Genomic DNA, 57,671 nt, shown 5'->3' on the forward strand with positions numbered 1-57,671 from the left:
CGAGGTCATCTCGCGACTGCTGTCCGGTGGGCGGGGCGTGCGGGTGCTGGCCACCAGCCGGGAGCTGTTCAGCCTGCCCGGCGAGGTGGTGTGGCGTATTCCGCCGCTCTCGGTCGACCCGAGCCCGGACGGTGCGGAGAGCGACGCGGTGGCGCTGCTGCTGGACCGTACGGCGGCGGCCCGGGGTGGCCGGCAACCGGACCCGGCGGAGTCGGCCGACCTGCGCCGGGTGGTGCAGCGGCTGGACGGGTTGCCGCTCGCCATCGAGCTGGCCGCGGCGCGGCTGCGGGTGCTCTCCGTCGGTCAGCTCGCCGAGCGGCTGGACGACGTGCTCGGCACGCTGGACGCCGGCCGGGAGGACCCGGAGCCGCCCCCGGTGGAGCGGGGCTGGTCGGGCAACCAACAGGACACGGTGGACCTGGTGGCCGCGGCGGCGGGAGCGTCGCCACCCACCCCGGCGAGTCGGGCCGTGCAGCGCTCGGCCACCGAGCGGCACCTGACCATGCAGGCCACCGTCACGTGGTCGTACCGGACGTTGGGGCCTCGGGCCGCCCGACTGTTGCGCTGGCTGGCGGTCTTCGCGGGGCCGGTGGACCTGCCCACGGTGGAGTGGCTGCTGGGCGACGACCCGTTGGACCCGCTCTCGGTGCTGGTCGACAAGTCGATGGTGCTGGCCGAGCCGCGCGCCGCGGGCAGTACGTACCGGATGCTCGACCCGATCCGGGCGTACGCGGCGCGGCGGCTGGCCGAGGCGGGCGAGGAGCAGGCTGCCCGGGACCGGCACGTGGCCTGGTCGGCGCACGCGCTGGAGCGTGCGCACCTCGGCCCGGACGGCCGGCCGGTGACGCTGTCGCTCTACGCCCTCGACCCGCTGGCGGGGGAGCTGCGGGCCGCGCTGCGCTGGTGCGCCACCGGCGGCAGTGCACGTGCCGGCCTCGGCCTGGCCGGCGGCCTGGACCAGTGGTGGCGCGAGCGCGGGTTGGCCCGGGAGGGCCGGCTCTGGCTGTTCCGGCTGTACGGACGGATCGCCGAGACCGGCGAGCGGATTCCCGAGGCGGAGCTGGCGGCGGCGTACCACATGCATTCGCTGCACGCCGGTGCGGACGGCGAGTTCGCCGAGGAGTTGCGCTTCTCCCAGCGGGCGGAGGCGGCTGCCCGGCAGGCGGCGGACGCCGGGCTGCTGGCCCGGGTGCTCGCCGGGCGGGCCGCGCCCCTGGTGGACATGGGCCAGTTCGTCGAGGCCGAGCGGGTGTGCCGGGAGGTCATCGACTGGGCACACGGGCAGGACGTGGTCGGCGAGGCGCTGTTCGCGGTGTACAGCCTCGCCGAGTTGCTGTGGCGGCGGGGCGCCCTGGAGGAGGCGGCGGACCTGCTGGGTGCGGTCCGTCCGGTGGAGGCGGCCCGGCCGGTGGAGCGGGGCCGACGCTCCGTGGACATGCTGCTCGGCATGGTGGCGCTGGCCCGCGGCGACGTGATCGCCGCGCACGAGCACCTGCTGGTGGCGTTGCGTTCCCGGATGGGTCACGGCTACCACGGCCGGGCGTGCGACACGTTGAACGCGATCGCGGTGCGCTGCGCCGCCGGCGGTGACCCGCTGACCGCCGCCCGGCTGTTCGGTGCGGCTCAGGCCACCCGGGCCAGCATGCGGGCGACGCCGGGCATCTACGGCGGCTACTGGGCTGATCAGCAGGCCGGGCTGCGCGGGGTGCTGGGCGATGCCGCCTTCGACGACGCGTACGGCGAGGGTGCCGAACTGGGCCTGGAGGAGGCGGCGGCGCTGGCGCTCGACGTGGAGCATCCGGATCTGGCGGAGGACTCGATCCGCTTCAGCACCGGGCTGTCCCAGTCGGTGCCACAAGGTCCCTCCGATGGCCACCGACACCCGGCAACCTGGACGGAACACGCCTGACCGCACCGCCGGGACCCGCCCCCCGGCCTGGCCTCCCGGCGTTCCGCCGCCGGCCTGGCTTCCTGGCGTTCCGCCGCCGGCCTGGCCTCCCGGGGTTCTGCCGCCGGCCTTGCCCCCGGCGTTCCGCCGCCGGCCTTGTTGACCAAGAGGTTTGTGTCATGGAAGCGCGTCCAGATGACGCAAACCTCTTGATCAACGCGGCGAGGGCGGGCGGTGCGCGGGCGAGGGCGGCGGTGGGCGGTGGGCGGTGGGGAGGGCGGTGGGGCGGTGGGGCGGTGGGGGTTAGCTGTTTACTCCGGCTCGGCGCTCGGCGTCGGCCTTCATCTTGGCGGCGCGGTCGATGTCGGCCTGCTGCACGGCCGCGACCGAGCCGAAGATGCTGACCGCCTGGTAGTAGGTCCAGGCAAGGCTGTAACACGCCGGCCGGACGACCGCGTTGTACCTGGTGCAGACCCGCTTCAGGTCCTCGTATAAGGCGCTGTCCAGTTGGGACTTGTTAGCGGGGAACTGACCGACCGACTTGTAGTTGCGGTAGCCGAAGTCGTGCCGGTAGCAGGACATGTTGAAGGTGAACCCGAGGGGGTTGTCCGGGCTCGACGAGCAGTAGTCGGTGGACCAGTTGAAGCCGTACTCGGCCCAGGCGCCCTGGTTGGCGCGGGCGCTGTTCCAGGCGTTGTAGCTGGACGCGCTGGTCTGGGTCCAGCTCGAGAGCACCGACAGCTTCTGTGCGGGGGTGACGGCGGCGGCGGGGGAGGCGATGGCGAGGGTGGCGAGCAGCGCGAGCGCGCCCGAGGCGAACAGGGTGGCGAGACGTCGGGACACGGGTTACCTCCGCGGGGGTGAGCGGGTGGAGCGGTAAGTTACCGGCGGGTTACCGGGATGTTGATCAGTTTCGATCAACGGATCAGCTTTGTGATGTGGGCCATACCAACTATTGGTGACATGCGTTTAAACAGACGAATGCCCCGGGTGCACGACGGCACCCGGGGCATTCGAACCGCAGGTCGTACGGTCAGCGCAGGACGAAGGCAGGCGGGCTGACCAGGCTCTCGTTGGCCAACCGGTCCAGCGCGGTCAACTGGTAGGTGTACCGCCGGCCCGGCTCGGCGGTGGTGTCCACCCAGGACTGGGCTCCGCCCGGCGTGGCCCGCACGGTGTCGACCAGGTGCGCGGCGTCGGCGGTGCCGCACCGACCGGGCAGCGTGGTGCCGTCGAACCGGTAGATGGCGTACGAGGTGGCGGTGCCCAGCGGCCCGGCACCGTCAGCCGGCTGACGCCAGGTCAACCGGACTCCGTCGGCCTCCCGAGCGGTCTTGGTGATCACCGGGAAGAGCAGCGGCTTGGCGGGCAGGTGTGGCATGGCCGGCACCAGCGCCGGACGGGAGTAGTGCTCGGCGGCGTAGATGTCGGTGGCGCCGAGCCGGTTGGCCCGCACCTGGACGGCCGAGAAGTGCACGTTGCCCTGCACCTCGGGGTACGCCCGGTTGAGCGTCAGGTGGTCGGACAGTTCGCGCGGGTTCTGCCAGAACGGCCCGTACGCCGCGTCTCCGCTCTTGTAGTCGGCCTGGCCGATGTAGAGCTGCACCCGGGTGCCGCGTACCGTCTCGGCCCACCACGGCACCAGCCGCGCGTAGTCCGCCGCCGGGTACTGGCCGATGTACCAGTAGAGCTGCGGCACCACGTAGTCGATCCACTCCTCCTTCACCCATTTGCGGGTGTCGGCCGAGATGATGTCGTACGACTGACTGCCGGTGGTGTCCGAGCCGAGCGGGTCGACGGCCTTGTTACGCCAGATGCCGAAGGGGCTCACCCCGAACTTCACCCACGGCTTCGCCGCCTTGATCTTGCTATTCATCTCCTGGACCAGGAGGTTGATGTTGTCCCGCCGCCAGTCGGCCCGGTCGGTGAAGCCCCGGTTGTAGGCCGCGAAGGTGGCGTCGTCCGGCACCTGGTACGTGCCGCTCGGATACGGGTAGAAGTAGTCGTCGAAGTGCACGCCGTCGATGTCGTACCGGCTGACCGCGTCCATCATCGCGGTCTGGACGAACTCGCGGACCTCCGGAATGCCGGGGTTGTAGTAGAGCCGGCTGCCGGCCACCCCGGCCGGCGGGTAGGCGAAGGTCCAGTCCGGGTGCTGCTGGGCCGGGTGGCCGGGGGCGAGTTGGGCGAGGTCCGCGCCGGCGCCGCCGGGTGCCGGCATGGAGACGCGGTACGGGTTGAACCAGGCGTGGAACTCCAGGTTGCGCCGGTGCGCCTCGGCCACCAGGAAGGTCAGCGGGTCCCAGCCGGGGTCCTGGCCGCGGACTCCGGTCAGGTATTCCGACCAGGGCTCGTGCGGCGAGGGCCAGAGCGCGTCGGCGGTCGGCCGGACCTGCACCACGACGGCGTTGTGGTTCAGCCTCTCGGCGAGGTCGAGCAGGCCCCGATATTCGGCCTGCTGGGCGGCGATCCGGTCCGGGCTGGTCTGGGACGCCTTGGTGGGCCAGTCGATGTTGACCACGGACGAGATCCACATCGCCCGGAACTGCCGCTTCGGCGTGGCGGGGTTGGTGGTGCACGTGGTGTTCGAGGTGGTGCTGGGTGCGGCGTGCACAGGGGTGGCGGCGACGAGCGTGCCGAGCAGGGCTGCGACCAGCCCGGCGGCTCCGAGCCGAGTTGCCTTCATGCGGTGTGTCCCTTCGTTGGGGCTCCCGGGGCGTTCGGTGCGGCAATCGGCAACATTCGCCGCTGACTATCGGCCGCTGAAGAAAATTTTCACACTTCCTGCTGTTCCCGCAAGGCCTCGCGCACGATCGATTCGGCGGCGAGCCTGCGGGGGTTGACGAGTTCCGCCACTGGGTAGCAAGACCGGCTACCGGCCGCCACGGGGGTGGTCACACGGTGGGAGGGGTGGGCGCGTGTCCGTGCTGCGCACGAAACCGATCAAGGACGTGATAGCCCAGAGCGAGGCCGACGGCGGCGACGGCGGGCCAGGGCTGAAGAAACGACTCGGCGCGGTCGACCTGACCGGTTTCGGCATTGGCATCGTGATCGGCACCGGCATCTTCACGCTCACCGGGATCGAGGCCCGGGACAGCGCCGGACCGGGCGTGGTGATCTCCTTCGCCATCGCCGGGGTGGTCGCCCTGCTCGCCGCGCTCTGCTACGCCGAGCTGGCCTCGAGCGTGCCGACCGCCGGCAGCGCCTACACCTACGCGTACGCCACCATGGGCGAGATCGTCGCCTGGATCATCGGCTGGGACCTGCTGCTGGAGTTCGCGCTCGGCGCGGCCGTGGTGGCGCGTGGTTGGTCCGGCTACCTGGCCGAACTGCTCGACCTGCCGACCCGCTGGTTCGGCGAGGAGGGCAGCACGGTCAACGTGGGTGCGATCGCGATCGTGCTGATCCTCGGCGTCGTCGCGATCGTCGGCGTACGCGAGTCCGCCCGGATCACCAACCTGCTGGTGCTGGTCAAGGTGGCCATCTGCGTCTTCGTGGTGGTCGCTGGGCTGTTCTTCGTGAAGGCCGCCAACCTCAGCCCGTTCGTGCCGCCGGCCGAGCCCGCCGGCAGCGGCGACGACGGCATCAAGCAGCCGCTCACCCAGGCGATCTTCGGGCTGGAACCGTCGGTCTTCGGCTTCGTCGGGGTGCTCAGCGCCGCCGCGGTGGTGTTCTTCGCGTACACCGGCTTCGAGGCGGTGGCCAACCTGGGCGAGGAGACGAAGGAGCCCAAGCGGGACCTCACCCTGGGCCTGCTCGGCACGCTGCTGATCTCGACCGTGCTGTACATCGGCGTCTCGCTGGTCGTGGTCGGTATGGTGCCGTACACCGAGATCGACCGGGGCGCCCCGATCGCGTCGGCCTTCGAGTCGGTCGGCGCCGGCTGGGCGGCCGTGTTGGTCTCGATCGCCGCGGTCGCCGGCCTGACCAGCGTCATCCTGGTCGACCTGGTGGCGATGGGGCGGATCGGCTTCGCCATCGCCCGGGACGGGTTGATCCCTCCGTCGATGGCCACGGTGCACCCGCGCTGGGGCACCCCGTACAAGATCTCGGCGATCATGACGGTGGCGGTCGCGCTGCTGGCCGGCTTCCTGCCGCTCTCCGCCCTGGCCGACCTGGTCAGCATCGGCGCGCTCTGCGCGTTCGTGCTGGTCTCGATCGCGGTGCCGATCCTGCGCCACAAGCGTCCGGACCTGGACCGGCCGTTCCGGGTGCCGTTCTCCCCGGTGCTGCCGATCGTCTCCGCGCTGGCCTGCTTCTACCTGATGCTCAACCTGTCGGTGGAGACCTGGCTGCGGTTCCTGGCCTGGATGCTGCTCGGCGCGTTGATCTACTTCGGCTACGGCTACCGCCGCAACCGGCTGGCCCGGCACGACCCCGCCGTCGCCCCGGCCCCTCGCGAACCGACCGCCTGACCCGAGATGCACGGAAGGGCCCCCGCTCCGGGGGCCCTTCCGCACGACACTTCAGGGGCGGGGCTGGGGCCCGCCCGTGGGGCCCTTGACGACCGGCTTGCCGTCGACCCAGGCGACCTCGTCGAGCCAGGTCTGGCGACCCGGGTCGACGCTGCCCTCCTGGCCGGGCGGCCAGGCGTGGTACAGCAGCCAGGTCCGGCCGTCCTTGACCACCATCGAGGCGTGCCCGGGGCCGGAGGCGGCCTCGGTGCTCCGCAGGATCGGGTTCTCGGCGGCCTTCACGCACGGCCCGGTCGGGCTCTCGCAGACCGCGTAGCCTTCGGCGTACTCCGCCCGGTCGTAGGCGTTGGCCGCGAAGAACAGGTACAGGCGACCGTCCTGACGGTGGAAGAACGGCCCCTCGATCAGGGTGCCCTCCCACGGCTCGGTCTGCTTGAGCAGCTTCGTCGGCTCGCCGACGAGGGTCAGGCCGTCGTCGGCGAGGCGCTGCGACCAGAGCCAGGTGTCCACACCGATCGCGTTGCCGTCGTTCTTCCACAGCAGCCAGAGACTGCCGTCGGTGTCCCGGAACGGGCTGGCGTCGATCGCCCCGCCCAGCTCTGCCTGGCAGATCAGCGGGCCAGTCGAGTCGTCCCGGTACGGCCCCTGCGGCGAGCTGGCCACCGCCCGCCCGACGCACTGCCGGCCCGACTCCCGGCCGGCGACGGTGTAGTAGAGCAGGAATCGGTCCGGTGCGAGCTGGATGGCCTCCGGGGCCCAGGTCTTGCCGGCGTCCGCCCAGTCCGGCAGCGCCGGCAGGGCGTCACCGGCCTCGGTCCAGTCGACCAGGTCGGCCGAGGTGAGCACCGGGACGTTGCGACCTTCGGAGTTCGTGTGGAACAGGTACCAGGTGTCGCCGACCTGGATCGCCTGTGGGTCCGGGGCGTCGGTGCGTACGACCGGGTTGGTGAACATGCTGGGGTTGCTCCGGCTGCTCGTGAGGGTGGGTTCGGTGTCGTCGGCGCAGCCCGTAACGAGCAGCGCGGCGGCGATGGTGATCGCCGCCGCGCCGCCTCGCCAGGTCGATGAGGGGGTCACCCCTTCAGGCCACTGCGGGAGACGCCCTGGATGATGTGCCGCTGCGCCAGGACGAAGAGGATCAGCACCGGCAGGCTGGCCAGCACCGCACCCGCCATGATCACCGGGTAGTCGGTGACGTACGAGCCCTGGAGCAGGCCCAGGCCCGGCGGCAGGGTGAGCTTCTCCGGGCTGAACAGCACGAAGATCGGCCAGAGGAAGTCGTTCCAGTTGGTGAGGAACGACAGCACGGCCAGGGTGGCCAGCGCCGGCTTGGACAGCGGCAGCACGACCTTGTAGAAGATCTGCCACTGGTTGGCGCCGTCCAGCGTCGCGGCCTCCTCCAGCTCGTTCGGGAGCGAGAGGAAGAACTGCCGCAGGAAGAAGACGCCGAAGGCGCTGGCCGCGCCGGGCACCACGACCACGGCGAGGGTGTCGATCCAGTTGAGTTCGTTGACGATCAGGAAGTTCGGGATGATCAGCGAGGTCGGTGGGATGAAGAGCGTCCCGACGATCAGCGCGAAGGTCACCCCGCGACCCCGGAACCGCAGACGAGCCAGGGCGTACGCGGCCATCGAGGCGGTCACCAGCACCAGCAGCGAGTGCAGCGTGGCGGCCAGCATGCTGTTGAGGAACCAACGCAGCACCGGATTGGCCGTGTTGTTGAGGATCTGCTCGTAGCCGTAGCCCGCGACCGGGTTGGGCAACCAGCTCGGCGGGATCTGCTGGGCGGCGTTGTAGGTCTTCAGCGAGGTGATGACCATCCACACCAGCGGGGTCAGGAAGATCAGGGCAAGCCCGACCAGGGTGGCGTAGAGGGCGACCCGGCGCGGGCCCGATGCGGAGCCGCCAGTGGTCGGCGTGGGCGTCGTCATGGCGGTCCCCTCAGTCTTCCTTGTAGCGGAAGAGGCGGAAGTTGGCGATGCTCACGACCGCCAGCATCAGGGCGAACACGATGCTCATCGCGGCGGCCTTACCGGCGTTGTTGTTCCGCAGCCCCTCCTCGACGATGAACCAGACCACCGTGCGGGTCTCCGTACCGGGCGCCCCCTGGGTGATCAGGAACGACTGACCGAACATGTTCGCCGAGGCGAGCACCGTCGTGGTGATCACGAAGAGCAGGACCGGGCGCAGCCCGGGGAGCGTCACGTTGCGGAACCGCTGCCAGGCGTTGGCGCCGTCCATCCGGGCCGCCTCGTACAACTCCGGCGAGATGTCCTGCAGGCCAGCCAGGTAGATCACCGCGTTGAAGCCGGAGGTCCACCAGACGGTGACCCCGACCAGCGAGATCCACGCCCACGGCATGTTGGTCACCCACGGGGTGTCCGACGGCAGCCCGACCACACCGAGAAGCCGGTTGACCAGACCCAGGTTGGCGTCGAGCAGGAACCGCCAGAGCAGGCCGATCACCGCCACGCCCAGCACGTACGGCGCGAAGTAGATCGCCCGGAAGAAGGTCCGGCCCGGGAAGGAGCGGTTCAGCAGCAGCGCGAGACCGAGCGGTACGGCCACGAGCAGCGGCACCGACAGCACCGTGAAGATCGCGGTGGCCCGGATGCTCTCCCACCAGTCGCCGTAGATGGCGGAGTCGCTGGAGAAAAGCTCCTTGTAGTTGTCCAACCCGACGAACGGCCGGTTGGGCAGCTGGAAGTCCCACTGGTGCACGCTGAGCCAGAGCCCGACGACGATCGGCAACAGGCCGAAGACTCCGAACAGCACCAGGTACGGGGCGAGGAACAGGTATGGCGTCGCCCGTCCGGTCCGGCCCGCCGAGGCGCCCCGGCGGGCTGCGTTGGCCGCCGAGGGCGGCGCGTCACCGCGCGCCGCCCCGACCTCGATCACGTCCGCCACTGGTTATCAGCTCCCGTACTTCTTGCGGTTGTCCTCGAGCTGCTTGTTGGCCTTGGCCACACCCTCGTCGAGCGCCTGCTTCGGCGACTTCTTGCCGAGCGCGGCCACGTTGAAGGTGTCGTAGAAGGTCTTGATGACCTCGCCGAGGCCCGGGGTCGCCGGCGGGAACGCGGCGTACTCCAGCTCGGGGGCGAGCAGCGAGATCTCGGGCAGCGCCTTGAACTCGGCACTCTCGCGGACCGCCTTGCGGGCCGGCACCTGGCCGCCCTTGGCCCAGTCCAGCGAGTGCTGGCTCAGCCAGTTGATGAAGACCTTCGACCCGGCGATCTTGTTGGCGTTGGCGGCCCGCTGCTTCACGATGGTGAAGTTGTGCGAGTTGGCCCAGGCGGCCTTCTTGCTGCCGATCTGGGGCAGCGGGGCGACCCCCCACTGCACCTCGGGGCTCTTCTTCAGATCGTTGATCTGCCAGATGCCGTTCCAGGTGAAGGCGTTCTTGTTGCTCTTGAACGCCAGGTACTCGGCGTCCTGACCGACGTTGGCCGGCGAGTGGCCCTGCTTGATCATGTCGACCAGCCAGGTGCACGCCTCGACCGCCGGGTCGGAGTTGAAGGTCGCCTTGGTCACCTCGGCGTCGAACAGGCTGCCGCCCCACTGGTTGAGCAGGGAGTAGAAGGTCATGCCACCGGTGAACTGGAACGGGCTGATCCAGAAGCCCTGTACGCCGGCCTTCTTCAGCTCGACCAGGGCCGCCATGTAGTCGTCCTTGGTGGTCGGCGGCTTGTTCGGGTCGAGGCCGGCCTTCTGCATGACGGCCTTGTTGTAGTAGAAGCCCAGCGGGTGCATGTCCAGCGGGATGCCGTACCGCTTGTTGTTGTAGATCCCGCCCTGCCACACCGTCGGAGCGAAGTCGCCCTCGGAGAGCTCCAGGTTCTTGGCCACGTCGTCCAGCTCGGTGATCACGCCGCGAGCGGCGAAGGTGGCGAGCTGGTCCATGTGCATGACTGCGATGTCCGGGCCGTTGCCGCTGGAGGCCGCACCGGGGAGCTTGTTGTAGTAGTCCTCCCACTGGTACGTCGCCACCGACACCGCGATGTTCTGGTGCTCGGTGTTGAACTGGTTGACCAGCGCCTTGAAGATGTCGCCGTCGCCGCCGGTGAACCCGTTCCACAGCTTCAGGTCGACCTTGGGGCCGGTGTACTCCTTGCCACCGTTGCCGGCGGCCGGGCCCGAGCTGCTGTCGTCGCTGCCACAGCCGGCGAGCGTGAGCGAGGCTGCGGCCCCGAGTCCGAGACCGAGGCCGAGCAGGCGCCGCCGGCTCATGTCGTTCTGGATCATGCTGGTATCTCTCCTTGAGGGGGACGGGATGAATTGTGCCTGGTCAAACCCGGTGCGGCATCAGGCGCCGGCCGGGCCGAAGCGCAGCACGCTCCAGGACACGGCGGGCAGGCGCACGGTGCACCGCCCACCGTCGGGGGTGGGGGTGGGCAGTTCCCGGGGCGTCACCCGGTCGGGCTCGGCCTCGGTGTTCGTCGCCGACGGGTCAGACCCGGCGGCGATGCTCAGGAAGGACAGCCCGGACATCCCCGGCAGACCACGCAGGTCGATATCCAGGGGGAGGTCCGTGGTGTCCCGGTTGACGGCGAAGACGGTCAGCTCGCCGGTCTCCTCGTCGTGCACGGCGACCGTGTCGAGCACCGGCACGTCCCCGTACTTCTTGGTGTCGTAGCGCGGCGACACCGGCTCGGTGCGCAGCACGGTGCCCCGGGCGTAGCGGGCGGTCAGCGCGAACGGGTGGAAGATGCTCTGCCGCCAGGCCGGGCCACCGTTGCGGGTGCGGATCGGCGCGATCACGTTGGCCAACTGGGCCTGGGCGGCAACCCCGACCCGGTCCGCGTGCCGGAGCAGGGTGATCAGCAGGTCGCCGACCACCACCGCGTCCACGGCCGTGAAGTCGTCCTCGATCAGCGCCGGGGCCTCGACCCAGCCGCGCCGGTCCAGGTCGGCCTGGAGGCGCGACTCGTACCAGACGTTCCACTCGTCGAAGGAGATCTTCAGCTTGCGCTTGTGTCGCTGCTTGGCGGCTACGTGGTCAGCGGTCGCCACGACCTCGGTGATGAAGTTGTCCATATCGACGGCCGAGGCCAGGATGCTCGCCTGGTCGCCGTCGGACGGGTCGTAGTAGGTGTGCGCCGAGATGTAGTCGACGTGCTCGTAGGTGTGCTCCAGCACGGTCGCCTCCCACGAGGCGAACGTGGGCATCCGCCGGTTGGAGCTGCCGCAGGCGATCAGGCTGATCGACGGGTCGATCATCTTCATCGCACGGGCGGCCTCGGCGGCCAGCCGGCCGTACTCGTCGGCGGTCTTGTGGCCGACCTGCCACGGGCCGTCCATCTCGTTGCCCAGGCACCACAGACGCACCCCGTACGGGTCCTCCGCGCCGTGCTTGCGGCGGAGGTCGGACAGCTCGGTGCCGCCCGGGTGGTTGGCGTACTCCAGCAGATCCAGCGCCTCCTGGACGCCGCGGGTGCCCAGGTTGACGGCCATCATCGGCTCGACACCGGCCTCGGCGGCCCAGGTCATAAACTCGTCCAGCCCGAACGCGTTGGTCTCGATCGTCTTCCACGCCAGGTCGAGCCGGCGCGGCCGGTTGCCGACCGGGCCCACCCCGTCCTCCCAGCGGTAGCCGGAGACGAAGTTGCCGCCTGGGTAACGGACCACCGAAACGCCCAGCTCGCGGGTCAGCTCCAGCACGTCGCGGCGCAGACCGCGGGGATCGGCGCTGGGGTGGCCGGGCTCGTAGATGCCGCCGTAGACGCACCGCCCCATGTGCTCGACGAAGGAGCCGAAGAGACGTCGGTCGGCCGGTCCGATCGCGAAGGCCGGGTCGATCGTCAGCTGCGCGGTCCGCAAGGGTGCCACCTTTCCTCATTGCCGGTGCCGGGTGACCGCAGTCACCGCTCACCCGGTGTTCCCCGTTTCTACAACGTTGTAGGCAACGTTGTAAAGGGCTGATGACGAGGTATGGTGCGCTGGGTTACATCGGGGAGGTTGCGGAGTGCGACACAGGCTCAAAGACGTGGCCGAACGTGCCGGCGTGTCGGTAAAGACCGTTTCGAACGTCGTGAACGGCTACCTGCACGTGCGGCCGGACACCCGGGCCCGGGTGGAGGAGGCGATCGCCGAGCTGAACTACCGGCCCAACCTCTCCGCCCGCCACCTGCGCAAGGGCCGTACCGGCGTGATCGCGCTGGCCGTCCCCGAACTGGACATCCCGTACTTCGCCGAGCTGGCCCGCTACGTGGTCACCGCGGCCGCCGACTTCGGCTGGACGGTGCTGATCGACCAGACCGGCGGCCGACGCGAGCAGGAGCGGGTGGTCGCCTCCGGCATCACCGACCACCTGATCGACGGGCTGATCTTCAGCCCGCTGGCCCTCACGGCGGACGACCTGGCCAGCCTCGACGGCACGCCGATGGTCCTGCTCGGTGAGCGGGTCGACCACGGCCCGGCCGACCGCGTGATGATCGACAACGTGGCCGCGGCCCGGGAGATCACCTCCCACCTGATCCAGCTCGGCCGGCGGCGGATCGCGGCCATCGGCTCGCAGCGCACCCCCGAGGGCGCCAGCGCGCGACTGCGCCTGACCGGCTACGCCGACGCGCTGCGCGACGCCGGTCTGGGCTACGACGAGGCCCTGGTGGCGCCCGCGTCGGCCTGGCACCGCGCGGACGGCGCGGCCGCCATGCGCGGCCTGCTCACCTCGGGGGTACGCCCCGACGCCGTCTTCTGCTTCAACGACACCCTCGCCCTGGGAGCCCTGCGTGCCCTGCACGAGGCTGGCCTGCGGGTGCCCGAGGACGTGGCGGTGGTCGGCTTCGACGACATCGAGGACGGCCGGTTCTCGATCCCCACCCTCAGCACCGTCGCCCCGGACAAGGAGCAACTCGCTCGCCTGGCGGTCGAGCTGCTCGCCAACCGCCTGGACGGCGAGCGCAAGTCCCCCGCCCCCCGCGAGTTGACCGCCCCCTACCGCCTGGAACTTCGAGAGTCCTCCCAGACCCCCTGATACCGACCCGAGTGGCCTGGGGTCAGTCGAAGAAGCGGGCCAGGTGCGACTGAGGTGCGGTGTCGGCTTCCGGGGGGAGGGGAGTCAGGTCGGCGAAGATGGAGGCGCCGTCGCAGCCGGAGTGCAGCGGGTACCAGCGTGGCTTACCGGGCGGCCGTCCTTGACAGATCCCCTTGAACGTCTGCACGTCCAGCAGCCGGACGTGGGTCGGATCCGCCACCGCGTTCACGTGCCCCCACCAGGGGCTCATCACGTGCAGCACGCCGCCCGGGCGGAGCACGCGGTGGCACTCGTCCACCAACGGCAGGAAGTCGATCAGGTGCTCCAGGATGTGCACCGCGAAGAAGACGTCCACCGAGTTGTCGGCCAGCGGCAGCGAGCCGGAGAGGTCCGCCACCGCGTTGACCCCCGGCGCCGGGTAGATGTCCAACCCCAGGTTGCCCGGCCACTGCTTGGTCGCCCCGCACCCGAGGTCCACCACCACGGGATCCCGCCCGCCGACGCCGACCCGGCACCAGACTCCGTACACCCCGGCCAGTCGCCCGATGACGTCCCGGGCCAGCCGCAGATCGGCCGGCTCGGCCACCTCACCGGTCAGATGAGCCACGCCCCGGTCGAACCGCACCTCGACCGCCAGGCCCCGCAGCCGGTCGTCGTGCCGGAGCTGGTCCGCCCACGCCTCACCGAGAAAGCCGTCGATCGCTCGCAGCCGTTCGGCCGAGGGCGGAGTCTGTGCCAAAGCGACCATGCGGGCCACCTCCCGCCGCCCGTTACCCGCATCCGCGCCCGATATGCCCCGTGCGACGGCCGGGACCGCGGACCGTGCGGCGGCCGGGACCGTGCGGCGGCCGGGACCGTGCGGCGGCCGGGATGCGGCGGCCGCACGGGGCCGGCGGTCAGCCGGAGACGCTGCGGCGGCCGGATCGGCCGGTACCGCGGATGCGCTGGCGCGGCGGCGGACCGGCCGGCTTCGGCCGTTTGAGGTGATACCGGTGCAACTCGGCGTGGCCCTCCAGAGACGGGTCCTCGCTCATCGCCACCAGCTCCCAGCCCTGGTCACCGGCCCGGTTCAGGTGGGCCAGCGCGGTGTCGCCGTACGGCGTCACGTCGATCATCGACCCGTCCGGGCCGTACCAGATGAAGACGATCTCCCAGCCCAGGTCGTTGGTCGCCGCCTGGCGACGGCGGACCAGCAGGGCGTACTCCCACTTGAGCATGGGGTCATTCTCACCCGCAGGTGGGCGGCCGGCACGGATCAATCCTCGGCGATCCGCCCAGCGTCGACCCGCAGCCGACGGTTCGTCTCGATGGCGGCCAGCATCCGTCGGTCGTGGGTGACCAACAACAGCGTGCCCGGGTAGCTGGCCAGCGCCGACTCCAACTGCTCGATGGCGGGCAGGTCCAGATGGTTGGTGGGCTCGTCGAGCACCAGCAGGTTGACCCCACGCCCCTGGAGCAGTGCCAGCGCCGCCCGGGTCCGCTCGCCGGGGGAGAGGGTGGCCGCGGGCCGGGGCACGTGCGCCGCGCGCAGCCCGAACTTGGCCAGCAGGGTCCGCGCGTCCGCCGGCGACATGTGGGGTACGGCCGCGTGGAACGCGTCGATCAGCGGCGCGTCACCGAGGAAGAGCCCTCGGGCCTGGTCCACCTCGCCGACCACGACGCCGGGCCCGAGCGAGGCGGTGCCGGCGTCCAGCGGCAGCCGCCCCAGCAGCGCGGCCAGCAGCGTGGACTTGCCGGAGCCGTTGGCGCCGGTCACCGCCACCCGGTCCGCCCAGTCGATCTGGAGGTCCACCGGACCGAGGGTGAAGCCGCCCCGGCGTACCACCGCGCCGCGCAGCGTGGCCACGACGGCGCCGGCGCGGGGCGCGGCGGCGATCTCCATCCGCAGCTCCCACTCCTTGCGGGGCTCCTCGACCACGTCGAGCCGTTCGATCAGCCGTTCGGTCTGCTTGGCCTTGGCGGCCTGCTTCTCGCTCGCCTCGCTGCGGAACTTGCGGCCGATCTGGTCGTTGTCGGTGGCCTTGCGGCGGGCGTTCTTCACGCCCTTCTCCATCCAGCCACGCTGGGTGCGGGCCCGTGCCTCCAGCCCGGCCTTGGTGTCGGCGTACTCCTCGAAGTCGGCGCGGGCGTGCCGGCGGGCCACCTCGCGCTCCTCCAGGTAGGCCGCGTAGCCGCCGCCGTAGTGGTGCACCTGCTGCTGCGCCAGGTCCAGCTCGAGCACCCGGGTCACCGTGCGGGTGAGGAACTCCCGGTCGTGGCTGACCAGCACCGTGCCGGCCCGCAGCCCGGTGACGAACTCCTCCAGCCGCTCCAGCCCGGCCAGGTCCAGGTCGTTTGTCGGCTCGTCGAGCAGGAAGACGTCGTAGCGGCTGAGCAGCAGCGACGCCAGCCCGGCGCGCGCCGCCTGGCCGCCGGAGAGCCCGGTCGTCGGGTGGTCCAGGTCGACCGCGAGCCCCAGGTCGGCGCTCACCTGCTCGGCGCGTTCGTCGAGGTCCGCGCCGCCGAGGGCGAGCCAGCGCTCCAGCGCGTCGGCGTACTCGTCGTCGGCACCCGCCGTCCCGGCGGTCAGCGCCTCGGTCGCGGCGTCCAGCGCGGCCTGCGCGGCGGTCACCCCGGTCCGTCGGGCCAGGAAACCGCGCACGGTCTCGCCGGGGCGTCGCTCCGGCTCCTGGGGCAGGTGTCCGACGCTCGCGGAGGGCGGGCTGAGCGTGACGCTGCCGGCCTCCACCGGCAGCAACCCGGCGAGGGTACGCAGCAGCGTCGACTTGCCGGCACCGTTGGGCCCGACCAGGCCGACCACGTCGCCGGGGGCGACCACCAGGTCCAGTCCGGCGAAGAGCGGGCGGTCGCCGTGTCCGGCGGCCAGGTCCTTGACGATCATCGTGGCGCTCATCAGGACGGCAGCCTATCCGGCCACTGGCATACGACCCGGCGGCAGCGGGCAGACTCAACGTCGTGGTGACCACACTGGCGATCGATTGTGGCGGCGGGGGCATCAAGGCGTCGGTGCTCGACCAGGCCGGCACGATGCGGGCCCGGCCGCTGCGGGTGCCGACCCCGTACCCGCTGCCGCCCGCGCTGTTCGTCCAGACCCTGCTGGAACTGGGCGATCGGCTCCCGACGGCGGATCGCCTGACGGTGGGCGTACCCGGGATGATCCGGCACGGGGTGGTGGTGGCCACCCCGCACTACGTGACCCGCAGCGGACCACGCAGCCGGGTCGATCCCGACCTGCTCGCCGAGTGGTCCGGGTGGGACGCGCGCGGCGCCCTGGCCGAGGCGTTCGGCGTGCCGGCGCTGGTGCTCAACGACGCCGAGGTGCACGGGGCCGGCGTGGTCGCCGGCACCGGATGCGAGCTGGTGCTGACCCTGGGCACCGGGCTGGGCAGCGCCCTCTTCGACGGCGGGGTGCTGGCCCCGCACCTCGAGCTGTCCCACGCGCCGGTGCGGTGGGGCACCACCTACGACACGTACGTGGGCGAGCCGGAGCGCCGTCGGCTGGGCGACGCCTTCTGGTCCCGCCGGATCCGGCAGGTCGTGGACGGGCTCCGCCCGGTGTTCCGCTGGGACCGGCTCTATCTGGGCGGGGGCAACTCCCGGCTGATCCGGCCCGAACAGCTGGTCCGGATGGGCGACGATGTGGTGGTGGTGCCGAACACCGCCGGGATCGTCGGCGGCGTCCGCGCCTGGGAGCTGGCCGCTGGTCGTCGGGACGCCCGTACCTGATCCGCCGGGCCGGAACCCGACCCGACGGTGTCCCGGGAACAGTCGCTATCCGGCCGGTGTTGTGCCAGCGTCGGAACAGGTGACGGTGCGACCCGAGGAGGTGGCAGATGGATCTTCTGGCGGACTACCGGCGGGCGACCATGTTCTTCGAAACCGGTGACCCCAGCGGGGCAGCCCGACTGCTGGAGCCGATCATCGACGCCGAGCCCGGCAACGCGGCGGTCCGGCAACTGCTGGCCCGGGCGTACTTCCAGTCGGCCCAGCTCAACCGGGCCGAGGAGCACCTGCGGGAGCTGGTCGAGCGGGACCCGAGCGACCACTACGCGCACCACGTGCTCGGTCGGACGCTGGAACGGCTGAACCGACACTCGGACGCGCTACGGCACCTGCGGATCGCCGCCGCGATGTACGCGGCCAACGACGACTATCGGACCGCGCTGGAGCGGGTGGAGACCCGCCTGGGTGGCAGGCGCTGAGCACGGACCGGCGACGGTCGACGGGGCGGCCCTTCGGGGTCGCCCCCGTCGCCATCCGTCGGGCCGGCCGCCGGGCGTGCCTAGGATGGCGGACATGGGACCTGACCGGCCGGGGGCGCAGGCATGAAGCTCAAGCTGGATCTGCACGAGATCTTCAACAAGGGCCAGGACATCGACCGCGCGTTGCGCGGGATCATGGACGAGGCGGTGGCGAAGAAGGCCACGCTTGTGGAGATCATCCCCGGTAAGGGGTCAGGCCAGCTCAAGAAGCGGGTGCTGCGGTTCCTCGATCAGAAGGACGTCAAGCAGCTCTATCACCGGGTGGAGAAGGACTCGAAGAACTTCGGCCGGCTCTTCGTGCACTTCCGTTGGAAGTAGCCATGCGCCTGGAAGTCAGAACGGCGACCAGTTCAAGGTCCAGCGTCCCTGCTCATCAAGGGCATAGGAATCCTTACCGCCAACGGGGTCGTTGTTCTCCACCCACCGCAGCGGGCCGATGTTCACTTCGACCTGCTTGCCGTTCACAGAAGCCGTCAGAGTGACGCTCCCCTGGTAGGCGTGGTTCTGCCGCGATTTCACCCCGATTGACACCTCGACTGCCGACTTTGTGTCCATCGACACACGACCTGGAGGCATGGGCCGGGGATTTTCCGGAGGTGCTTCGAGCACATCGAAGAGCGTAGACTGCTGAGCCTGGCTGTCCACCTCGATCATGTAGCTCTCGGTGAAGCCACCTCCGCCCCAGTTGCATGTTATTAAGGTGCCCTCGCTCATCGAGATCTCTTTGCGGTCAGCAATGGTCACGGTCGCTGCGGTCAGCGTGACCAGGTCCGGGTCACCGGCGGTCAGTGTGACCGTCTTCTCGATGTCGTAGAAGTAGAAGCCCTCTGTCTCACGGAGCCATTCCCGATACTGGTCGTCTCGGCACCCCACCTTCCGCCCGACGATATGGGCGGGTGGGGAGGGCAGCGCCTCGGGCGGGCCGTCGAACCAGACCCCGGAGACGTCCTTGTCGGCGACGCTGATGTCTGTCATGGACGGCCCCAGCGCTTTGCAGTTGTTGAGGACGTTGTTCACCCCGTTGGCGATGCAGTCTCCTTCGAAGACGCCGTCCACCGAGATGTTCTGCTGCGGTGGAACTGGTGACTTGTCATCGTCGTTCGTGTAGATCAGAGCCACCACTCCGAGGACGACAGCCACGACGACCCCCACGAACTGCCAGGCGCGGTCCCGGATGACGTCCCAAAACTTGGAGCGCGGAGTGCCCATCAGAGCCCCGGTCAGCAGCCGGTGGCCTCTGGGCGGGCGCCATGGCCGACCGGGTGCCGGGACCAGCACTGTGGGCGTTGCCGGATTGCGATCTCCAGTGCCTGATGGTCTGACTCGATCATTTCCCAGGCGATACGGCGCGCCATTTCGAGGCGGTCGATGTGCATGTCAAGATCAGTCGGGCCGGCGCCAGCCATATCGAACTCCTCGTCAGCGTTCGAACCACTTGCATCATCCGTCGCGCCTGGGGTCGTCACCATTCTCCGATCGGTGGAATCCAACCGCCGTACGGCTCTGTGTCTCGCACCCCGGTTGGGCCGATGGTAGCGGTGCCCGCACCAACACGCCCGGAACTGCGGAAAACGTTCACGGCATGTGTCGTGATCAATCTCGACCGCGATGGCTCCGCTTGCCTCGGCTCGGTACATTGCACGGTGCGCGACGGGGGGCGCGACAGGTCCGGTGAGGGGTCTTCGCAACGGAAAGGGCCGCCGTGCAGCAAACGGAAAAGATCGACCCGCTGTTCGTCGCCGTGCAATCCGAAATGATCACCCGGGCGGATGTCGCCGGGCTCATCGCGGGGCGGTTGGCCGCCGTCCGGGTGCCGGGGTTGCTCTCCGCGGCCCGCTGCCACGCGATCACCGCCGCGCTCGCCGCCGCGCCGATGGACCGCTACGACGAGAGCCGGGTCTTTCCGCTCGTCGCCAAGTTCGGGCCGGCCATCAACGACCATCGCGATGCCGGTGAGCTGCGCGAGGACTACTGGGACGCGGCCCGCGCGGCGGAGAAGAGCTGGGTCTCCCTCGGTCTGTCGGACGTGCCGCGGGAGCTGTGCCTGGCCGCGTTCCGGGCCGCCTGGCCGGACGTCGAACCCGGGCGGCGGCAGCGGCAGGTGATGCACGTCGGCATCGTTCGAGAGATCAACGACGGGCTGCAGATGCATTTCGACGATGCGGTCCGGGAGTACGCGGGCCAACTGCTCGACGCCAACGTGGTGGCCCAGCTGGCGTTCAACATCTACATCCGGGTGCCACCGACCGGCGGCGAGACGGTGTTGTGGCGGCGGCGGTGGCAGCCGGACGATGAGGATCTGCGCATTCCTGGCGGGTACGGCTACCGCGAGTCGGCGGCCGCCGGCATTCAGTCGTTGACGTTGCGCCCCACGCTCGGCGAGGGCTTCCTGTTCGACCCGCGCAATTACCACACGGTGCGTCCAGCGACGGATGGGCGGCGGATCTCCATAGGATGTTTCGTCGGGCTCACCGACGACGGTCGACTGGCTCTCTGGTCGTAGTGAAGGGCGTTACCCCATGGTGGACAGAAGCGACGTCGAGGCGGCCGCGGCCCTGATCGAGGGGCGGGTCCGGGACACCCCGGTGCTCGCCGTCGACGGCGCCGATCTGGGTGTGCCCGGGCAGCTCACCCTCAAGCTGGAACTGCACCAGCACACCGGTTCGTTCAAGCCGCGTGGCGCGTTCAACCGGATGCTCCAGGGATCGCTGCCCTCGGCCGGCGTGATCGCCGCCTCCGGGGGCAACCACGGCCTCGCTGTCGCGTACGCGGCCCGCTCGCTGGGCGCGCCGGCGGAGGTCTTCGTGCCGGTGACGGCCTCGCCGGTGAAGGTGCAGCGGTTGGCCGGGCTGGGCGCGCAGGTGCGGCAGGTGGGCCAGCACTACGCCGAGGCGCTGGCGGCGAGCACCCGCCGGGCCGAGGAGACCGGGGCGCTGGTCGTGCACGCCTACGACCAGCCGGAGGTGGTGGCCGGTCAGGGCACCGTGGGCCGGGAGCTGGAACGGCAACTGGACGGCATCGACACCGTGGTGGTCGCCGTCGGTGGCGGCGGGCTGGTGTCCGGCATCGCCACCTGGTTCGACGGGGCGATCCGCGTCGTCGCCGTCGAGCCCGAGCAGATCCCCACCCTGCACTCCGCCCTCAAGGCCGGCCGGCCGGTCGACATCGAGGTGGGTGGCATCGCCACGGACTCACTGGGTGCCCGCCGGATCGGCGAGATCGCGTACGAGACCGCTCGCCGCACCGGGGTCGTCTCCGTCCTGGTCCGCGACGAGGACCTGGTACGAGCGCGCCGCCTGCTCTGGTCCGAGCTGCGGATCGCCGCGGAGTTGGGCGGTGCCGCCGCGCTGGCGGGGCTGGTCGGCGGCGCGTACGTGCCGCAGGCGGGCGAGCGGGTCGCGGTGATCGTCTGCGGTGGCAACACCGACCCGAGCGACCTGGGTCCGGTCGCCCCGCACTGATCCCCGCCGCAACCCTGACCACCCGCGCGAGAGGCGGCGGGTGGTCAGCGGCAGTGTTCAGCGGGTCGGGCCGTCGCCGTTCCGCAGTCGGCGCAGCGCGTGCTCCACCTGGAGCGTGTCGAGGTGGGTGTCCCCGAGCAGCCGCCGTCGATCGGCCAACAGTCGCTCGTACGCCTCGATCGCCGAGTCGAGCCGGCCGTCGAGCAGCAGCAGTGCCGCCAGGCTGAACCGGATCGCGAGCACCTCGCTGCGGTCGGCGTGCCGGGGCTCCACCGTGGCCAGGGTGGCCCGTAACTCGGCCTCGGCCTCGCGGAGCCGGCCCTGCTCCTGCATGCAGCGGGCCAGCGTGTGCCGGGCCTGCCAGGTCTCCGGCTGGTTGAGCGGCCAGTTGCGGTAGCGGACCTCCAGGATGGCGTGCAGCATCTCCTCGGCCTCGTCGGCCCGGTGCTGGGCGAGCACGGCCAGCGCGAGGCTGTGCCGGACCACCATGGTGTCCCAGTGCTCCGGACCACGGACCTGGTCCTCCGCGCTGACGATCTGGCGCAGCTCCAGCTCGGCCTCGGGCCACTGCCGCTGCGCCATGATCGCCTTGGTCAGCTTGTGCCGGCTGGCCAGCGTGTCGGGGTCGTCGCTGCCGAGCACCCGAGTGCGGTCCGCGATCACCTCGCGGAGCACCCGGTCGGCCATCTCCGGCTGGTTACGTTCCAACCAGGTGCGGCCCAGTTCGTGGCGCAGCGCCAGCACCTGCGGCCGGTCCAGGTCGTGGTCGTACGCGGCGCAGCCGCGCACGATCGGATCGAGGATGTCGGCAGCGGACCCCGGTAGGCCGACCGCGATGAGGTAGCGGGCGGTGAGTCGGGCCAGCTCCAGTGCGAGGCGTACCGTCTCGGGGTCGTGCTTGTGCTTCTGCGGCGCGAGGTATTCCCGCACGGCCTCGACCAGGTGCGGGACCAGCACGTCCCAGTTGGCCCAGGCCGCCGAGTCGTCCGGATTCTGCCCGTCGGTGGCGGCCAGCAGCAGCTTCATGACCAGCCGGTGGTATTCGCCGATCTGCTCACGGACCTCGTCCCGGTCGCGGAACATCGCGTGCACCAGCGGGTGCAGCGACAACACGTGCGCGAAGGCCGGGTCGGTGACGTCCTCCCGGACGTCGAAGTCGACCAGGGCGAGATCGCCGATGCCCTCCAGCACCTTCACCCGCTGCCGGGCCGTCAGCCCCTCGAACAGCGGCGGCCCGGTGAGGATGGCCGGCTTGAGCACCACCTCGTAGGGCACCGGCGAGACGCTCAGGCAGGCCAGCACGTTGAGCAGCGGCCGGCTCTGCTGGAGCTGGCGGCGGGCCAGCAGGTCCAGTGAGATGTCATCGACCTCGCGGACGATCTCCAGGCCGAGTGACTCGTCTAGGTCGACGTCGTCGGCGTGGCGGGGCGAGCGGAACCGCCGATCCACCGCGGCCCGGTATTCGGCGAAGGTGGTGATGGTGGAGGTGCCGTGCCAGACCGGGCTGGCGTTGACCGACCGCAGGTAGTTGCCCGCCGCCCGCAGGGCCAGGGGCAGACCGCCCAGCTCGCGGGCCAACTCCCGGGCGTCGGCGACGTCACCGGCGTCCGCGCCGGCCCGGTCGATCAGCACCTGCGCGCCCGCGTCGGCGTCGAGCGGGCGGACCTGGTGCAGCGTCGACCAGGTGCCCCAGGTGGCCCGGTTGCCGTCGCGGGTGGTCACCAGGACCATGCCGTCCTCGGCTTCCGGGCGACGCAGCCAGCCCGTGCCGTCGGCGAGCACACCGTCGGAGGGACCGAGCGTGCCGGGCTCGTCCACGCTGTCGAAGATCAGCAGCCAGGGCTGGGCGGACCGGTTCAGGTAGCGCCAGACCAGGTCGGTCGCGCTGATCATCCCGGCCCACGCCTGGTCGACCTGGGACTCCGAGGCGCCGAGCTGGCTGACCACCTCACGCATCGACGAATTGAGCCGGCCCGCCTGCACCCACCAGACCGTCCGGCCGTCGGCTCGGGCCCGGCGGGCGATCTCCAGTGCCACGTGGCTCTTGCCGGAGCCACCCATGCCGCACAGGATGTGCACCGGAGGGTGCTCCCCGGCGGCCTCCTGCGGGTGCAGGATCTCGTTGATCAGGTCGTCTCGCCCGTGCAGCGGGCAGTCCAGCCGCCCGAGCGGCGGGTCGACGGAGACTCGGCTCGGCCGGTCGTACGCCGGCCGGCGCTCGGCGACATCCTCGGGTGGAACGTCCGCAGGCAATGCGGTCCCCCTTCGGTGGCGAAATTGCGGCGGGGGTGGGCGGCGAAGATCATGCCCAGCGGATGGACAGTCGGAGGGGTACCGCCCGGCGCCGCGTCAACCGCAAGGGTATCCACTCCCGTGCTTACTTGCACACTCTCCGTTTAGGCCACCCGAGCGACCGGAATCGGTGCCCGAATTCCATTTCGCGGGCAGGTCCGGCCGATCCGCCGTGCTCGGAATTCGCACGGCACCTCCACCATGGACGCATGAACTGGTTGCCACACCAGGACGCCGTCGACTGGGGTTCCGTACCCGACTGGTTCGGCGGGGTCGGCTCCATCGCCAGCGTGCTCTTCGTCTACCTCGGACTGCGTCGGGAGATCCGTGCCCGTCGCACCGATGATCTGCGGTTTCGGGCCACGCAGGCCCGGTTGGTCTCGGCGGTGGCCGAGATCCGGGGCAACTCGGTGCTGCGGGTGATCGTGGCCAACGAGAGTGACGCGCCGGTGCTGGACGTGACGGTCCTGCCCCGGCTCGTCCCGCCGGACGACCCGGATGGCACACCCGTCGACCTGGCCGCGGCGAAACAGGTACGGCGGATACAGGGGCGGGAGAGCCAGGAACTGTTCGTGACCAGCACCGCCGAACATCGGCTACGTGCGGCGGACACCGTTCTGCTTGATCTCACCTTCACCGATCACGACGGAAATCGGTGGCGACGAAGCGGCACCGGGCAACCTGAACCGGCGGACTGAGCGGAATATCGCCAGCGTGATCAAAAATGGCATTGTCGCATTTCTGATAGCGGTGGTCCGGCGGAGAAACGGCTCCGCCGGACCACCGGTACGCGTCAGAGGTTGTAGGTGCGGGCCACCGCCAGCATCTCGGAGCTGTGCGACCCGACGACGCCGACGGCCGGCGGCCGGGGACGGAAGCCGGGCAGTGCGTCCAGCCCGTCACTGGCGTCCATCGCCCGCAGTGCCACCTGCCCGGCGAGCGGCCGCAACTTCAGCGTGACGTCGATCCCCGCCGTCGGTGGAGCGTGGAAGACCAGCCCGAAGCCCCACTTGCCCGTCCGCGTCCGCAGCGGCACCGACCGGCCGCCCACCTCGGCGGACGTCACCTTGGCGGTCGACGCGTCGACGTGCAGCGTGACGAGCCGAACCGCCCGCTGCGGGGTGAGCCGCAGCCGCAGCGTGCGCTCGCCGCCGGCGGTGTCGTCGGCGAGCACCTCGACCTTCGGCGCCAGCAGGTTCGCCGGCTGCGCGGGGCCGACCCGCAGCTCGCCGTCGCCCAGCCCGGGGAACTCGTCGCCGACGTCGGCCATCCCGTCCACGTAGCCGTCCGTCCACGGCTGCGGGTCGGTCTCGTGGCTGATCCAGCGGGCCTGACCGGTGCCCGCGTCCATGGCGTACATCAGGTGGGTGGGCGCGGGGTGGGCGGCGTCGAAGCGGTCCACGGCCAGCCCGACCCCGGCGAGCACCACCGCCGCTACAGCGGCGGCCCCGGCTGGCAGCACCGCGAGCCGCCGGGCACGCAGCGCCCGCATCCCGCGCTGGCCGCCGGCCTGCGGGTGCAGCAGGTCGACCACCGGCAGCGCGGTCAGGCCGAGCAGCACCGCGACCAGCGCGGCCACCCCGCCCATCGCCATTCCCAGCGCGGGGAAGAGCAGCACCACGGTGGGCAGCAGGATGAGGACGCCGACCGCGCCGGCGGCGGTCACCGCCACCACCGGCCACGGCCCGGTCTGTCGGGTGCGCAGCGCGACCAGCCCGCCGAGGGCGCCGGCCAGCGCCGGCAGGGTGGTGAGGTACGCCCCGCCGGGCACCGCCACGGCGAGCAGTACCCCGAACACGGCCAGCCAGCCCAGCCCGCCGACGGCCAGCGCGGCCGGGCCGATCCGGCGACGGGTCAGCGCGTACCAGGTGAAGAGGATGGCGGTGGCGAGCGCCAGCACGGCCAGCCGATACCAGATCGGCCGGTACGGGTCGAGCAGTTCGGCGTACCCCGGTCGGATCGTGGTGATGGCCAGCCAGAGCAGCTGCGCGGCGATCGGCGCGGCCACGATCGGCACCAGGGCCAGCCCGAAGCCGGCGGCCAGCCGGCCGGTGCTGGCCCGGCCACGACGGCGGGTCAGCCAGCCCAGCGCGGCCACCGCGAGCACCGCGAGCAGGGCCAGCGGGAGGGTGAGCCAACCGGGGTAGCGGACCAGACCGCCGGGGACCGGGAAGTAGGTGGCGTCGTTCCCGGCGGTCAGGTCGGTCAGGTCGGTGCGGCCGAACTCCCGGGCCAGGCCGAGCGCGTTGTCCCCGTGCTGCTGGAGGCTGCCCCGGTTCATGGCGGCCGGGGTGTCCAGCGGCGTGTGGTAGATCGCGCCGCCGTCGATGTACGCCGAGTTCAGGCCAACGAACTTCTTGTCCAGGAACGCGGTGAAGTCGGTGTCGTTGGGGAGCGCGCGGTAGATCTCCACCGCGAACGAGGTGCCGACCGGGTGCGGTGCGGCCCGGCCGAAGATGTCCACCAGCTTGGCGTTGTTTCGGGACGTCTCGAACATGATCACCGGCCCGGTGGAGCCGCGCGCCTCCAGGTTGAGCACCACCCCGCCGTCGGCGGCCAGCGGATGACTCCCGGCGAACGCCGCCGCACCGCAGAGGCACGCCTCCTCGGCGTCGGTCAACACGAAGACGATGTCGTTGCGGGGCCGGGGACCGGCAGCCAGCGCCCGGGCGACCTCCAGGATCGTCGAGGTGCCGGCGGCGTCGTCGTTGCCGCCCGGCCCGGTCTGCACCGAGTCGTAGTGCGCGACCAGGAAGACCCGGCCGGTCGAGTCGGTGCCGGGCAGGCGGGCCACCACGTTGCGTACCTGAGCCAGGGTGGCCCCGCCCGCGGCCCCGCTGAGCTGCCCGGCCTCCGGGGCGACGACCTCCTGCACCTCGGTCTCCAGGCCCAGCCCGCGCAGCTGCTGCTCGAGGTGCGCCCGGACCTGCTCGTTGGCCGGGCTGCCGGCGACGTGGGACCGGGCCGCGATGACCTGGACGTCCTCGTACGCCCGGCCGGCACTGAACTGGTCCGCTGGCGCGTCCGCCGGTCGCGGGGTCGGGGTGCGCAGGTCGAGCAGGCTGCCGGCGCCGACGGCGGCCAACGCGACGAGGGCTGCCGCCGCGGCCGCGAGGCGCCGGCCGGGCCGCGCCAGCGCACGGTCGGCGGGGGGTACGCCCGGACCCGGGCGGAAGCGCGTGCCCGTCGCGGCCTGGGTGGGGGGTGCGCCCACGGGAACTCCTCGGGGGTGGTGGGGCCAGGGGTGGCACCATCCTGCCCTCCGGCGGGTCCGGCTGGAACGGCTGGGACGTCCACCTCCATCGACTGCCCGGTTTGTCCTCCGGCGGGCAGTGATCCGGCCCATCCGTGGCCGCGCCGTGGCCTCCGTGTTGTGTGCGACCGTTGTCTAATACAGGATCAGCAGGGCACTCGGAAGGAGCCCCGACATCACCAGCGATCTCCCGCGTCTAGCGGCGGTGACCCGGCCGCACCGGGGAGGCGGCCTGGCCGGTTCCTCCGTTGGCACCTACCCGCACGGCGGCCTGGGGCGACACGCCAACCTGCCGCCGGGCGAGCGGTTGCGGGTGCTGCTGGTGGAGGACGACGAGGGCGACGCCTTCCTGGTCGGTGAGCTGCTCGCCGAGACCAACTCGATGATCGACCTGCTGGTCGCCACCAGCCTCAGCGAGGCGCGGCAACGGATCACCGGCGTCGACTGCGTCCTGCTCGACCTGGGCCTGCCGGACGCGCAGGGGTTGGACGGTCTGCGGCAGGTCCTCGAGATGTCCAGCGGCGCCGCGGTCTGCGTGCTGACCGGCCGCTCCGACGAGCACCTGGGCATCGTGGCGGTCGCCGAGGGCGCACAGGACTACCTGGTCAAGGGCCAGGTGGACGGGGTGCTGCTGACCCGGGCGCTGCGCTACGCGGTGGAGCGCAAGCGCGCCGACGAGAACACCCGCCGGCTACGCGAGGTCGAGCTGCGTCAGGCCGAGTCGGCCCGCCTCGAGCGGGGCCTGCTGCCCCAGCCGCTGATGACGACCGACCAGGTGGCGGTGCACACCTTCTACCGGCCCGGTCGGCATGCGGCGCTGATCGGCGGGGACTTCTACGACGTGGTGCAGACCCGTCCGGACCGCATCGACCTGATCGTGGGGGACGTCTGCGGGCATGGCGTGGACGAGGCCGCACTCGGCGTGGAGCTGCGGGTGGCATGGCGCGCCCTGGTGCTCGCCGGGGTGCCGGACGACGAGGTGCTGCCGGCGCTGGAGCAGGTGCTGATGAGTGAGCGCCGGCTCCAGGAGATCTTCGCGACCGTGGCGAGCGCCCGACTGGACCTGGACGCCAACCGGGCCACCGTCCGTCTCGGCGGGCACCCACCGCCGCTGCTGCTCTCCGGCGGCCGGGTCGCCCCGGTGCCCGCGCCCGGTGGCCTGCTGCTCGGCGTACGACCTCGCCGGCCGATCGCTTACAACCTGGAGTTCGACACCGATGACTGGTCCCTGCTGATGTACACCGACGGCCTGATCGAGGGGCGGGTGGGCGCGGGTAACGAACGACTCGACGTGTCGGGTCTGAGTGGGCTGCTCGACGAGCCGGCCAACCGCGAGGTGCCGCTGCCCGAGCTGCCGGCCTGGCTGGTCGGCCGGGCTGAGCAGCTCAACGGCGGCCCGCTCGCCGACGACGTGGCGATGCTGCTGGTCAGCCGGGGCGGTGGCCGGTGAAGCCGGTGGCCGGCGGCTGGAGTCTGCGCCGGCGGGTCATCACCCTGCTCACCGTCGTGGGCGTGCTGTTGATCGGGCTGGCCGGTGCCGAGGCGGCGCTGGCGACCCGCAACCGCACCCAGATCGACGCCGTGCTGAACAAGACCGGCCCACTGCGGGTGCAGTCGCAGGAGCTGCTCAACGCGTTGCTCGACCAGGAGACGGCGGTCCGCGGGTACGCGGTCAGCGGCGACCGGGCCGACCTGCGTCCCTACCAGGCGGGTCTCGACCAGGAGAAGAACCGGGTCGCCTCGATGCGGACGCTGCTCGACGACTATCCGCAGATCAACCGGGAGCTGGGGCTGGTCGAGGAGATTGCCGAGCAGTGGCGGCAGTCGGTGGCCGTGCCGGTGATCGGCACCACCGAGCAGGACGGCACCCGCGCCGGGCAGGCGTTGATCACCGAGCAGGCCCGGCAGCAGTTCGACCAGGTCCGATTGGCGGTCAACGACCTCCAGGAGGCGATCCTGGTCGCCCGGGAGCAGGCAGCCGACGACGTACGCAGCAGCAGCAACCTGCTGGTCGTACTGTTGATCATCGCGGCGCTGGTGGTGGTCGTGGCCGGCGCGGTGCTGCTGCTCTCCCTGGACCGGATGGTGATCCGGCCCCTGGTCGGGCTGGCCACCCAGGTCCGCGAGGTCGCCGAGGGCGACTACCAGCACGGCATCGCCACCACGGGGCCGCCCGAGTTCATCCAGCTCGGCGAGGACGTGGACGCGATGCGACAGAAGATCGCCTCCGACCTGGCCGAGGTGCGGCAGGCCCGCGAGCGCATCGAGTGGGTCAACAGCCAGCTCCAGAAGCAGGCCGAGGAGCTGACCCGGTCCAACCGTGACCTGGAGCAGTTCGCGTACGTGGCCTCGCACGACCTCCAGGAGCCGCTGCGTAAGGTGGCGAGCTTCTGCCAACTGCTGCAGCGCCGCTACGCCGGGCAGCTCGACGAGCGGGCCGACCAGTACATCGCCTTCGCGGTGGACGGCGCGCAGCGGATGCAGCGCCTGATCAACGACCTGCTGGCGTTCTCCCGGATCGGCCGGCTCACCACCGGCTTCGGCGACGTCGACCTCAACAAGGTGATGGGCGACGTGGCCGGCCAGACCGAGGCCGCCCGGCAGTACGCCGACGCCGAGCTGAGCTGGACCGAACTGCCGGTGATCCGGGGCGAGGAGCCGCTGCTCACCAACCTGCTGGCCAACCTGGTCAGCAACTCGATCAAGTTCCGCCGCCCGGACGTGCCGCCGAAGGTGCACGTGTCGGCCCGGCTGGTCGGTGCCGAGTGGGAGATCAGCTGCCAGGACAACGGCATCGGGATCGAGCCGGAGTTCGCCGACAAGATCTTCGTGATCTTCCAGCGGCTGCACTCGAAGGACGCGTACCCGGGCACCGGCATCGGGCTGGCCATCGTCAAGAAGATCGTCGAGTACCACGGCGGTCGGGTCTGGGTGGACACCGACGTACCGGAGGGCACCGCCATCCGGTTCACCCTGCCGGCGCTACCCGAGGCCGTCGAGGCGGCGGCTGCCGCTGGCGCTGCGGCCTCGGACTCCGGGGAGCTGCCGGCCGTGGCGACGGGCGACGCGACGCCCTCGGACGAGGCGCAGGAAGCGTTGCCGGAGCAGTCCGCCGGACCGGACCGGCCGGACCGGACCGATGGGCCGCCGGAAAGCGGTAGAACGGGTGACATGAAGGAGACGGTGGGATGACCGCGCCGGCGGATGGCAAGAGCCCGATCGAGGTCCTGCTCGTGGAGGACGATCCGGGTGACGTGTTGATGACCCAGGAGGCGTTCGAGGAGCACAAGCTGCGCAACCGGCTGACCGTCGTGTCCGACGGTGCCGAGGCGCTCGCCTACCTGCGACAGGAGGGGCAGTACGCCGACGCGGTAGCGCCCGACCTGATCCTGCTCGACCTCAACCTGCCCCGCCGGGACGGCCGGGAGGTGCTCGAGGAGATCAAGAAGGACGAGGACCTGCGCCGGATCCCGGTGGTGGTGCTCACCACGTCCCAAGCCGACGAGGACATCCTGCGCAGCTACCAGCTGCACGCCAACGCCTACGTGACCAAGCCGGTGGATTTCGAGCGCTTCATCGCGGTGGTCCGCCAGATCGACGAGTTCTTCGTCAGCGTGGTCAAGCTGCCGCCGCGTGGCTGACACCCTGCTCGACGACGTCGGTGACCTCCTCTGGGAGGCCGCCGACCAGATCGTGCTGCCGCTGTTCCGCAAGCTCGACGAGGCCGACGTTTCGGAGAAGGCGCCCGGCGAGGTGGTCACCGTCGCAGACCGCCGCTCCGAGGAGCTGATCTCCGCTGGGCTGCGCCGGCTGCGGCCGGGGTCGACGGTGGTCGGCGAGGAGGGGGTCGCCGACGATCCGGGGCTGCTGCGGCACCTGCGCGACAGCGGGGACGTCTGGCTGGTCGACCCGGTCGACGGCACCGCGAACTTCGCCGCCGGGCGCCGGCCGTTCGCCCTGATGGTGGCGCTGCTGACCGACGGGCGGCCGGCCGCCGGCTGGATCCTCGACCCGCTTGCCGGGACGCTGGCCGCCGCCTGGGGCGAGGACCGCACCCTGCTCAACGGCCAACCGGTGGAGGACGCCGGTGCGGGGCCGCCGGTGGGTGAGCTGCGCGGTGCGGCGATGACCCAATTCCTGCCGCCGGAGACCCGGGACCGGGTCCGCGCCGGCGGCCGGCGGCTCGGCGAACTGCTGCCCGGTCAGCACTGCGCCGGCCGGGAATACCTGGACATCCTCACCGGCGAGCAACAGTTCGCGCTCTTCTGGCGCACCCTGCCCTGGGACCACGCCCCGGGGGCCCTGCTGGTCCGCGCGGCCGGTGGTGTCGCCCGCCGCTTCGACGGCACCGACTACGACCCGGCCGACGACGGGCGTGGCCTCCTCGTGGCGGCGAGTGAGCAGGTCTGGACCGAGGTGCGCGACGCCCTCCTCACCCCCTGATCGGTGCGCTCAGCAACAGCCAGGACACGCTGGGTCGACAGTGTGCCGGCTCAGTGTTTTCCGGGCTGGTCAACGACGTCCGGTCCGGTATTCTGACCGGCGGTCTCCGCCAGCAGGGCGCCAACCGGCACCGGCGGGGCCGCCGCCGCGCAGTGTCCACCGGGGGCCGGCGGTCGACGGAAGGGTGACGCTTTCGTGACCAGGACCAGGCCCGGCCGGCAGTACGGCCGCCGCGCTCTGCTCGCCCTGCTCGCCGCCGTCGCGTTGGTGCTCGGCGGCGGTGCCGTGCCCGCGTACGCGGAGCCTGATGAAGGCGGCAGCAAGAAGCTGCAGGACGCGCTGGAGTTGACCGCCAGGGGCCACATCGAGGCCAAGGCCAAACTGGACAATTCCAAGCGCCGGCAGACCGCGCTCGCCAGCGAACTGCAGACCGTCGAGGGTCAGATGGTCGGGCTCACCGCCCAGGTCGGCGAGGTGGCCGCGCAGTCGTACCGCGCCGGTCGGCTGACTCCGGTGTCGATGCTGCTCAACACCGCCACGCCGCAGGCGTTCCTGCAACGCGCGGCCGACCTGGACCTGATGGCACAGCGCGACAGCAAGCGGCTGCGCAACCTCATCGACGCCAAGCAGCAGGCGCAGCAGGCCAAGCTCGCCATCGACGCCGAGGTCCGCGAGCAGCAGAAGCAGCTCGCCGTCATGGCGAAGAAGAAGAAGGAGGCCGAGGCGGCGCTCGCCGAGGTCAGCTCCGGCGGCAGCGGCGGCTTCAGCGGCGGCAGTTCCGCCTCGGCGAGGCCGGCGCCGCGCAACCCCGACGGGTCCTGGCCCTCGGAGTCCTGCTCGGTGAAGGACCCGACCACCTCCGGTTGCATCACCCCACGCACCCTGCACGCGCTCAAGCAGACCCAGGCAGCCGGCTACAAGCGGCACGTCTCGTGCAAGCGCAGCGGCGGCGGGGGCGAGCACCCGAAGGGGCGGGCCTGCGACTTCGCGGCCGCGACCAACGGCTTCGAGGACCGTAACGCGACCGGCGGCGACAAGGCGTACGGGGACAGCCTGGCCGCCTGGCACGTGCGCAACGCCAACCGCCTCGGCGTGCTCTACGTGATCTGGTACCGGCAGATCTGGCACCCCGGCACCGGGTGGCGCTCCTACAGCGGCAGTGGCAGTCCGGGCGCGAGCCACACGAACCACGTTCATCTATCGATGTACTGACCCGAAGCGCCAGCTTCGCTGCGTACCATCGCGACGATGAGCTCACCACCGTCCGACGTCGCGGCCCCGCCGGCCGCATCGGCCCCGTCCGCGCCGTCCACCGGCCGGGCGCTGCCCAATGTTCTGGCCGCATTCCTGGTCTTCTTCTCCAGCGGCGCCGTGCTGGTGTTGGAGACGGTCGCGCTGCGTTTGGTCGGCCCGTACGTCGGGGTGACCCTCCAGGTGACCAGCTCGGTGATCGGCATCGCGCTGGCCGCGATCGCGTACGGGGCGTGGACCGGCGGCTGGCTGGCCGACCGGCGCGACCCGCGAGCCCTGCTGGCGCCGGCGCTGGTGCTGGCCGGCATCGCCACCGCGGTCACCCTGCCCGTGGTCCGGTACGCCGGTGAGGTGCTGCGCGGCGGTGCGGCCAGCGCGATCCTGCTGCTCGTGGCGCTGGCCGTGTTCGTGCCGGCGGCACTGCTGGCCGCGGTCACCCCGCTGGTGGTGAAACTCCAACTCGCCGATCTGCGCCGCACCGGCCAGGTGGTCGGTCGACTGTCCGGGCTCGGCACGCTGGGCGGCATCACGGCCACCCTGCTCACCGGCTTCGTGCTGGTCGCCGCGCTGCCCAGCACGGTGATCCTGCTGGCGTTGGCGGTGGCGCTCGGGCTGACCGGCATCGGGCTCGGCTGGTACCTGCGCCGGCAGGCGCACACCGAGCTGCCCGGTCCGGCCCGCACCCGGGCCGCGCTGGCGGTGCTCGGCCTGATCGGCGCGGGGCTGACCACCGTGGCACCGAACCCGTGCGACATCGAGACGGCATATCACTGCGCCCGGGTCACGTCCGACCCGGACCGACCGAGCGGGCGGACGCTCCTGCTCAACTCGGCCCAACACTCGTATGTGGACCTGGCCGACCCGAAACACCTGGAGTACGCGTACACCAAGTGGATCGGCGCGGTCGCCGACGTGGCGGCGCCGGCCGGGCAGCGGCTGGACGCGCTGCACCTGGGCGGCGGCGGGTTCACCGTGCCGCGCTACCTGACCGCCACCCGACCGGGCACCGACAACGTGGTGTTCGAGATCGACGGCGGGCTGGTCGAGCTGGGTGAACAAAAGCTGGGCGTACGCCCAGGGCCGGGCCTGCGGGCGGTGGTGGGCGACGCCCGGATGCTGGTCGCGGGCGAGCCGACGGACAGCCGTGACCTGGTGGTCGGTGACGCGTTCGGGCACCTGGTGGTGCCCTGGCACCTGTCGACCCGGGAGATGGCCGCCGACATCCGTCGAGTGGTCCGCCCCGGCGGGGTGTACGTGCAGAACGTCATCGACTATCCACCGCTGCGCTTCATCCGGGCCGAGCTGGCCACCGTGGCCGCCGAGTTCGCGTACGTCGCGGTGATCGCACCGCCCGAGGCGCTGGCGGGGGAGCAGGGCGCGAACTTCCTCATCGTCGGCTCCGACTCGCCGCTGCCACTGGACGCCGTCCGCGCCCGGCTGGATGTGGTCGACCCACAGGTCAGCCTGCTCTCCGGCACGGATCTGACGGATTTCGTGGGCGAGGCGCTGGTGCTGACCGACGACTTCGCCCCCGTGGACCAACTGCTCGCCACGGCCTGAGCGGGCGGTTTTCCCGACCGAATCTGATCCTTGAGGTGTAGTCGGGCCGTTCACGGGCAACAACGGTCACCATGGGTGGTGGGGTTCGGAACGGCACGCAACTACTCGACGAGCGGTACCGGCTGGTCGAGCAGCTCGGTGCGGGTGGCATGTCGGTGGTCTGGCGGGGCTACGACGAAGTGCTCGGCCGCCAGGTCGCGGTGAAGGTGCTGGCTTCGCGTCTGGCCAGCGACCGGGCCTTCCGGCACCGGATCCGGATCGAGGCACAGGCCGCCGCGCGGCTCTGCCACCCCAACATCACCAACGTGTACGACTATGGCGAGTCCCACCAGGTCGGCGTGACCGTGCCGTACGTGGTGATGGAACTGGTGGACGGCGACTCGCTGGCCAGCCGGCTGGGCCGGGACGGGCAGCTGCCGTGGCGCGAGGCGGTGACCGTCGGCGCGGAGGTCAGCGCGGCACTGGCAACCGCTCATGCCCGGGGTGTGGTGCACCGCGATGTCACCCCGGGCAACGTGATGCTGACCTCGACCGGCGTCAAGGTCGTCGACTTCGGCATCTCCGCACTGGTGGGGGAGAGCGAGAAGGGGCCCGACGGGACGTTGCTCGGCACGCCCGCGTACCTCGCCCCGGAGCGGCTGGACAACGGTCAGGTCTCCCCGGCCACCGACGTGTACGCCGTCGGCCTGCTCGTCTACCGGATGTGCACCGGCCGGCTGCCGTGGCAGGCCAGCACGGCCACGCAGATGCTGCGCGCGCACATGTACACGGACCCGGAGCCCATGCCCGCGGTGCCGGGACTGCCCGTCGCGGTGGCCGACCTGGTGCGGCGTTGCCTCGCCAAGCAGCCCGGGGATCGACCGGCCACCGCCGAGTTGGCCCGGACGCTCGCCGAGGCGGCCGGGATGCTGGCTGCGGTGCCGGTGTCGCCGGCAGCCGGGCCACTGGATGCGGCCGCGCTGGCCAGCGCGGGCACCACGATCCTGCCCTGGTCGGCGGAGACCGACGCGTTGCCGGGGTCTTACAACCAGACCCGGCGGGCGCACCAGACCCGGCGGGCGCACCGGCGCCGGCGGGTCGAGGCCGGGGCGGTCGCCGTCGGGCTGATCGCGGTCACCGGTGCGATGTGGGGAGTCAGCTCACGTAGCCCGGCCAGCGGCGGGGACCAGCCGACGATCGAGGCCCGGATGGATGCGCCGAAGGCGGCGCCCTGTGCGGTGGCGTACGTGTTGCGCAGGGACTCCGGCAGGGACTTCGCTGCCGAGCTGGCCCTGACCAACACGGGCGCCAGCGATCTGCGCGACTGGACGGTGAACTTCACCTTTCCCGGTGAGCAGAGGGTGACCAGTGCGGAGTCGGCTTCGGCGGACCAACAGGGGCGCACGGTGGTGCTCCATCCGGTGGCCCAGAGCACCACGCTGGAACCCGGCGCGACCCAGAAGGTCACGTTGACCGGGACTTACCAGGGAGCGAACCCGCTGCCGGTGGAGTTCCGGCTCGGCGACGCGGCCTGCGGGGTGCAGGTCTCCGGGGTGGCCGGCGCGACTCCGTCCACCGCGCCGTCGAGCGCGGGAGCCCCGGTGAAGGCCCCGGTGAAGGCCCCGGCGGCCGGCAGCGGCTCAGGTGGTCACGGTCCCGACGAGGGTGCGACAAAGGCCAAGCCCGCAAAGCCCGGCAAGGGCAAGGGCCCCGGTGGCCCGGGGAAGAAGATAGGTAAGTGACTGAGGGTCGGTCCGGAGATTTCATCTGTCGGCCAGTCGTCGACCAACTCCTGGTAAATCCGGGGCGCTCTGCTGAAGCGGCCCCTTGATGACAGGAGACGGCCGTGCGACGTACCCTCTCGACCCTCGGTGTGGCCGGCGCGCTTCTCGCCGCCGCCGTCGCCGTGCCGACCATTGCCGTTGCGGAGCCGTCGATCGAGACGGACCGCTCCCGGGCGAACGATCGACCGATCGTTATCGGTCACCGCGGTGCGAGTGGCTACCGGCCCGAGCACACGCTGGAGGCGTACCGGTTGGCGATCCGGATGGGTGCCGACTACATCGAGCCGGATCTTGTCTCCACCTCTGACGGCGTGCTGGTCGCCCGGCACGAGAACGAGATCTCGGGTACCACCGACGTCGCGGCCCGTACGGAGTTCACCAGTCGCCGGACGACGAAGACCATCGACGGCATCGCGGTGACCGGTTGGTTCACCGAGGACTTCACGCTGGCCGAGTTGCAGACGCTGCGGGCCAAGGAGCGGTTGCCCCAGGTCCGGGTGGCGAACACGGCGTTCGATGGTCGCTTCGAGGTGCCCACCTTCCAGGAGGTCATCGACCTGGCCAGGACCGAGGGGCGGGCACGGGGCCGGACCATCGGTGTCTACCCGGAGACAAAGCACCCGAGCTACTTCGCCTCGATCGGCCTGCCGCTGGAGGAGCCGCTGGTCCGGGTGCTTCGGCAGAACAAGCTGACCCACCGGAACGCGCCGGTCTTCATCCAGTCGTTCGAGACGGCCAACCTGCGCCGGCTGAGCCGGATGATCGACGTCAAGCTGATCCAGCTGCTCGACGCCACCGGCCGCCCGTACGACTTCACGGCCGCCGGCGACACCCGCAGCTACCAGGATCTGGCCACGCCCGCCGGGCTGAAGTGGATTGCCGGCTACGCCGATGGCATCGGGGCGAACAAGAACCTCATCGTGCCCCGGGACGCCGCTGGCGCGCTGCTCACCCCGACGAACGTGGTACGCGACGCCCACCGCGAGCGACTGCTCGTGCACTCGTGGACGTTCCGCGGGGAGAACCAGTTCCTGCCGGTGAATCACCGCATCGGCACCGACCCGAACGCGCGCGGCGACATCACCGCCGAGTACGAGCTCTTCCTCGGCCTGGGCCTGGACGGCGTCTTCACCGACCAGCCCGACACCGCCGTCGCCGCCCTGGCCGGCCTCTCTCGGAGCTGACCTGCCTGCTCTGTGCTTGCCTGCTCGGTGCTTGCCGGCCCGGAGCTGACCTGCCGGCTCGAAGCCGACCCGCTTCGAGCCGCTCCTCAGGCCGACCCAGGCCCGACCCGCACGCTGGCCCGCCGTCCGCCACCCGGAAGGCGGGCCAGCGGCACGTCGGCCCTCAGCGGCGTGGCGGCGGCGCGTGATCGACACGAGTTCGGCGAAATCGGGGTGTCATCTCGATTCGGATACCGCGACTTCGCTGATCTGGTGTTGATCACGCCTCGGTCTCGGCGTTGCCCGCGCCCGGCGGCCCACGACGGCCCTTGCGATCGGCCGGGCGGATGACCGGCCGTCGATCGATCGGTGGGTAGCGCGGCGCGACACAGGGGTCGAGTGGTCGATGGCGGTGCGGACCATCGGTGGGCTGGGCCTTCGGGTGGTAACGCGGCCCGTTGTAACCCCCGGCCACCTCATTCCTGTTACTTGTGTGTTTCCGCCACATAGCTCGTGGGTGACGTCACTTCTAGCGTGAGCCGACACGAAGAAGTTCCCTCCCTCCGAGTCCTCATGTGGAGTCGCAATGACGGTCCGGACGACGCGGCGGGTGTTCCTCTCCGCCGCCACGATGATGGCCGCGGCGTTGGCCGCCACGGCCTGTGGCAGCCCGCAGGACACCGCCACCGGCGGCGGCGACAGCGCCGCGCCGGTCAAGGTCGGCCTGGTGTACTCCCAGTCGGGAGCGCTGGCCAGCTACGGAAAGCAGTACATCGAGGGGTTCAAGGCGGGCCTCGACTTTGCCACCAAGGGCACCGGCAAGGTCGGTGACCGGAAGATCGAGCTGACCGAGGTCGACGACGCGGGCGACCCGGCCAAGGCGGTCTCCGCGGCGAAGGACCTGATCGGTAAGGGTACGAAGATCATTGCCGGCTCCACCGCCTCGGGCGTGGCGCTCCAGGTCGCGCCGATCGCGGCGCAGAACAAGGTCCTGTTCATCTCCGGGCCGGCCGCCACCGACGCGGTGACCGGGGCGAACAAGTACACCTTCCGCTCGGGCCGGCAGTCGTACCAGGACGTGGTGACCGCCAAGTCGTTCATCGGTGACCCCTCCGGCAAGAAGGTCGTGGTCTTCGCCCAGGACGGTGCGTTCGGCGACGCCAACGAGGCGGCCGTCAAGGCGGTCATCGGCGGTGCGGGCGCCACGGTGAGCAGTGTGCGGGCTCCGGCCAGCGCCACCGAGTTCACCCCGTTCGCTAGCCAGATCAAGACCGCGAAGCCGGACCTGCTCTTCGTCGCCTGGGCCGGCGCCACCGCCCCGGCGATGTGGCAGAGCCTCGACCAGCAGGGCGTGCTCTCCTCCACCACGGTCGTCACGGGCCTGGACATCCGCGCCTCCTGGCCGACCTTCGGCGCCGCCGGCTCGAAGATCTCGTTCCTGTCGCACTACTTCGACGGGGCCAGCGACACCGAGGCCAGCAAGGCGCTCAAGGCGAAGGTCAACACCATCGACCTGTTCCACCCGGACGGCTTCGCCGCCGCCCAGATGGTGGTCCGCGCGGTGCAGGAGGGTGGGGACGACGTCGACAAGATGGTCACCGCCCTGGAGGGCTGGAGCTTCGACGGGGTCAAGGGCAAGATGACCATCCGGGCCGCGGACCACGCGCTGCTGCAGCCGATGTTCCAGGCCAAGCTGACCGGCAGCGGCACCGCCTTCACGGCGACCGCGCAGAAGAGCCTCACCGGTGACGAGACCGCGCCGCCGGCCGTGGCGATGAAGGGCTGACCCATGCTCGCCACCCGCGGTCTGACCTGGCGGATCGGTGAGGTCGCCATCGTCGACAGCGTCTACCTCGACCTGGCGCCCGGAGAGTTCCTGGGCGTGATCGGGCCGAACGGCGCCGGCAAGACCTCACTGTTCAACCTGATCACCGGCCTGCGCCGGGCCACGGAGGGCCGGATCACCCTGGACGGGCAGGACATCGAGGGGCTCCCGCCGCACCGGCGGGCCCGCCTCGGGCTGGGCCGTACCTTCCAGGCGTCCTCGGTCTTCGGCTCGCTCAGCGTGCGGGAGAACGTCCGGCTCGCCGTGCAGGCGCACCGCGGGGGCTCGATGAAGTTGTGGCGGCGGGCGGCGGCCGACCGGGAGGTGGCCGCCGCCGCCGACGCGGCGCTCGACCGGGTCGGCCTCGCCCACCGGGGTACGGCGCTGGCCGGCACCCTGGCCCACGGCGAGAAGCGCAAGCTGGAGATCGCCCTGCTGCTCGCCGGCGAACCGCGGGTGATGCTGCTGGACGAGCCGATGGCCGGCGTGAGCGCCGAGGACGTCCCCGAGCTGGTCTCGGTCATCAAGTCGTTGACCGGTGACAGCGGTCGGACGGTGCTGATGGTCGAGCACCACATGGACGTCATCCTGGAGTTGGCCGACCGCATCGCCGTCATGCACCACGGTGCGCTGCTGGCCTGCGACACCCCGGAGACGGTGATGGCCAACCCCACGGTGCAAGAGGCCTACCTGGGGGAATCGCTATGAGTGAACCGATTCTCAACGTGGAGGAGCTGTCGGTCCGGATCTCCGGGCTGCACATCCTCCAGGGGGTGTCCTTCACGGTCGCCCCCACCGGCGTGACAGTCCTGCTCGGCCGCAACGGCGTCGGCAAGACCACCACGCTGCGCGCCATCGTCGGCCTCACCCCGCCCGCCGGGGAGGTGCGCGGCACCATCCGGATGGGCGCGCAGAGCCTGCTGGCGCGGCCCACCCACCGGCTGGTCCGTGGCGGGCTCGGTTACGTACCCGAGGACCGCTGCGTGTTCGCCGGCCTCACCGTCGCGGAGAACCTGCGGCTCGCCGAGCGGCGCGGCACCGATCCGGCGTACGACAAGGTCTTCGCGCTCTTTCCGGAGCTGGACCGGCGCGGACGGCAACGTGCCGGCTCGCTCTCCGGTGGGCAGCAGCAGATGCTCGCGATCGGTCGGGTGCTGCTCAACGACAACCGGCTGTTGCTAGTGGACGAGCCGACCAAGGGGTTGGCGCCGAAGGTGGTGACCGAGGTGGCCGAGGTGCTGGAACGCGTCGCGGAGTCGGTGCCGGTGCTGCTCGTCGAGCAGAACCTGGCGGTGGTCCGACGGCTGGCCCGCGACGCGGTGGTGCTGGCCGCCGGCAAGGTGGCCTGGACCGGCGACGCCCAGCAGTTGCTGCTGGAGACCGCGCTGACGAAGTCGCTGCTCGGGGTCGGCTCAGCGGAGGTGTCGCACTGATGGGCACCGTGATCCTGTTGACGCTGACCGGCCTCGGCCTGGCGGCGCTCTACTTCCTGGTCGCGTCCGGGCTGTCCCTGGTGTTCGGCCTGGCCGACGTGCTCAACTTCGCGCACGGGCTGTTCCTGGGCGTCGGCGCGTACGCCACCTGGTGGGCGGCGGGAAACCTGCCGGGCGCCGGTGGTGACGGATTCGGCTTCGTGCTCGCGGTCGCCTTCGGGGTGGCCGCCGGCACGCTGGTGGCGGTGCTCGTCGAGCTGGTGCTGATCCGCCCGCTCTACTCGCGCACCATCGAACAGGTGCTGGTCACCGTCGGTCTCTCGCTGGCCGGGGTGGCTCTGCTCCAGGCCACCTGGGGCGCGGACGCGCGGACCTTCCCCCGCCCCGACTGGACCCGGCAGGTGACCGGGATCTTCGGCGCGCAGGTGCCCAACGGCGGCCTGCTGCTGATCATCGCGGCGGTGTTGGTGCTCGGCGCGATCCTGGCCTTCCTGCGCTGGACGCGGTACGGCCTGGTGATCCGGGCCGGTGTGGAGAACCGCGAGATGGTGACCGCGCTGGGCATCGACGTGCGCAAGGCGTTCACCCTGGTCTTCGCCATCGGTGGGGCGGCCGCCGCCCTCGCCGGTGCGCTCGGCGGGGTCTACTTCGGCACCGTCTCGCCCGGCCAGGGCAGCTCACTGCTGATCTTCGCGTTCATCGTGGTGGTGATCGGCGGGATGGGCTCGGTGACCGGCTCCGCGTACGCGGCGGTCGTGGTCGGCCTGGTGCAGCAGTTCGTCAACTACTACGGCACGTCCGGGCTCGGCGACATCTGCGTGGTCGGGCTGCTGGCCGTGGTGCTGCTGCTGCGTCCGCAGGGCATCGCCGGAAAGGTGGCAACGGCATGACGGTGATCGACGCTCCTCCCGCGCAGGTGCCCGACGAACTGAGTCCGCCGCAGGGCCGCTGGCATCGGGTACGCCCGTTCCTGCCACTGGTCGCGCTGGCCGTCTTCGTGATCCTGCCGTACTCGACGATCTCCCTACCGGGGATCTTCGAGGGGCCGCTCAACTCACCCGGCACCCTGCAACTGCTCGCCATCTGCCTGATCTTCGGTGGCCTGGCGGCCGGCTACGACCTGCTCTTCGGTCGGACCGGGATGCTCTCCTTCGGGCACGCGCTCTACTTCGCCGCCGGCGTGTACGGCACCGACATCCTGGTCACCCGGGCCGGCCTGCCGCTGTGGCAGGCGGCGCTGCTGACCATCACCGGCGGCACGATCCTCGCCGCGCTGCTCGGCGCGGTGGCACTGCGTACCGTCGGGATCGCCTTCGCCATGGTCACGCTGGCCTTCGCCCAGGTCGGGGCGATCCTGGTGGCGCGGGACTTCGGCGGGCTCACCGGTGGCGAGGAGGGCCTGCCGCTGGACGTTTCCGGGCTGCCCGCCGCGCTGGTCGGGGTGACCAACACGGTCAACCTGTACTGGTTGGCGTTGGCGTACCTGACCGTGGTGGTCTTCGTGGTGCACCGGGTTAGCGGTTCGCCGACCGGGCGGGTGCTCGCCGGGCTGCGCGACGACGAGCGGCGGATCGGCGTGCTCGGGCTGGACCCGTACCGTTACAAGCTGGTGGCGTTCACCCTGGCCGGCGGGCTGGCCGCGGCCGGCGGGGTGGTCTACTGCCTGATCGTCGGCGGTGCGTCGCCGCACATCACCTCGTCCGAGCTGACCCTGTCACTGCTGGTCATGGTGGTGCTCGGTGGGCCGGGCACCCGCTGGGGGCCGGTGCTCGGCGGGTTCCTCTACATGTACCTGGACCACCGCCTCACCGCCTTCGGCACGAGCGATGCGGTGGACAATCTGCCGGCCTTCCTGAGTCACCCGCTGAGTCAGCCGCTGTTCGTCCTCGGCACCGTCTTCATCCTGGCGGTCTACTTCTTCCCCGGCGGTCTGACGAGTCTCGCCCCCCGCCTGAACCACCTCCGCCAGTCCCTGCGCCCCCGCCGCTGAGCAGGGGGTTCGCGGCCCCCCGTGTGGCCGCGAACCCCCGTACTGGTCAGCCGTTGAGCATGTCGTAGGCCACCTTCGGCGCCTTCTGCGCCGCGCTCCCGGTCGGTACGGCGAGCTTCGGCGCCGAGCCGTAGTCGGCGTACTTCACCAGGTAGGTCCAGGCCTTCGCCTTGCCCGCGGCGGGGATTGCCAGGGTGAGCGTGGCGAGGTTGCCGTCGGCGCCGACGACGGCCGTGAACGGGACCTGCCCGGCCGCCGCGCCCAGTGCGCCCACCTCCTCCTCGCCGACCGCCTTGCCGGCCTCACCCTTGGTCAGGTCGACGACCCCGGTGTACGTCTGGCCGTCCTTCGCCTCGACCGAGGTGGCGGCCTCGATGATCGGGCCGGCGTTGCCGACGTCCGCACCCTCGTACGTCGGCGCGCTCTCCCCGTCGGTCAGCTTCGTGCGGTCCAACTCCATCCAGCGGTTCGGGAGCTTCGGCAGCCCGGTCAGCCCCTCGGTGCCGGTGAACTTGACCTTCAACCAGAGCCGTTCCTGCATCACGAGGAACGACATCCGGGTGGTGAAGCCGTGCTCCGGGTCCTTGTACGCGGCGGTGAGGTCCAGGCCCTTCGCGCCCGGGTCCACCACCCCCGAGATGTCCGAGCTCGAGTCCTTGCCGGTGAACCGGAACGCCCCCTCGGTGCCGTCCGGCACCGCGGCGAGCAGCTTCTCCTTGGGCGTGGGGGTCGGGCTCGGGCGGCCGCCGTCGGCGGCGGTACCGGACCCGTCCGGGCCGCAACCCGCGAGCAGGGTCGTCGCGGCGATGACGCCAACCAGAGTGCTGACGGTCCGCCGGATGGTGCCGGTGCGGCCGGTTCCGTTCGTCATCACAGAATCTCTTTCCTTGACGGTGCGTGGCATCTGCCGGGAGAGATGCTGCCGGGCGGTACGGCGGAACCACTGCCGATATGCTGCCGTCCGACAGCCGTGCACTGACGGGGCGCCGGCAGTGGGGCGTCAGGAGCGGGAAACTCGCATGTCAGGGGAGCTGCGCTTCGAGATTCTCGGGCCTCAGCGGGCCTGGCTCGGCGACCGGGATCTCGACCTCGGGCCCGGCAAGCAACGGGCCGTGCTGGCCGTGCTGCTGCTCTCCGGTGGCCGTCCGGTCACCACCTCGCAGGTCGTGGACGCCGTGTGGCCCGAGGAGCCGCCGGCCAACGGCGCGAACGTCGTGCAGAAGTACGTCGCCGGGCTGCGTCGGGTGCTCGAGCCCGAGCGTCCTCCGCGCAGCCCTGGTCAGGTGCTGACGCTGACCGACGCCGGCTACCAGCTCCGGGTCGGTCCGGACGCCGTCGACGCCACCCGGTTCGAGCGGGGCATCCGCCGGGCCGAGCGCCTCCGCGCCGAGGATCGGGTCACCGAGGCGGTCACCGAGCTGAAGACCACATTGGAGCTGTGGCAGGGCGAGCCGTTCAGCGGATTCACCGGCCCGTACTTCGACTCGGCCCGACAGCGCTGGCTCGAGCTGCGGGCCACCGCGCTGGAGAGCTGGGTCGACCTGGAGCTGCGCCGGGGCCGGCACGGGGAGATGGTGGGTGAGCTGCGGGAGTTGGCCGCCGAGTTCCCGCTGCGGGAGCGGCTGCGGCACCAGTTGATGCTGGCGCTTCATCGCAGCGGGCGGCAGGCCGAGGCGCTGGCCGAGTACCGGGAGTTCCGTGGGCTGCTGCGCGACGAGTACGGCATCGAGCCAGGCGACGCGCTCCAGGACCTGCACCGTCGCGTCCTACGGGCCGATCCGGCGCTACTGCCGCCCACTGCCGTCCCACTGCCGCCGGCAGCGGCCGAGCCAGCACCCCCCACGTCCGCGCCGCCCGCCCCGGCCACACCGCCGATCCCCGCACCGTCCAGGCCCGCCGAGCTGCCGACGACCGTCCCGCACGCGCCGCCACCGTTCCCGGCGACCCCGATCACCGCGCCGCCACCGTTCCCGGCGACCCCGGTCACCGCACCGCCACCGTTCCTGGCGACCTCGATCACCGCGCCGCCACCCGCCGTGGGCGGGAGCAGCGGGAGGACGCCCCCGCCGCGCTGGGCGAGCAGGGCCGCCACGATCATCGGTACGGCACTCGTCCTGCTCTCCGGCGGCTGCCTCACCTGGGTCGTGATCCTGGCCTACGCGGTCTGGCGGCGTAGTTGGCGGCTCGCCGTCGCCGGCGTCGGCTACCTGGTCGTGATCGGCATCGAGGTGAACCTGCTCGACATCGAGGACCCGGACGCCGAGGTGCCGGCCGTCACGGCGTTCTCCTTCTTCGGCCTGGCGTTGATCACCTGGCTCCTCGGCGCGGTGCACGTGATCCTGCTCAGCCGAGGGCTGTGGGCGGCGATCACCGGCAGCCAACAGGTGAGCACGACCGGCCGGGAGGACGTCGAACGGCGCGTCCGTCGGGAACACGCCCGCTACCTGCTCTACCACTACCCGGCGGCTCGGGGTGAGCTGCGCCTCGGCCGACCCGACCTGGCCCGGAGCTTCGACGACGGCGGCCTGGTCGACGTCAACGCCGTCCCGGAGCAGGTGCTCGCCAAGCTGCCCGGCCTGACCGTGCACCAGTGCCGGCAGATCGCGGTGGACCGCTGGCTGCGCGGGCCGTACGCCTCGATGGAAGAGTTCGCCGGCCGTTGCCTGCTGCCTCCGAACACCACCGAACCCCTCCGCGAGCTGCTGATCTTCCTGCCTCCGATGCCGGCCACGGCCCCGGAGCAGCCGCCACCGCCCGGATCGTGACCCGAACCTCCCGCGCGGACCGGGGCGTGGGCGCTCAGCGCTGGTAGAAATGCCGGATGGGCGACGATCGGGCGGCAGTACGGGAGCGGGCCGAGGCGGTGCTGCGCCGGCTGGCCGGTGAGCACGCCCGGCTGCGGGAAGACCAGTGGCGAGCGATCGAGGCATTGGTCGTCGACCGGCGGCGGGTGCTCTGCGTACAGCGCACCGGCTGGGGCAAGTCGGCGGTCTACTTCGTGGCCACGGCGCTGCTGCGCGACCGCACCGCCGCCGTAGAGGCCGGCCCGACGGTCATCGTGTCGCCGTTGCTGGCGCTGATGCGCAACCAGGTCGAGGCCGCCGCCCGGGCCGGCATCCGGGCCCGCACGATCAACTCGGCGAACCTCGACGAGTGGGACGAGATCACCGCCGAGATCCAGGCCGGCACCGTGGACGTGCTGCTGATCAGCCCGGAGCGGCTCAACAATCCGGACTTCCGTGACGGCGTACTACCGAAGCTGGCGGCGACGACCGGCCTGCTGGTGGTCGACGAGGCGCACTGCGTCTCCGACTGGGGCCACGACTTCCGGCCGGACTACCGGCGGCTGCGTACCTTCCTCGCCGAGCTGCCGGAGCGCACCCCGGTGCTGGCGACCACGGCCACCGCCAACGCCCGGGTCACCGAGGACGTGGCCGAGCAGCTGGGCGACGCCCTCGTCCTGCGTGGCACGCTGGACCGCGAGTCGCTGCGCCTCGGCGTCCTCGACCTGCCCAGCCCCGCGCACCGGCTGGCCTGGCTCGCCGATCACCTCGACCGGCTGCCCGGCTCGGGCATCATCTACACGCTGACCGTCGCGGCGGCGGGGGAGACGGCCGAGTTCCTCCGCTCGCGGGGCTACCCGGTGGCCTCGTACACGGGTCAGTCCGACGACGCCGACCGGCGGGCCGCCGAGCAGGACCTGCTGGACAACAAGATCAAGGCGTTGGTCGCCACGAGCGCGCTGGGCATGGGCTTCGACAAGCCCGACCTGGGGTTCGTGGTCCACCTCGGGGCCCCGCCCTCGCCGATCGCGTACTACCAGCAGGTCGGCCGCGCCGGCCGCGCCGTCGAGCACGCCGAGGTGCTGCTGCTGCCCGGCGTCGAGGACGCCGCCATCTGGCGTTACTTCGCCTCGCTGGCGTTTCCACCGGAGGAGCAGGTCCGGGCCGTACTGGCCGCCCTGCACACCGACCGCCCGCTCTCCACCCAGGCTCTGGAACCGCTGGTCGACCTGCGTCGGGCCCGACTGGAGCTGATGCTCAAGGTGCTCGACGTGGACGGCGCGGTCCGCCGGGTGCGCGGTGGCTGGCTCGCCACCGGCGAAACCTGGGTCTATGACGAGGCCCGGTTGCGCCGCGTCGCCCAGGCGCGCACCGTCGAGCAACAGGCCATGCGGGAGTACGCGACGACGCCCGACTGCCGGATGCGGTATCTACGGGAGCGCCTGGACGACACCGGGGCCGCCGACTGCGGTCGGTGTGACCGGTGTGCCGATCCGCTCTTCGAGCCGGACGTGTCGACGGCCGCGCTCAGCGCCGCGCAGACGTTCCTGGGCCGGCCCGGGGTGGAGATCGCACCGAAGAAGCTCTGGCCGACCGGTCTGGACGCGGTGGGCGTACCCCTGAAGGGCCGGATCTCCCCGGCGGAGCAGGCACTGCCGGGGCGGGTCGTAGGGCGCCTCTCCGACCTGGGCTGGGGCGGAAGGCTGCGCGACCTGGTCGGCCCGGAGGCCCCCGACGCGCCGGTGCCCGACGACGTGGCCGGCGCGGTGGTGGAGGTGCTCAAGGCGTGGGCGCACGGCGACGACCCGTGGCCCCGCCGTCCGGTCGCGGTGGTCGCGGTCGGTTCCCGCCGACGGCCCCGGCTGGTCGGCTCACTGGCCGAGCGGATCGCGGCCGTGGGCCGGCTGCCACTGCTCGGCGAGGTCGCGCCGACCGGTCCGGGCGGCGCCGGCGGGCCGCGCGGCAACAGTGCCCAGCGGGTACGCGCGCTGCACGGCGCGTTCACCGTGCCGCCCGAACTGGTGGCTGCGCTGGCCGGGCTGGAGGGCCCGGTGCTCCTCGTCGACGACCTGGTCGACTCGGGCTGGACGATGACGATGGTGACCCGGGCGCTGCGCCAGGCCGGCGCGCCGGACGTCCTTCCGCTCGCCCTCGCCGTGGCCGGCTGAGGTGCCGCCGGTCACTCGCGGGTGGTGTTCCCGCTCGCCCGGGTGAGCCGGCTGGCGGTGTCGCGGCGGGAAAGTTCCCGGGCACGGCGGAATGCGACCGTCGCCACGCCGTACCGGCGACGGCCGGAGTCGGCCCGGCACGGCGGTACCGTGGGCGGCATGACCGATCAGCCGCCCGTCGCCCGGGGGTACGCCGTCACCGCCCGCGGGCATCGCGCGTTGGACGCCGGCGGTGCCTGAGCAGGTCTCCGCAGCCCCGGACCGGAGCACCCTCCGGCTGGCGCTGGTGGTCGGAGGTCTCGTGCTCGCCGTGCTGCTCGGCTTCGGCCTCGGCCGGATGAACGCCACCAGCACCAGCACCGGCAGCTCGGTGCCGGCCGCCGAGCACACCCACGCGCCCGGCACCGCGTCGCACGATCACGGCGCAGCCACCAGCTCCGACCAAGGCACGAGCGCCGAGCCTGGTGGCCTGTCGATCAGCTCGGCCGGCTACACCCTGGCCCCGCTGACCACCGAGTCTCCGGCGGGTCGCCCGGGTGAGCTCCGGTTCCAGGTGCGGGACGCACAGCGCCGGCCGGTCACCCGCTTCGCCGTCGTGCACGACAAGCCGATGCACCTCATCGTGGTGCGCCGGGACCTGACCGGCTACCAGCACCTGCACCCGACCATGGCGGCGGACGGCACCTGGTCGGTGCCGTTGACGTTGGCCCAGCCGGGCGTCTGGCGGGCGTACGCCGACTTCACCACGGTCGCCGACGACGGCGGACAGCGCGCCTTGACCCTCGGCACGGACCTGGTCGCCCCCGGCGGCTACGAGCCGCGTCCGCTGCCGGCGCCGGTCACCTCGGCCACGGTGGCTGGGTTCACCGTCGGGTATCAGGGCAGCCCGCAGGCCGGGGCGACGGTGCCGCTGAGTTTCCGGATCGACGGAGGATCCGGGGCTGCGCCGCTGGAGCGCTACCTCGGCTCGTACGGGCACCTCGTGGCACTGCGTGAAGGCGACCTCGGCTACCTGCACGTACACCCGGAAGCGGAGTTGGTGGACGGCCAGGTCAAGTTCTGGCTGACCACCCCCGGCCCCGGTCGTTACCGCCTCTACCTCGACTTCCAGGTAGCCGACAAAGTCCACACGGCCGAGTTCACCCTGATCGTCGCCTAGCTCCGTGCCCCCGGCGTGCGGCCCGCCCGGCTCGGCACTGGCCCGGCCCTGGCACCGCCCCCGGCTTGGCCCTGGCGCTCGCGGAATTTGGTCGCCGAGCTGCGCGTGCCCCACCGCCCATCCGGGCAGGTGAGGCCCGTTTGATCGACACGGTATCGCTGAACTCGCGGCATCCAGCCGTCGGCGATACCCCGCTTTCGGTGACCTCGTGTCGATCATGCCCAACTCCATGATCGGCGGAGCGGGGCTGGGCGGAGCGGCCGCGGCGCGGCGCTCAGCGGCGGTGGCGGGGATTGGCGGGCGGGGGAGGGGCGCTTAGCTGGCTCGGCGGATGGGGCGGCGGGCCAGGTAACGCAGCAGATCGCGGATGTGGTGCTTCTCCTCGGCCGGGACGGTGGGGTCGGCCAGACGGTCCAGGATGACCCGGATGTCCGACTCGACCGGGCCGTCGTCGTTGCGTCGCCGGGGCGCCGGGCCGGCATCGGGCAGACCGAGCGCCCGGAAGGCGGCAGCGACCGGCAGATCCAATGCGGCGCAGAAGCCGCGTACCTTGGCCAACTCGGGGTAGTCCTGCCAGTCACCGGCCAGCCAACGGAACACCGTGGAACGGCCCACGCCGGTGTGGGAGGCGAGATCGGCCACGGTCCAACCGCGTTCGTCGCGAGCGTCATCGATGGCACGTCGGACGAAGCGAGCGAAGGCGCTCTGCGGCGAAGCCTCTGCGGAAGCCATCCCTGCGGGTCTTTCCCCTCCCGGCTGAAGCACGGAGCCGTTACGACTTCCGAGGGTAGTACGACCCAGGCCGGAAGTTATTGACTGATCGCACAAACTGTCCCGTCGACGGGACTCTGCTTCAGGCAGCATGTGGACCAACGGAAGAGGCATCGAGCGATCATCGTCGTTCTTCCATTAGGCTCGGTGCCCGTCCAGGCTTGGTGGGCGATTGCCTGCCGCCCGACCGGATCACCGCCGAGGGAGCACCATGGCCGAATTGAGCCGTCCACAGCCGTACCAGCCCGGTGCGGTGAGTCTCTTCTTCGTCGCCAAGGCCGGCGTCTTCGCCGCCGCGTTCTGGATCTGGTTGCTGGTCCTGGTGCTCCGCACCGAGCCGGCGACCGGCGCCCACGTCCTGGCCGCCACCGGCGCGATCACCACCACGCTGGTCGCGGTGGTGCTGGGTGCCCGATTGGCGTTGCAGCGCAACGCCGCCGTCCGGCACGCCGAGATGAAGAAGCTGTTGGTCGACATCTCCTGGAACGCGTTCGCCGCAGCCGGCAACGCCGAGAGCGCGGCCACGGTGGTGCCGTTTCCGACCGCACCGGGTGACGACGAGTTGGCCGCCCACCGCAGTGGCGGCGATCGGGTGTCGGCGTTCGACCGTGGCAACGGTGAGCGCATCGGCAGCCGTGATCGCGGCGGCAGCAACGGCGACCGCAGGCGTTAGGCCGCAGGCGGCTCGTCGGCGGCCAGCAGGGTCTCCAGTCGGGGCGTGACCTGCCACTGGTCGACCAGCTCGCGATACTCCGCACGCTGGACGTCGGTGCCCCCGGCGCCGGTACGGCGGGCCCGGATCAGCAGGTTGCGCGGCGTGTGCTGAGAGTCCACGAACTCCACCACCTCGGCCCGGTACCCGTGCACCCGCAGCAGTCCGGCCCGCAGCGCGTCGGTGAGCACATCGGCGAAGCGCTCCCGCAGGATGCCCTGTCGGGTCAGCAACTCGTACGGGGCTGGGGCGGGGTGGGCACGTAGCTGCTTCGCGAGGTCGTGGTGGCAGCAGGGCGCGGCCAGCACCCAGCGGGCCTCCCAGCGCACCGCGCGGGCCAGCGCCTCGTCGGTGGCGGTGTCGCACGCGTGCAGCGCCAGCACCAGATCCGGGGCGGGGTCAACGACGGCGTCGGCGATCGTGCCGGCGGTGAAGCTGACCTTCTCGGCCCAGCCCAGTCGCTGCGCCAGCTCGGTGTTGCGTCGGCGCTGGTCCTCGCGGACGTCCACGCCGATCAGCTCCACGTCGAGCCCTCGGCCGGTCAGGTAGCGGTAGGCGGCGAAGGTCAGGTAGGCGTTGCCGCAGCCCAGGTCGACCACCCGGAGGGGACCGGTGAGTTCGTCGGGGAGGGTTGCGGCGAGCGCCCGCAGGAACGCGTCCACCTGGCGGCGCTTGGCCGCCGAGCCGCCGATCTCGGCGAAGAGCTCGTCGCCCGGGTCCAGCAGGTATTCCTTCGCCCGGTCGTTCCCGCCGGGCGTCGGCGTCGGCCGGGTGGTCGCGGCGCGGTGGACCTGCGCCTCGCCGGACTTCGTCACCCGTAGTTGGAGCGTCGCGTCGGCCGTCTCCACGTGCCAGTTGCCGAACGGCTCGGCCAGCAACTCGTCGACCGCCGTGGCGGTGTCCGGGCCGGGGGCGACGTTGCGGGTGTACGGGCGGGCACCGTCGGACGTCGCGATCTGGAGCCGGGGCCCGGCCTTGAGCGTCACCGGTCGCAGCTCGGCCCGGATCACGGAGGGGCGGTGCCCACGGCGGCGCCCGGCGGCGACCGCCCGGGTCAGCGCGGGGTCCATCAGCAGCGCCCGGACCTCGGTCAGGGCGGCGTCCAGCGGTTCCGGCATCGTTCCATCTTCTGAATTGGGGGGTGGGAAGGGAACATCCCCCGTACCGCGCGCGGCGGTGCGGGGGATGTCGGGTGGGGCTGTGAGTCAGTCCGCGGTCGCTTCGGCCGGCGTACCCGTGCCGGAACCGCCACCACGGCGGCGCCGGCGGCGGCGCGGCTTGGACGCCTCACCGTCGGCGGCGGCGGCGGCCGGCTCGGCCGGGGTCGCGTCGGCGCCGATCACCGCGGTCGGTTCGCCCGCGACCGCCTCGCCGGCCCGGCGACGACGCCGGCGGCGCGGGGTACGCGTGCCCTCCTCGGCAGCGGCGTCGGCGGGCGCCTCGGCGGCCGGCGTGCCGGCGTCGGAGCGGTCCCGGCGGCCGTCGCCACGGCCTCGGCCCTCGCCTCGGCCCTCGCCCCGGCCCTCGCCCCGGCTCTCACCGCGGCGGGAGCCACCCCGACCACCGCTGTCGCCGCGGCGGGAGCGGGTGCCGCCCAGGTCTTCCTCGACCTCGGCCGACAGGCCGGCCCGGGTGCGCTCGGCGGTGGGCAGCGTGCCGGTCATCTCGGTGGAGATGTGCAGGTCGGTGTAGAGGTGCGGGGACGTGTGGTACGTCTCCTGCGGCTCGGGCATCTCCAGACCGAGGGTCTTGTCGATGATCCGCCAGCGCGGCATGTCGTCCCAGTCGACGAAGGTCACCGCGACACCGGTGGCTCCGGCCCGGCCGGTCCGGCCGATCCGGTGGGTGTAGGTGTCCTGGTCTTCCGGGCAGTCGTAGTTGATGACGTGGGTGACGCCGGTGACGTCGAGCCCTCGGGCCGCCACGTCGGTGGCGACCAGGATGTCGATCTTGCCGGCGCGGAACGCCCGCAGCGCGCGCTCGCGGGCGCCCTGGCCGAGGTCACCGTGCACCGCGGCGACCGCGAACCCGCGGAAGTCCAGATCCTCGGCGACCCGGTCGGCGGCCCGCTTGGTGCGAGTAAAGATCATGGTCAGCCCGCGCCCCTCGGCCTGCAGGATCCGGGCCACGATCTCGACCTTGTTCATCGAGTGCGTGCGGTAGACCAACTGCTGGGTCTGCGGCGACGGGCCGGTCTCGGCGGTGTGCCCGGCGTGGATCGTCATCGGCTGGCGCAGGAAGCGCCGGGACAGGGTGACGATCGGGTCCGGCATGGTGGCCGAGAAGAGCATGGTCTGCCGGTCCTCCGGCAGCATCGCGAGGATCTTCTCGACGTCGTCGAGGAAGCCCAGGTCGAGCATCCGGTCGGCCTCGTCGAGCACCAGCGCGTGCACCCGGTCGAGCCGGAGGTGCTTCTGCTTGGCGAGGTCGAGAAGTCGGCCGGGGGTGCCGACCAGGATCTCGACGCCCTTGCGCAGCGTGTCGATCTGCGGCTCGTACGCCACGCCGCCGTAGATCGGCAGCACCCGGACGCCACGCGTCCGGCCGGCGGCGGCCAGGTCCTTGGCGACCTGGATGCCCAGCTCGCGGGTGGGAACGACGACCAGCGCCTGCGGGACGCCGTCGCTGCCCTCGCTCGGGGCGAAGACCCGCTCGAGCAGCGGTACGCCGAAGCCAAGGGTCTTGCCGGTGCCGGTGGGCGCCTGGCCGATCAGGTCGACGCCACGCAGCGCGATCGGGATCGCGTACTCCTGGATCGCGAAGGCGCGGGTGATGCCGGCTGCCGCCAGCGCCTCGACGGTCTCGTCGCGGGCGCCGAGTGCGGCGAAGGTGGGAGCCTCCGGCCGAACCGGGGCTGTGGGGGCCAGTTCCTGGCCGTCCATCAGGTCTTGAGTCAGCTCGCTCATGTGGATGTGGGGGTGCCCTCTCGTGGGTGCGCCCCGTCATGTCCTCAGGGCGCGTTCGGTTAGGCGCGGGCCACACGGTCGGCGGCAGAATGCCGAGCCGGACCGGGCCGCACGCGCGCCGGGGGCTGGACTTCGATTAGATCGGCGCCCACGGCAACTGCTCCATGCTACCTGAACTGCCAGGCCTCCGTCCCGATTCCCGGTCGGCCAGGCACCACGCGGGGGCAACGATTGTGATCCGTGTCACACCGGCGCTCTCCGTCGGGCGTAACACGCACGGGCCACCTCGATCGGGCGGTGCGCGGTAGCCTCCGCTCGTGTCCGCCCCGACCACCCCCGGCCCCGCCGTCGCCGACCTGCTGGGCCTGGTCGCCTTCGGCGAGCTGCTCGCCTTCGAGCGGATGGCCGGCGATGCCCGCCTCGCCCCCGATCTGCACCGTCGCGCCGCGCTGAACGAGATGGCCGCGGCCGAGATCGCCAACTACCGCCGCCTCGCCGACCGGCTCACCGCGCTGGGCGTGCCGCCGGCGGATGCGATGGCGCCCTACCTGGGGCCTTTGCAGGCGTACCACGACTCGACCGAGCCCCGGGACTGGGCGGAGGCGGTGACGAAGGCCTACGTCGGCGACGCCATCACCGACGACTTCATCCGAGAGATCGCCGACGCGGTGGCCGAGCCCGACCGACAACTGGTGCTCGACGTGCTGCACGACTCGCGGTATGCGGAGTTCGCCGCTGCGGAGATCCGGGTGGCGGTCGCGGCGGACCCTCGGGTGGCCGGTCGGCTCTCCATGTGGGCGCGGCGGCTGGTCGGGGAGGCGCTGTCCCAGGCGGGGCGGGTCGCCACCGAACGAGGCGCGCTCACCGCGCTGATCGCGCGGGGCGATCGGGTCGACGTCTCGGGCCTGTTCAGACGGATCACCGCCGCGCACACCGCGCGGATGACCGCCGCCGGCTTGAACAACTAGTGGCCCGGGGCGCCGGGTGTGGTGCCGGCCCGCGGCAGGTGGGCCCTCGCCGACCTGCCGCGATGGCCGGACCGATCAGCGGACGGTGAAACCGACCGAGCGCGGTGACGCCTCGGCGATCTCGACGTACGCGACCTTCTCGATCGGCACGATCACCCGCCGGCCCTTCTCGTCGGTCAGGGAGAGCGTGCCGCCGTTGTTGGCGAAGGCGTCGGTCACGATCTGCTCGATCTCGGCCGGCGACTGCGCGCTGTCCAGAACCAGCTCGCGCGGCGCGTACTGCACGCCGATCTTGACCTCCACTGTGCCTCCTCAACTGGGGCGATAACCGCCCTGCGAAGGCTATCCGATCACCGGGGCGGCGGTCAGGCTGACTCACCTTGCAGCGGGAAGCTTGCGATGCCCCGCCAGGACAGCGCGGCCACCAGCGCCTCGGCCTCGGCCTTCGGCACCTGCCGGCCGCCGGCCAGCCAGAACTGCGCCGCGCTCTCCGCCGCACCGACCAGCCCGGAGGCGAGCAGCTCGGCGTGCGCCCGGCTCACCCCGGTGTCGGAGATGATGGTGTCGGTGATCGCCGCGATGCAGCCCTGCTCGACCCGCTCCACCCGCTGCCGCACCCCCGGGTCGTTGCGCAGGTCCGATTCGAAGACGAGGCGGAAGGCCTCGCTCTCGTGGTCGACGAAGTCGAAGTACGCCCGCACCGACGCGCCGACCCGCTCCTTGTTGTCGCTGGTGCCCCGCATCGCGTCCTGCACCTGAGCGACGATGGCGTCACAGTGCGTGTCGAGCAGCGCCAGGTAGAGATCCATCTTCCCGGGGAAATGTTGGTAGAGCACCGGCTTGGAAACCCCGGCCCGCTCGGCGATGTCGTCCATCGCCGCGGCGTGGTATCCCTGCGCGACGAACACCTCCTGCGCCGCGGCGAGCAACTGCTTGCGGCGCGCGGAGCGGGGCAGGCGGGTGGGCCGGCCGGCGGTCTGTGCACCGTTCCCCGCAGCGGTCATGGGATCCTCCGAGTTCTCCGTACGAGCCGGCATTTTCCCCCCACACCGGGCGAGGCCCGTGACCCCCGTCGTGGAAATGGCCCGCCGCTGTAACTTATCGCCACTGTCAGCACACGGTAGCCTCAGCGAGGGCGACCAAGGAGCGCGCGGTGAGTGAAACAGGGCAACCCGGAGCCGCCACCCCGGGAGAGCACGGCGACGGAACGGGTCAGCAGGACGACCCGGGTCGTTCCGGCAGCGGGTGGGCACCACCGGCGGGCGGGTGGTCTCGCGCCGCCGAGCGCGAGGGGGCCCGGGAGCAGACACCAAGCTGGCAGTCCGACCCCTCGTCCGGTTGGGGCAGCTCCTCCACGCGACACGGCGATCTGCCCGCACCCCTCGCCGGGCTGCCCGGCGACGCCGAGCCGCCAGGCCGGGTCAACGGCCACCACGCCAACGGTGTCCACCACGGCGGTGCCGAAGCCCCGGCGGGTCGCCCCGCGCCGGTCAGCGCGCCACCCGGGCTGACCGGCGACGCTCGGCCCGGTCCGGCCGGTGACCGGCTGGTGGTGCCCGCCCAGCGCCCCGTACCGCAGGTGGAGCAGGGGGCCGGCGAGCCCGACCTCGGCCCGCCCCGGCACTCCACCGTTGATCAGCCCGGCGGCCGCAGCGCCCGGTGGGCCGACCCCGGGCTGCCCACCTCGGCGCCGCCGGCCGTGCAGGTGCCGCCGGTCGGCACCGCCGCCTCGGGTTTCGAGGTCCCGCCCGGCTTCCACGCACCCACGGCTGAGCGGCTGGCCGCCGACGAACCGCAGCCCGGGCCGCGCGCCTGGCGGGACCCGCGCTCACCGGCGGCGTCCGTCGAGCCGGGACGCACCCCGGCCGAGCCTGCCGACGACCCCGAGGTGTCCCGCGCTGCCGAGGGCTCCCGCGCCAGCGAGTCGCCCCGCGGCAGGGATTCGCCGCCCACCGAGCCGGACTGGTCCGGCCCGAACTGGAACCGCCCGAGCTGGGGCAACGGCTGGGCTCCGCCGTGGTCGCAACAGGACGGCGAGCCGACCGGCCACCCGGCCCGGGACGAGCCCGAGCCGGGCTGGGTCGCCGAGCCCAACCTGCCGTACGAGCCGGTCCGCGCGGAGCCGAGTCGCCCGTACGAGCCGGTCCGCACCGACCCGCCCACCAGGTACGCCACGTCTCCGGGTGAAGCCCAGCCCACGGCGTCCCCGGATCGGGCCACGGGCCGGGGCGCGGCAGGGCCCCCCGAGCGTCCGTCCTGGGCCGGTGGGCAACCGGCGACGCCGACCACCGTCCCGGCGACGCCGACCACCGACACAGCCTCGGAGTCGCCCGTGCCCGACCCTGCGGCGGAACGACCCTCCTGGGCCGGCGGGCCGGCACCCGAGTCGCCCGCGGAGCGCCCGTCCTGGGCCGGTCCGGCGTCGGCCGGCGCCTCGTCGGCCGATCGGGCGTCCGGGGTCGGCGGTTCGGACCCGGCCCCGACCAGCGGACCGCCCGTCCCGTCGAGCACGCCGGCCGCCGACCGTCCGTCCTGGGCTGGCGGTCCCGCCCCGACCAGCGGCCCACCGGCCGACCGTCCGTCCTGGGCCGGCTCCGCGCGGACCAACGACGACCGCCCCGACCGCCCCTCGTGGGCCGGTGGCCCGACCCCGGCGCCCGCCAGCGCTCCGCCGTCCCGTCCGTCCTGGGCGGGCCCGGCGCCGACCAGTGCTCCACCGTCCCGGCCGTCGTGGGCCGGTGGCTCAGATCCGGTGCCCGCCAGCGCCCGGCCGTCCTGGGCCGGCGGTGCGGATCCGGCACCGACCAGCGGCCCGCCATCCCAGCCGTCCTGGGCCGGCGGTGCGGATCCGGCGCCGACCAGCGGCCCGCCGTCCCGGCCGTCGTGGGCCGGTGGCCCGGACCCGGTGCCGGCCGATGCTCCGCCGTCCCGGCCGTCGTGGGCCGGTGGCCCGGACCCGGTGCCGGCCGATGCTCCGCCGTCCCGGCCGTCGTGGGCCGGTGGCCCGGACCCGGTGCCGGCCGATGCTCCGCCGTCCCGCCCGTCCTGGGCCGGTGGCCCGGACCCGGTGCCGAGCAGTGGTCCGTCGTCCCGCCCGTCCGCTGCTGGCGGCCCGGTGAGCGGCCCGCCCAGCGCGCTCCCGGCCGACGCACCGACGTGGGCTGCTCCAGGGCCGGCCGACACGCCTCCTGATCCGCCACCGGCACCGGCCGGTCCGGCGCTGACGGCGGAGCGGCCCTCCTGGGTCGGTGGGTCGCCGTTGACACCGCCGAACGCTGCTCGGGCGGCCCGGCCCGACTGGTCCGAGGGACGCATCCCTCCGGCGTCGGTCGAGCGCCCGTCCTGGCCGGGTAGCCGTGCGGCCAACCCGCCTCGTGCGAGTGAGACGAATGAGCCCTCGGGCTCGCTCCAGCCCGAGGCCCGGTCGGTCAAACCGTTCCGGCTCCGGCCGGCGAGCGCTGATTCGTCCGGCCCGTCCCCGGCCGAGCCGCCCCGCGCGGCCCCCGGCGACGCGGCGACGGCCGCTCCCGCTTCCGGCACGAGCGGGTCCGAGGGCCGGGACCTGCCTCCTGCCGTGCCCGCCCCGACGAACGCGCCCCCCTATGCGGCTCGCCGATCCGCCCCCGACTCGGCCGGCACCGACCCGCGAGCGGAACTCCCGTCGGCGGTGCTGCCGCAGCGTGTTCCCGCGGAACCGGACGTGCCCGTCGTGCCGGAGCCGCCGGCCGTGGAGCCACCCGCGGAAACCCCGGAACTCGCTCGCATCGCCACTCACCTGCGGCGCGAGGATGAGCCCGCACCGCTGCGGGAACGCCCCGAGGGGTTCGACGTCAACGCCATCCTGGACGCCGTCCGGGAGGTGGCCGGCGTCCGCGATGCGGCGCTGCGCCGGACCCCGGCGGGGGCGCACAGCCTCCGACTCGACCTGGCCGACGGCGCCGACCCGGCCGAGGTGAGCCGACACGTGGCCCGGCTGCTCCAGGAACGGATGGGACTGGCCGCAGCCCCGCAGAACGTGCCCGGCCTGCCCACCACACCGGCCCCGCCACCAGTCCGCCGCCGGGCAGCAGACCGGCGCTCCTCGGAGCCCCGGGGCACCGAGCCGCGTGACACCGGTGCGGATCCGCGTACCGGTGAGGTGCGGGCCACCGAGTCGCCGTTGGGCGGTCGGGTCGAGGCAACGCCGGCTGCCCCCGAGCAGTCGGACGGCACGCGCCGACGTCGGCCGAACG

The 57,671-nt window shown here is 71.9% G+C and carries 47 protein-coding genes and 1 pseudogene (2 of these 48 cut by a window edge); 28 read left to right on the top strand and 20 right to left on the bottom strand.

What is annotated here, in order from left to right; genetic code table 11:
* Nucleotides 1-1,909, top strand: the 3' portion of a protein-coding gene (locus V6V47_RS17570; RefSeq protein ID WP_334629331.1) for an ATP-binding protein. Its footprint begins 932 nt before the window's first position; the window shows 1,909 of its 2,841 coding nt (coding positions 933-2,841); its start codon lies beyond the left edge, outside the window; the stop codon is at nt 1,907-1,909.
* Between the two features lie 282 nt (nt 1,910-2,191).
* On the opposite strand, the gene V6V47_RS17575 is transcribed toward V6V47_RS17570, so the two are convergent.
* Nucleotides 2,192-2,731 carry a phospholipase gene (locus V6V47_RS17575; protein WP_334629332.1) on the bottom strand — a complete coding sequence of 180 codons (540 nt, stop codon included), beginning with the start codon at nt 2,729-2,731 and terminating at the stop codon, nt 2,192-2,194.
* A 190-nt stretch (nt 2,732-2,921) separates the two neighbouring features.
* Nucleotides 2,922-4,574, bottom strand: a complete 1,653-nt coding sequence (locus tag V6V47_RS17580) for a glycoside hydrolase family 10 protein (protein ID WP_334629333.1) — start codon at nt 4,572-4,574, stop codon at nt 2,922-2,924.
* Between the two features lie 232 nt (nt 4,575-4,806).
* Between V6V47_RS17580 and V6V47_RS17585 the strand changes: the two genes are divergently transcribed.
* Nucleotides 4,807-6,303, top strand: coding sequence for an amino acid permease (locus tag V6V47_RS17585; RefSeq protein ID WP_334629334.1), 1,497 nt, complete (start codon nt 4,807-4,809; stop codon nt 6,301-6,303).
* A 51-nt stretch (nt 6,304-6,354) separates the two neighbouring features.
* Here the strand turns inward: V6V47_RS17585 and V6V47_RS17590 are convergent, their stop codons facing one another.
* The 5 genes from V6V47_RS17590 to arfA are packed head-to-tail and all read right to left on the bottom strand — an operon-like array spanning nt 6,355 to nt 12,120.
* Nucleotides 6,355-7,380: a glycoside hydrolase family 43 protein gene (locus V6V47_RS17590; protein ID WP_334629335.1), complete on the bottom strand. Its 1,026-nt coding sequence runs from the start codon at nt 7,378-7,380 to the stop codon at nt 6,355-6,357.
* Nucleotides 7,377-8,234 (bottom strand): carbohydrate ABC transporter permease, encoded by an 858-nt coding sequence (locus V6V47_RS17595; protein ID WP_334629336.1) that lies wholly within the window; start codon nt 8,232-8,234, stop codon nt 7,377-7,379. Before V6V47_RS17595 ends, V6V47_RS17590 begins: the two co-directional genes overlap by 4 nt.
* 10 nt (nt 8,235-8,244) lie before the next feature.
* Nucleotides 8,245-9,210 (bottom strand): carbohydrate ABC transporter permease, encoded by a 966-nt coding sequence (locus tag V6V47_RS17600; RefSeq protein WP_334629337.1) that lies wholly within the window; start codon nt 9,208-9,210, stop codon nt 8,245-8,247.
* 6 nt (nt 9,211-9,216) lie between these two features.
* On the bottom strand, nt 9,217-10,545 hold the full coding sequence (locus V6V47_RS17605) for an ABC transporter substrate-binding protein (RefSeq protein WP_334629338.1): 1,329 nt from the start codon (nt 10,543-10,545) through the stop codon (nt 9,217-9,219).
* A gap of 60 nt (nt 10,546-10,605) precedes the next feature.
* Nucleotides 10,606-12,120, bottom strand: a complete 1,515-nt coding sequence (gene arfA, locus V6V47_RS17610) for an arabinosylfuranosidase ArfA (RefSeq protein ID WP_334629339.1) — start codon at nt 12,118-12,120, stop codon at nt 10,606-10,608.
* Between the two features lie 145 nt (nt 12,121-12,265).
* On the opposite strand from arfA, the gene V6V47_RS17615 reads away from it, so the two are divergent.
* The gene (locus V6V47_RS17615) at nt 12,266-13,276 is read left to right on the top strand and encodes a LacI family DNA-binding transcriptional regulator (protein ID WP_334629340.1); all 1,011 of its coding nucleotides are present in this window, start codon (nt 12,266-12,268) and stop codon (nt 13,274-13,276) included.
* 22 nt (nt 13,277-13,298) lie between these two features.
* On the opposite strand, the gene V6V47_RS17620 is transcribed toward V6V47_RS17615, so the two are convergent.
* The 3 genes from V6V47_RS17620 to V6V47_RS17630 form a co-directional block, all read right to left on the bottom strand.
* A complete protein-coding gene (locus tag V6V47_RS17620; protein ID WP_334629341.1) occupies nt 13,299-14,024 on the bottom strand; it encodes a methyltransferase domain-containing protein in 726 nt (241 codons plus the stop codon).
* Nucleotides 14,025-14,172: 148 nt separating this feature from the next.
* Complete coding sequence (locus tag V6V47_RS17625; RefSeq protein WP_334629342.1) at nt 14,173-14,493, bottom strand: hypothetical protein; 321 nt, start codon at nt 14,491-14,493, stop codon at nt 14,173-14,175.
* A gap of 38 nt (nt 14,494-14,531) precedes the next feature.
* Nucleotides 14,532-16,169, bottom strand: coding sequence for an ABC-F family ATP-binding cassette domain-containing protein (locus V6V47_RS17630; protein ID WP_334629343.1), 1,638 nt, complete (start codon nt 16,167-16,169; stop codon nt 14,532-14,534).
* A gap of 62 nt (nt 16,170-16,231) precedes the next feature.
* On the opposite strand from V6V47_RS17630, the gene V6V47_RS17635 reads away from it, so the two are divergent.
* The 3 genes from V6V47_RS17635 (at nt 16,232) to V6V47_RS17645 (ending at nt 17,856) form a co-directional block, all read left to right on the top strand.
* On the top strand, nt 16,232-17,002 hold the full coding sequence (locus tag V6V47_RS17635; protein ID WP_334629344.1) for an ROK family protein: 771 nt from the start codon (nt 16,232-16,234) through the stop codon (nt 17,000-17,002).
* A 107-nt stretch (nt 17,003-17,109) separates the two neighbouring features.
* Nucleotides 17,110-17,478 (top strand): tetratricopeptide repeat protein, encoded by a 369-nt coding sequence (locus V6V47_RS17640; RefSeq protein WP_334629346.1) that lies wholly within the window; start codon nt 17,110-17,112, stop codon nt 17,476-17,478.
* Nucleotides 17,479-17,601: 123 nt separating this feature from the next.
* On the top strand, nt 17,602-17,856 hold the full coding sequence (locus V6V47_RS17645; RefSeq protein WP_007465523.1) for a Smr/MutS family protein: 255 nt from the start codon (nt 17,602-17,604) through the stop codon (nt 17,854-17,856).
* Nucleotides 17,857-17,871: 15 nt separating this feature from the next.
* Here the strand turns inward: V6V47_RS17645 and V6V47_RS17650 are convergent, their stop codons facing one another.
* Entirely contained in the window at nt 17,872-18,747 is an 876-nt protein-coding gene (locus tag V6V47_RS17650) for a hypothetical protein (protein WP_334629347.1), read from the bottom strand.
* Nucleotides 18,748-18,758: 11 nt separating this feature from the next.
* Complete coding sequence (locus V6V47_RS17655) at nt 18,759-19,007, bottom strand: hypothetical protein (RefSeq protein ID WP_334629348.1); 249 nt, start codon at nt 19,005-19,007, stop codon at nt 18,759-18,761.
* Nucleotides 19,008-19,240: 233 nt separating this feature from the next.
* Here V6V47_RS17655 and V6V47_RS17660 point away from each other — a divergent pair, with 233 nt between their 5' ends.
* Together V6V47_RS17660 and V6V47_RS17665 are read left to right on the top strand one after the other, a co-directional pair.
* Entirely contained in the window at nt 19,241-20,041 is an 801-nt protein-coding gene (locus tag V6V47_RS17660) for a 2OG-Fe(II)-dependent halogenase WelO5 family protein (RefSeq protein WP_334629349.1), read from the top strand.
* A 16-nt stretch (nt 20,042-20,057) separates the two neighbouring features.
* Nucleotides 20,058-20,999 (top strand): threonine/serine dehydratase, encoded by a 942-nt coding sequence (locus tag V6V47_RS17665; RefSeq protein WP_334629350.1) that lies wholly within the window; start codon nt 20,058-20,060, stop codon nt 20,997-20,999.
* A gap of 57 nt (nt 21,000-21,056) precedes the next feature.
* Here V6V47_RS17665 and V6V47_RS17670 read toward each other — a convergent pair whose 3' ends face one another.
* Nucleotides 21,057-23,252 (bottom strand): tetratricopeptide repeat protein, encoded by a 2,196-nt coding sequence (locus V6V47_RS17670; protein ID WP_334629351.1) that lies wholly within the window; start codon nt 23,250-23,252, stop codon nt 21,057-21,059.
* A gap of 248 nt (nt 23,253-23,500) precedes the next feature.
* Between V6V47_RS17670 and V6V47_RS17675 the strand changes: the two genes are divergently transcribed.
* A complete protein-coding gene (locus V6V47_RS17675; RefSeq protein WP_334629352.1) occupies nt 23,501-23,989 on the top strand; it encodes a hypothetical protein in 489 nt (162 codons plus the stop codon).
* 95 nt (nt 23,990-24,084) lie between these two features.
* On the opposite strand, the gene V6V47_RS17680 is transcribed toward V6V47_RS17675, so the two are convergent.
* Complete coding sequence (locus tag V6V47_RS17680; RefSeq protein ID WP_442934254.1) at nt 24,085-26,505, bottom strand: M28 family peptidase; 2,421 nt, start codon at nt 26,503-26,505, stop codon at nt 24,085-24,087.
* Nucleotides 26,506-26,749: 244 nt separating this feature from the next.
* Here V6V47_RS17680 and V6V47_RS17685 point away from each other — a divergent pair, with 244 nt between their 5' ends.
* The 13 genes from V6V47_RS17685 (at nt 26,750) to V6V47_RS17745 (ending at nt 41,972) form a co-directional block, all read left to right on the top strand.
* Entirely contained in the window at nt 26,750-27,994 is a 1,245-nt protein-coding gene (locus V6V47_RS17685; RefSeq protein ID WP_334629354.1) for a PP2C family protein-serine/threonine phosphatase, read from the top strand.
* On the top strand, nt 27,991-29,736 hold the full coding sequence (locus V6V47_RS17690; protein ID WP_334629355.1) for a sensor histidine kinase: 1,746 nt from the start codon (nt 27,991-27,993) through the stop codon (nt 29,734-29,736). The genes V6V47_RS17685 and V6V47_RS17690 overlap by 4 nt, the downstream gene beginning before the upstream one ends.
* A complete protein-coding gene (locus V6V47_RS17695; protein WP_334629356.1) occupies nt 29,733-30,185 on the top strand; it encodes a response regulator in 453 nt (150 codons plus the stop codon). The genes V6V47_RS17690 and V6V47_RS17695 overlap by 4 nt, the downstream gene beginning before the upstream one ends.
* Nucleotides 30,178-30,987: an inositol monophosphatase family protein gene (locus V6V47_RS17700; RefSeq protein ID WP_334629357.1), complete on the top strand. Its 810-nt coding sequence runs from the start codon at nt 30,178-30,180 to the stop codon at nt 30,985-30,987. Before V6V47_RS17695 ends, V6V47_RS17700 begins: the two co-directional genes overlap by 8 nt.
* Before the next feature lie 195 nt (nt 30,988-31,182).
* Nucleotides 31,183-32,199 (top strand): coiled-coil domain-containing protein, encoded by a 1,017-nt coding sequence (locus V6V47_RS17705; protein WP_334629358.1) that lies wholly within the window; start codon nt 31,183-31,185, stop codon nt 32,197-32,199.
* 36 nt (nt 32,200-32,235) lie between these two features.
* A complete protein-coding gene (locus V6V47_RS17710; protein ID WP_334629359.1) occupies nt 32,236-33,798 on the top strand; it encodes a fused MFS/spermidine synthase in 1,563 nt (520 codons plus the stop codon).
* Between the two features lie 71 nt (nt 33,799-33,869).
* Entirely contained in the window at nt 33,870-35,519 is a 1,650-nt protein-coding gene (locus V6V47_RS17715) for a serine/threonine-protein kinase (protein ID WP_334629360.1), read from the top strand.
* Nucleotides 35,520-35,623: 104 nt separating this feature from the next.
* Nucleotides 35,624-36,745, top strand: coding sequence for a glycerophosphodiester phosphodiesterase (locus V6V47_RS17720; protein WP_334629361.1), 1,122 nt, complete (start codon nt 35,624-35,626; stop codon nt 36,743-36,745).
* 565 nt (nt 36,746-37,310) lie between these two features.
* On the top strand, nt 37,311-38,510 hold the full coding sequence (locus V6V47_RS17725) for a substrate-binding domain-containing protein (protein ID WP_334629362.1): 1,200 nt from the start codon (nt 37,311-37,313) through the stop codon (nt 38,508-38,510).
* Between the two features lie 3 nt (nt 38,511-38,513).
* On the top strand, nt 38,514-39,257 hold the full coding sequence (locus tag V6V47_RS17730) for an ABC transporter ATP-binding protein (RefSeq protein ID WP_334629363.1): 744 nt from the start codon (nt 38,514-38,516) through the stop codon (nt 39,255-39,257).
* Complete coding sequence (locus V6V47_RS17735) at nt 39,254-39,982, top strand: ABC transporter ATP-binding protein (RefSeq protein WP_334629364.1); 729 nt, start codon at nt 39,254-39,256, stop codon at nt 39,980-39,982. The genes V6V47_RS17730 and V6V47_RS17735 overlap by 4 nt, the downstream gene beginning before the upstream one ends.
* Entirely contained in the window at nt 39,982-40,872 is an 891-nt protein-coding gene (locus V6V47_RS17740; protein WP_334629365.1) for a branched-chain amino acid ABC transporter permease, read from the top strand. Before V6V47_RS17735 ends, V6V47_RS17740 begins: the two co-directional genes overlap by 1 nt.
* Nucleotides 40,869-41,972: a branched-chain amino acid ABC transporter permease gene (locus V6V47_RS17745; protein ID WP_334629366.1), complete on the top strand. Its 1,104-nt coding sequence runs from the start codon at nt 40,869-40,871 to the stop codon at nt 41,970-41,972. Before V6V47_RS17740 ends, V6V47_RS17745 begins: the two co-directional genes overlap by 4 nt.
* Nucleotides 41,973-42,018: 46 nt before the next feature.
* Here the strand turns inward: V6V47_RS17745 and V6V47_RS17750 are convergent, their stop codons facing one another.
* On the bottom strand, nt 42,019-42,843 hold the full coding sequence (locus V6V47_RS17750; RefSeq protein WP_334629367.1) for a hypothetical protein: 825 nt from the start codon (nt 42,841-42,843) through the stop codon (nt 42,019-42,021).
* 148 nt (nt 42,844-42,991) lie between these two features.
* Between V6V47_RS17750 and V6V47_RS17755 the strand changes: the two genes are divergently transcribed.
* The 3 genes from V6V47_RS17755 (at nt 42,992) to V6V47_RS17765 (ending at nt 48,082) form a co-directional block, all read left to right on the top strand.
* A complete protein-coding gene (locus V6V47_RS17755; protein ID WP_334629368.1) occupies nt 42,992-44,737 on the top strand; it encodes an AfsR/SARP family transcriptional regulator in 1,746 nt (581 codons plus the stop codon).
* Between the two features lie 56 nt (nt 44,738-44,793).
* A complete protein-coding gene (locus tag V6V47_RS17760; RefSeq protein ID WP_334629369.1) occupies nt 44,794-46,923 on the top strand; it encodes a RecQ family ATP-dependent DNA helicase in 2,130 nt (709 codons plus the stop codon).
* Nucleotides 46,924-47,155: 232 nt separating this feature from the next.
* Nucleotides 47,156-48,082 (top strand): hypothetical protein, encoded by a 927-nt coding sequence (locus V6V47_RS17765; RefSeq protein WP_334629370.1) that lies wholly within the window; start codon nt 47,156-47,158, stop codon nt 48,080-48,082.
* Nucleotides 48,083-48,397: 315 nt separating this feature from the next.
* On the opposite strand, the gene V6V47_RS17770 is transcribed toward V6V47_RS17765, so the two are convergent.
* The gene (locus V6V47_RS17770; protein ID WP_334629371.1) at nt 48,398-48,814 is read right to left on the bottom strand and encodes a helix-turn-helix domain-containing protein; all 417 of its coding nucleotides are present in this window, start codon (nt 48,812-48,814) and stop codon (nt 48,398-48,400) included.
* Nucleotides 48,815-49,064: 250 nt separating this feature from the next.
* On the opposite strand from V6V47_RS17770, the gene V6V47_RS17775 reads away from it, so the two are divergent.
* Nucleotides 49,065-49,526: a hypothetical protein gene (locus tag V6V47_RS17775; protein ID WP_334629372.1), complete on the top strand. Its 462-nt coding sequence runs from the start codon at nt 49,065-49,067 to the stop codon at nt 49,524-49,526.
* Here the strand turns inward: V6V47_RS17775 and V6V47_RS17780 are convergent.
* Both V6V47_RS17780 and V6V47_RS17785 read right to left on the bottom strand, forming a co-directional pair.
* On the bottom strand, nt 49,523-50,683 hold the full coding sequence (locus tag V6V47_RS17780; RefSeq protein WP_334629373.1) for a class I SAM-dependent methyltransferase: 1,161 nt from the start codon (nt 50,681-50,683) through the stop codon (nt 49,523-49,525). The two genes, V6V47_RS17775 and V6V47_RS17780, sit on opposite strands and share 4 nt — an antisense overlap.
* Nucleotides 50,684-50,770: 87 nt before the next feature.
* Complete coding sequence (locus V6V47_RS17785) at nt 50,771-52,471, bottom strand: DEAD/DEAH box helicase (RefSeq protein ID WP_334629374.1); 1,701 nt, start codon at nt 52,469-52,471, stop codon at nt 50,771-50,773.
* Nucleotides 52,472-52,788: 317 nt separating this feature from the next.
* Between V6V47_RS17785 and V6V47_RS17790 the strand changes: the two genes are divergently transcribed.
* A complete protein-coding gene (locus tag V6V47_RS17790) occupies nt 52,789-53,439 on the top strand; it encodes a ferritin-like fold-containing protein (protein WP_334629375.1) in 651 nt (216 codons plus the stop codon).
* 75 nt (nt 53,440-53,514) lie between these two features.
* Here V6V47_RS17790 and V6V47_RS17795 read toward each other — a convergent pair whose 3' ends face one another.
* Nucleotides 53,515-53,742 carry a DUF3107 domain-containing protein gene (locus V6V47_RS17795; RefSeq protein WP_334629376.1) on the bottom strand — a complete coding sequence of 76 codons (228 nt, stop codon included), beginning with the start codon at nt 53,740-53,742 and terminating at the stop codon, nt 53,515-53,517.
* A 62-nt stretch (nt 53,743-53,804) separates the two neighbouring features.
* On the bottom strand, nt 53,805-54,443 hold the full coding sequence (locus V6V47_RS17800; RefSeq protein WP_334629377.1) for a TetR/AcrR family transcriptional regulator: 639 nt from the start codon (nt 54,441-54,443) through the stop codon (nt 53,805-53,807).
* 2,168 nt (nt 54,444-56,611) lie between these two features.
* Between V6V47_RS17800 and V6V47_RS17805 the strand changes: the two are divergent.
* Nucleotides 56,612-57,671 (top strand): annotated as a pseudogene (locus V6V47_RS17805) (hypothetical protein); its annotated part runs 572 nt beyond the window's last position; the annotation flags it as partial.

It is taken from the genome of Micromonospora sp. CPCC 205539, assembly GCF_036906815.1.
Taxonomy (GTDB): Bacteria; Actinomycetota; Actinomycetes; order Mycobacteriales; family Micromonosporaceae; genus Micromonospora.

Excerpts from the sequence above, each read along its gene's own strand:
- V6V47_RS17785 (WP_334629374.1), bottom strand. The coding sequence starts at position 52,471 with ATGAGCGAGCTGACTCAAGACCTGATGGACGGCCAGGAACTGGCCCCC.
- V6V47_RS17730 (WP_334629363.1), top strand. The coding sequence starts at position 38,514 with ATGCTCGCCACCCGCGGTCTGACCTGGCGGATCGGTGAGGTCGCCATC.
- V6V47_RS17675 (WP_334629352.1), top strand. The coding sequence starts at position 23,501 with ATGAACTGGTTGCCACACCAGGACGCCGTCGACTGGGGTTCCGTACCC.
- V6V47_RS17775 (WP_334629372.1), top strand. The coding sequence starts at position 49,065 with ATGGCCGAATTGAGCCGTCCACAGCCGTACCAGCCCGGTGCGGTGAGT.
- V6V47_RS17710 (WP_334629359.1), top strand. The coding sequence starts at position 32,236 with ATGAGCTCACCACCGTCCGACGTCGCGGCCCCGCCGGCCGCATCGGCC.
- V6V47_RS17695 (WP_334629356.1), top strand. The coding sequence starts at position 29,733 with ATGACCGCGCCGGCGGATGGCAAGAGCCCGATCGAGGTCCTGCTCGTG.
- V6V47_RS17580 (WP_334629333.1), bottom strand. The coding sequence starts at position 4,574 with ATGAAGGCAACTCGGCTCGGAGCCGCCGGGCTGGTCGCAGCCCTGCTC.
- V6V47_RS17595 (WP_334629336.1), bottom strand. The coding sequence starts at position 8,234 with ATGACGACGCCCACGCCGACCACTGGCGGCTCCGCATCGGGCCCGCGC.
- V6V47_RS17640 (WP_334629346.1), top strand. The coding sequence starts at position 17,110 with ATGGATCTTCTGGCGGACTACCGGCGGGCGACCATGTTCTTCGAAACC.
- V6V47_RS17740 (WP_334629365.1), top strand. The coding sequence starts at position 39,982 with ATGGGCACCGTGATCCTGTTGACGCTGACCGGCCTCGGCCTGGCGGCG.
- V6V47_RS17650 (WP_334629347.1), bottom strand. The coding sequence starts at position 18,747 with ATGGGCACTCCGCGCTCCAAGTTTTGGGACGTCATCCGGGACCGCGCC.
- V6V47_RS17665 (WP_334629350.1), top strand. The coding sequence starts at position 20,058 with ATGGTGGACAGAAGCGACGTCGAGGCGGCCGCGGCCCTGATCGAGGGG.
- V6V47_RS17625 (WP_334629342.1), bottom strand. The coding sequence starts at position 14,493 with ATGCTCAAGTGGGAGTACGCCCTGCTGGTCCGCCGTCGCCAGGCGGCG.
- V6V47_RS17735 (WP_334629364.1), top strand. The coding sequence starts at position 39,254 with ATGAGTGAACCGATTCTCAACGTGGAGGAGCTGTCGGTCCGGATCTCC.
- V6V47_RS17715 (WP_334629360.1), top strand. The coding sequence starts at position 33,870 with ATGGGTGGTGGGGTTCGGAACGGCACGCAACTACTCGACGAGCGGTAC.
- V6V47_RS17750 (WP_334629367.1), bottom strand. The coding sequence starts at position 42,843 with ATGACGAACGGAACCGGCCGCACCGGCACCATCCGGCGGACCGTCAGC.
- V6V47_RS17645 (WP_007465523.1), top strand. The coding sequence starts at position 17,602 with ATGAAGCTCAAGCTGGATCTGCACGAGATCTTCAACAAGGGCCAGGAC.
- V6V47_RS17620 (WP_334629341.1), bottom strand. The coding sequence starts at position 14,024 with ATGGTCGCTTTGGCACAGACTCCGCCCTCGGCCGAACGGCTGCGAGCG.
- V6V47_RS17770 (WP_334629371.1), bottom strand. The coding sequence starts at position 48,814 with ATGGCTTCCGCAGAGGCTTCGCCGCAGAGCGCCTTCGCTCGCTTCGTC.
- V6V47_RS17755 (WP_334629368.1), top strand. The coding sequence starts at position 42,992 with ATGTCAGGGGAGCTGCGCTTCGAGATTCTCGGGCCTCAGCGGGCCTGG.
- V6V47_RS17725 (WP_334629362.1), top strand. The coding sequence starts at position 37,311 with ATGACGGTCCGGACGACGCGGCGGGTGTTCCTCTCCGCCGCCACGATG.
- V6V47_RS17760 (WP_334629369.1), top strand. The coding sequence starts at position 44,794 with ATGGGCGACGATCGGGCGGCAGTACGGGAGCGGGCCGAGGCGGTGCTG.
- V6V47_RS17780 (WP_334629373.1), bottom strand. The coding sequence starts at position 50,683 with ATGCCGGAACCGCTGGACGCCGCCCTGACCGAGGTCCGGGCGCTGCTG.
- V6V47_RS17800 (WP_334629377.1), bottom strand. The coding sequence starts at position 54,443 with ATGACCGCTGCGGGGAACGGTGCACAGACCGCCGGCCGGCCCACCCGC.
- V6V47_RS17605 (WP_334629338.1), bottom strand. The coding sequence starts at position 10,545 with ATGATCCAGAACGACATGAGCCGGCGGCGCCTGCTCGGCCTCGGTCTC.
- V6V47_RS17655 (WP_334629348.1), bottom strand. The coding sequence starts at position 19,007 with ATGGTGACGACCCCAGGCGCGACGGATGATGCAAGTGGTTCGAACGCT.
- V6V47_RS17630 (WP_334629343.1), bottom strand. The coding sequence starts at position 16,169 with ATGAGCGCCACGATGATCGTCAAGGACCTGGCCGCCGGACACGGCGAC.
- V6V47_RS17745 (WP_334629366.1), top strand. The coding sequence starts at position 40,869 with ATGACGGTGATCGACGCTCCTCCCGCGCAGGTGCCCGACGAACTGAGT.